Raw genomic sequence first — 51,369 nt, 5'->3', positions numbered from 1 at the left:
AAGGGGCGATTGCCCGGCAGCATGATGTCCAGGCGATTCACAATCTGGTGAAGAGGTTCTTTACGCTCAAGCGCCATGCCAACAATACACCAGACCATCATTTCGAGGGGAAGACGGCGCTTGCGTAGCGTTACTGTACCTGATTCGGCAAGGCAACGAGAGATGAGTTCGGGGTCGAGGTAATCCCCCAGAGAAGTCAGTGGGTTACGCAGAGAATCGTAACGGGATACCAAATCAAGGGCCTGTCCAATGTACATAAAAAAATCCGGAAACGAGTGAGCGTTTCCGGATTCTTACACAGCCACTGGATCGGTCAACTGATCCTTAACTGATCGGCATTACTCATTAAAAGGGGTTTTATAAACGTTAAATTTCAACCTGCGTTCCCAACTCGATAACCCGGTTTGGCGGGATCTCAAACTGGTCTGGCGCGCGCAGCGCGTTGCGCTGTAATACCAGGTAAAGCTTGCCGCGCAGCCGCAAATACCATGGCCGTTTACCGAGGATCAACGACTCATGCGACATAAAGAAGGAGGTTTCCATCATCCGGCAATTGAGCCCTTCCAGACCACAGCGGTGGAACACTTCTTCAACGTTCGGGGTTTCGCGCCAGCCGTAACTGGCCACCACGCGCCAGAAAGTGGGTGATAGCTGTTCAATTTGTACCCGGCGCACATTGTGGACGTAAGGCGCATCTTCAGTACGCAGCGTTAACAGAATCACGCGTTCATGCAGGACTTTGTTGTGCTTCAGGTTATGCATCATAGCAAATGGAATGACATTCAGTGCGCGGGACATATACACCGCCGTACCCGGCACGCGAACCGGCGGCGATTTCTCCAGCGAAGCAATCATCGCCTCCAGAGAGTTGCCGTGTTCGTGCATGCGTCGCAGCATACGGAAACGTTCACTTTTCCAGGTGGTCATCACCAGCAGCATTACCATGCCGAGCGTTAACGGCAACCAGCCGCCGGAAACGATTTTATCGAGGTTAGCCGAGAACAGTGGCACATCAATACTCAGGAAGAAGATCAAAATCAGCCCCACCAGCATTTTATTCCAGTGCCAGTTTTTGAATGCCACAGTCGTGGAAAGAATTGAGGTCAGTACCATCGTCCCGGTAACGGCAATACCATAAGCCGCCGCCAGATTACTGGAGCGCTCAAAGCTGACAATCACCAGCACCACCGCAAAATAAAGCAGCCAGTTAATGAATGGGATATAGATCTGCCCGGATTCCATCTCCGAGGTATGGATAATACGCATCGGCGCCAGATAACCCAGACGCACCGCCTGGCGAGTCAGGGAGAAAACACCGGAGATAACCGCCTGCGACGCAATGACCGTCGCCAGCGTGGCGATAATCAACATCGGGATCAGCGCCCACTCAGGTGCGAGCAGGAAGAAAGGGTTCTTAATCGCTTCCGGCGTTTTCAGCAACAATGCGCCCTGGCCAAAGTAATTCAGCACCAGCGACGGCAGCACCACAATAAACCACGCCATGCGGATTGGCAGCTTACCGAAGTGTCCCATATCCGCGTACAGCGCCTCGACACCGGTGATCGACAGCACCACAGCGCCAAGCGCAACAAAAGAGACAACTTTGTACTGAAGGAAGAAATTCACCGCCCAAAACGGATTCAGCGCCTGCAATACGGCGGGGTTTTCGATAATACCGCGCGCGCCCAGCACGGCCAGAATTAAAAACCACGCCAGCATGATCGGTGCAAACAGTTTTCCCACCAGCCCTGTACCGTGCTTCTGAATCATAAACAACAGGGTTAACACGATAATCGACAGCGGCACAATCCAGCTATCGAGCGAAGGCGCGACAATCTCCAGCCCCTCTATCGCCGACATCACCGAGATCGCGGGTGTAATAACCACTTCACCATAGAAGAAGCTGCCGCCAATCAACCCCATGATCACCAGCACCGAAGTCATTTTGGCCGAAGTGTTGCGACCGGCCAGCGACATCAGCGTCAGAATACCGCCTTCACCGGCGTTATCCGCGCGCATGACGAACGTCAGATACTTAATGGAGACCACAAAAACCAGCAGCCAGAATATCAGTGACAAAAAGCCGAAGACGGCATCGCGCTCAACGCCAAAGCCAAACTGGCCAGACAAACATTCACGAAGTGTATAAAGTGGGCTGGTGCCGATATCACCGTAGACAACCCCAATTGCCGCAAGAGTGACAGCGGGTAACGATTGTTTATTATCAGTGCTCATAGACTAATCTTTTGTTTGAATGGCAAATGTGTGCTTAGTCCCTTGGCCCACAAAAAGCGCACAGTATGCACGATTATTTGCAAAATCGTACACCTAAATGCGACCACATTAATCTGGCGCAATGAAAATAAAGCCGCTCTTCAGTCTATTACAAGCCCTTTCGGAAACGTCTATACTCGCTTTTGCAAGCCGGATAACACGGCGAAAGGACGCAAATCTATTATGGCTCACTCACATTTATTAGCAGAAAGAATTTCCCGCTTAAGCAGCGCGCTGGAAAGAGGACTCTTTGAGCGTAGCCACGCTATCCGGTTGTGCCTGCTGGCCGCGCTGAGCGGCGAGAGTGTATTTCTTCTTGGCCCGCCGGGCATTGCGAAAAGCCTGATCGCACGTCGCCTGAAATTCGCCTTTAAACATGCCCGCGCCTTTGAATACCTGATGACGCGCTTCTCCACGCCGGAAGAGGTTTTCGGTCCGCTCTCCATTCAAGCATTAAAAGATGAAGGGCGCTATGAGCGCTTAACCAACGGTTATCTTCCGGAAGCAGAAATTGTATTTCTGGATGAGATCTGGAAAGCCGGCCCGGCGATCCTCAACACCCTGCTCACCGCCATTAACGAACGCCGCTTCCGTAACGGCGCGAGCGAAGAAAAGATCCCGATGCGTTTGCTGGTGACTGCCTCGAACGAACTGCCGGAAGCCGACAGCAGCCTCGAAGCGCTGTATGATCGCATGTTAATCCGTTTATGGCTCGACAAAGTACAAGAGAAGGGTAATTTCCGCTCCATGCTGGTCAGTCAGCAGGACGAGAACGAAAACCCGGTGCCCACCGAATTGCAAATCACCGACGAGGAATATCAGCGTTGGCAACAGGAGATTGGGCTGGTCAAACTGCCCGATCCGGTATTTGAATTGATCTATACGCTGCGCCAGCAGCTCGATACCTTACCGAATGCACCATACGTATCCGATCGTCGCTGGAAAAAAGCTATCCGTTTATTACAATCCAGCGCCTTTTTCAGCGGGCGCGATACGGTTGCCCCCATTGATTTGATCCTGTTAAAAGATTGTCTGTGGCACGATGCCGAAAGCCTGCGTTTGTTGCAGCAGCAACTGGATATTTTGATGACCGGGCACGCGTGGCAGCAACAAGCGATGCTGACACAGCTCACCAGCATCAATCAGCATCATATGCAGCTTCAGCAGCAACAAAGCGACAAAACCGCGCTGAAAGTCAGCCGCCAGGGCGGTATGTTCAGCCGCCGTCCACACTATGATTTACCCGAAGGCCTGAACGAACCGCTGTTGACGCTACTGTTACAGCAGCCGCTAAAATTGCACGATTTACAGGTGATTCACGTCACTATTGAGCGCAACGCGTTGGAGCAGTGGCTGGCGAAAGGCGGTGAAATCCGCGGCAAACTTAACGGTATCGGTTTTGCGCAACCTTTAAATCTTGAGGTTGATACCTCGCTTCATCTGGTGATCCGCGATGTCAGTTTGCAGGGAACGCGTCTTGCGCTACCTGGTGTCACTACCGAAAACGTGCCGGAAGAGATCACCCAACAATTGGAAACGCTGGATAACACCTGGCACCAGCAGCACACCCGTTTTAGCGAGCAGCAAAAATGCCTGTTCGTCTCTGGCGACTGGCTGGGTCGCATTGAAGCCAGCCTGCAGGACGTTCGCACGCAGATCCAACAGGCACGTCAATGATAACGCTGGAAACACTGAATGTGATGCTCACTATCAGCGAAGAGACGCTGGTAGAAGAACTCATCGTTCTTCTGCTGGCTTCTCCGCAACTGGTGCTGTTTTTTGAAAAATTCCCGCGCTTAAAACATGCGATCACTGACGATATTCCCCGCTGGCGCGAAGCGCTAAAAAAGCATCTGAAAGAGGCCTCTGTGCCGCCGGAACTGGCGGAAGAAGTGCTGAGTTACCAGCAGAGCCAGCTACTCTCAACATCGCAATTTATTGTGCAGTTACCGCAGATCCTGGCATTACTGGAAAAGTTGCATTCGCCTTTTGCCGCCCAGGCCCGGCAAATGGTAACGGATAACCCGCAGTTTACACTCGCTTTGCATACTCTTTTTTTACAGCGCTGGCGTCTGAGTCTTGTCGTGCAAACTACCACCTTTAATCAGCAACTGCTGGAAGAGGAACGCGAGCAGTTGCTGAGTGAGGTGCAAGAGCATATGACACTGAGCGGGCAACTGGAACCGGTGCTGGTCGAAAATGAAAATGCCGCCGGACGCTTGTGGGATATGAGCGCCGGTCAGCTAAAACGCGGTGACTACCAGTTGATCATCAAATACGGCGATTTTCTGAAAGAGCAGCCGGAGCTTCAGCAACTGGCGGAGCAGCTTGGCCGCTCGCGGGAGGCGAAATCAGTGCCGCGCAAAGATGCGCCGATGGAAACGTTCCGTATGTTGGTGCGTGAACCGGCAACCATACCGGAACAGGTCGATGGGCTGCATCAGAGCGATGATATTTTGCGCCTGTTACCGCCGGAGTTGGCAACGCTCGGTATAACAGAACTGGAATATGAGTTTTATCGACGGCTGGTGGAAAAGCAACTGCTCACCTACCGTCTGCACGGCGATGCCTGGCGGGAAAAGGTTACCGAACGCCCGGTGATCCATCAGGATTTTGATGAACAACCGCGCGGGCCGTTTATTGTCTGCGTTGATACTTCCGGTTCAATGGGCGGATTTAATGAACAGTGCGCGAAAGCCTTCTGTCTGGCGCTGATGCGCGTAGCGCTGGCGGATAAACGACGCTGTTTTATTATGCTGTTTTCCAGTGAAGTCGTGAGTTATGAACTGACCTGCGCACAGGGGCTGGAGCAAGCGATCCGCTTTCTGAGCCAGCGCTTCCGTGGCGGAACCGATCTGGCAAGCTGTTTTCGGGCGATCATTGAACGGATGCAGGGCGGTGAATGGTTTGATGCCGATGCTGTGGTGATCTCGGATTTTATCGCTCAGCGCCTGCCGGACGATATCATCGGCAAAGTAAAAGAGTTGCAGAACGTTCACCAGCACCGCTTCCACGCAGTAGCAATGTCGGTACATGGCAAACCCGGCATCATGCGTATTTTCGATCACATCTGGCGCTTTGATACCGGGATGCGCAGCCGTTTGCTGCGACGCTGGCGGCGATAGAGCAGGCCAGAAACCTACTTGCAAACCGCTGCGGGCCATCGCCGACGCGGCTAAACGCCTGAACTGCAATCAGGCCAGGTTTCTTTTCCAGTTGGCGGTAGATTACTCCTGTCTTCTGTCGTTGATAATTAACAAAAGGCCGCCTCAACTCAACAATCCGCAATCAAAAAGGCCAGTATGCTTTTAAATAGATAAAATAAGCGGATAAAATAGAAAGAATCTTTATTCCCCATAAGAAAACCCCATGGAAAATTATCAGATCGATAATCTGGACCGCGGCATCCTCGACGCTTTAATGGCTAATGCGCGCACCGCTTATGCCGAACTGGCCAAACAATTTGGCGTCAGCCCCGGCACCATTCATGTGCGTGTAGAAAAGATGAAGCAAGCCGGGATCATCACTGGCGCGCGTATCGACGTCAGCCCGAAGCAACTGGGTTACGATGTCTGCTGTTTTATTGGCATCATTTTGAAGAGCGCGAAAGATTACCCTTCGGCGCTGGCGAAACTGGAAAGTCTGGAAGAAGTGACCGAAGCCTATTACACCACTGGCCACTACAGCATCTTTATAAAAGTGATGTGCCGATCCATTGATGCCCTGCAACAGGTACTTATCAACAAGATCCAAACAATTGATGAAATTCAGTCCACAGAAACGTTGATCTCCCTGCAAAACCCTATCATGCGTACGATCCGCCCTTAACGGGGCGTTTTCATCCTTCCTTAATACCCATATTGTCCACAGGTAGATCCCAGGCCTTTCACAGCGTACAATACGCCTCACTTTGTCGCCGATGGCGAATAAACGGAGCGGGGTTTTCATGGCGGATATCACTCTTATTAGCGGCAGTACCCTCGGCGGTGCGGAATATGTGGCGGAACACCTGGCTGAGAAGCTGGAAGATGCCGGCTACAGCACAGAGACGCTGCACGGCCCGCTATTAGAGGATCTTTCTCCGCAAGGAATCTGGCTGGTGATCAGTTCCACCCATGGTGCTGGCGATCTGCCTGAGAACCTGCAACCGTTTTTAGACGATCTACAGGAACAGAAGCCGGATCTTGCACAGGTGCGCTTTGGGGCGATCGGCATCGGCAGTCGCGAATATGACACTTTCTGTCAGGCGATCGAGAAGATCGAGAGCACGTTGAAGGCAAATGGCGCGAAACAGATCGGTGAAACACTGAAGATCAACATTCTTGAACACGACATTCCGGAGGATCCGGCGGAAGAATGGCTGGGATCCTGGAAATATTTACTCAAGAACGATTAAAGATCGTGCGATCAGTTGTGGATAACCATGCTTAAAAGGCCTTATTAACCGGTAGTTATCCCATTAACAACTGCTGTACAGTTTTCAGTCTGTGTATAAACAGGCCTTTTGATCCCAGCTTATACGGTTCAGGATCACCGATCATTCACAGTTAATGATCCTCTCTAATGAATTGATCTTACAGCGATGATCCGGGTTATCCACAAGACATCGCGATCCTAATAAGAGATCACAATAGAACAGATCTCTCTATATAAAAGATCTTCTTTTTAATACCCGGGATCCGGATCTTTCTCACTGGACTAAAGTTGAGTAGAATCCACGGCCCGGGCTTCAATCCAATTTCTAACCGCTTAGGCGAGGCATACCACCATGTTTTATCCGGATCCTTTTGACGTCATTATTATTGGCGGGGGTCATGCAGGTACTGAGGCCGCGATGGCCGCAGCACGTATGGGTCAACAGACTCTGCTTTTGACACACAATATCGACACGCTGGGGCAGATGAGCTGCAACCCGGCGATCGGCGGTATTGGGAAAGGACACCTGGTAAAAGAAGTGGATGCACTTGGCGGGCTGATGGCGAAAGCGATCGATCAGGCAGGTATTCAGTTTAGGATACTAAACGCGAGTAAAGGCCCGGCAGTGCGTGCTACCCGTGCGCAGGCAGATCGCGTGCTTTATCGGCAGGCGGTACGCACCGCTCTGGAAAACCAGCCTAACTTGATGATCTTCCAGCAGGCAGTAGAAGATCTGATCGTGGAAAATGATCGCGTCGTTGGTGCTGTCACCCAGATGGGACTTAAATTCCGTGCCAAAGCTGTAGTGCTGACGGTCGGAACATTCCTCGACGGTAAAATCCACATCGGACTTGATAACTACAGCGGTGGCCGCGCTGGCGATCCACCGTCTATCCCGCTCTCGCGCCGTCTGCGCGAGCTGCCGTTGCGTGTTAGCCGTTTGAAAACCGGTACGCCGCCGCGTATTGACGCCCGTACCATCGACTTCAGCGTTCTGGCGCAGCAGCACGGGGATAACCCGATGCCGGTATTCTCGTTTATGGGCAACGCCGCACAGCATCCGCGTCAGGTACCGTGCTATGTCACGCATACCAATGAAAAAACCCATGACGTGATCCGCAATAACCTCGATCGTAGCCCGATGTATGCAGGTGTGATCGAAGGGATCGGCCCGCGTTACTGCCCATCGATCGAAGACAAAGTCATGCGTTTTGCCGATCGCAACCAGCATCAGATCTTTTTGGAACCGGAAGGGCTGACCTCTAACGAAATTTACCCGAACGGTATCTCTACCAGCTTGCCGTTCGACGTGCAGATGCAAATCGTTCGTTCCATGCAGGGGATGGAAAACGCGAAGATCGTGCGCCCAGGCTATGCCATTGAGTACGATTTCTTTGACCCGCGAGATTTGAAACTGACGCTGGAAAGCAAATATATCCATGGCCTGTTCTTTGCTGGCCAGATTAACGGTACCACCGGTTACGAAGAGGCTGCAGCGCAAGGGCTGCTGGCCGGCCTGAATGCCGGGCGCTTCTCTGCTGAAAAAGAGGGGTGGGCGCCGCGTCGCGACCAGGCTTATCTCGGCGTGCTGGTAGACGACCTCTGCACGCTCGGCACCAAAGAGCCATACCGCATGTTCACCTCCCGCGCGGAGTATCGCCTGATGCTGCGTGAAGATAATGCTGACCTGCGTCTGACCGAAGCTGGTCGGGAGCTGGGGCTGGTGGACGATGAACGCTGGGCGCGCTTTAACGAGAAGCTGGAAACGATTGAACGTGAACGCCAGCGTCTGAAATCGCAGTGGGTTTCACCGGCATCCGAACATGCTCTGGCGGTGAATACGCACCTGACTACGCCATTATCGCGTGAAGCCAGCGGTGAAGATCTGCTGCGTCGCCCGGAAATGACTTACGAACAACTGGTTCAGTTGACGCCGTTCGCGCCGGGTCTTAATGATCAGCAGGCGGCTGAACAGGTTGAAATCCAGGTGAAATACGAAGGTTACATTGCACGCCAGCAGGATGAGATCGAAAAACAACAGCGCAATGAAAACACGTTGTTGCCAGCATCGCTGGATTACCGTCAGGTGAATGGCCTGTCCAACGAAGTGATCGCCAAACTTAACGATCACAAACCTTCCTCGATTGGTCAGGCATCACGTATTTCTGGTATCACGCCAGCGGCAATTTCCATTTTGCTGGTGTGGCTGAAAAAACAAGGTATGCTGCGCCGCAGCGCTTAACAATATTGATTGCCCGGCAGCGCGCCTGGCGGGCAGATTGAACTCTTATAGCGGGAAGCCTCGCACTGCCCGCTGCTCAGTATTTCAACAGGTATTCACTGTGCTAAATAAACTCTCTCGTCTGCTGGATGAAGCAGGCATTTTGTTGTCGGTTGAACAGCAGAAACAGCTGGTGGCCTATGTCGAACTACTGCATAAATGGAACAAGGCCTATAACCTGACCTCTGTGCGCGATCCGAACGAGATGCTCATTCGCCATATTCTCGACAGCATTGTTGTCGCGCCGTACCTGCAAGGGACGCGTTTTATCGATGTTGGCACAGGGCCGGGTTTGCCGGGGATCCCTCTTTCGATTGTCCGTCCTGAATCCCATTTCACGCTGCTCGATAGCCTGGGCAAACGCGTTCGTTTCTTACGTCAGGTGCAGCATGAACTGAAATTGAGCAACGTTGAGCCGGTTCAGAGTCGCGTTGAAGATTTCCCGGCAGAACCGCCATTCGACGGTGTGATTAGCCGCGCCTTTGCCTCGCTGAATGATATGGTTAACTGGTGCCACCATTTGCCGGGCGAAGAGGGGCGTTTCTATGCGCTTAAAGGTTTGCTACCGGAAGAAGAGATCGCACTTTTACCTGCGGAGCTATCCGTTGAAGCTATTGTTAAATTGAATGTTCCGCACCTGGAAGGTGAACGTCATCTGGTGATCGTTAAGCCAAATAAAGTTTAATTTTTATCAAAAAATGTATCTTTCGTGCTGTTGCTTAGATGTTAAAAAATGAAGGGAAAAAGGGCGATACGTTCAGTTACATTTCACCGTCCTGTTACCAGGATTTTTCTGGCATTTAACGTCCAGAATTTAATTCATTGGAATAATAGTCAACACCGAAAATATCAGGCCACTAAAAGTCGGCAGGCAGAATGAAATACGGATGTAAAATAATTATTATAAATGTCAATGAAAGGTTTTCGATGTATAGGCGGGTGTTTTAAAAAGAGTTGTGATAAATCATCTTGAAGATCATAAAGTTGAAAAGCGGTGATTTCTTTGCGTGATTAACCTTGTAGATGCATAAATGTTTAATTTGTGACCGAGTGCACGCTTTGTTGTTGGGTTTTTGGTGTTGTTTGCACTTTTGCCCGACAGTTCACAGTTTCATCAAAAGTTTAAAAACAGCGCTCGGGAAAAATATTTAAACATTTATTCACCTTTTCGCTACTTATTGTTTGAAATCACGGGGCCGCACCGTATAATTTGACCGCTTTTTGATGCTTGACTCCGGACCATAAAGAACGTTTTATACGACACGCGGCATACCTCAAAGGGAGCAGGAGTTAAGAAACGTCATGTCTGTGTCGCTTTATAGTCGAAACGTTGCTCGCAAGCTTCTGCTTATTCAGTTTCTGGCGGTAATGGCAAGTGGATTGCTGTTTAGCCTCAAAGACCCCTTCTGGGGCATTTCCGCCGTGTGCGGAGGTATGGCAGTCTTACTGCCGAATATGTTTTTTATGATTTTTGCCTGGCGTCATCAGGCACATACACCAGCTAAAGGCCGAGTGGCCTGGACCTTCGCCTTCGGTGAAGCGCTCAAGGTGTTGGTAACATTCTTGTTACTGGTGGTGGCGCTGGGGGGTTTTAAGGTGGCTTTTTTGCCGCTGATAGTCACGTGGGTTTCGGTGCTGGTTGTTCAGATACTGGCACCCGCTGTAATTAACAACAAAGGGTAAGAGGCATCATGTCTGCAGGAGAAATCTCTACACCACAGGAGTACATAGGTCACCATCTGAATAACCTTCAGATTGATCTTCGTACCTTCTCGATGGTGGATCCGCATAACCCCCCGGCCACCTTCTGGACGCTGAATATCGACTCCATGTTTTTCTCGGTGGTACTGGGTCTGTTGTTCCTGGTGATGTTCCGTAGCGTAGCGAAAAAAGCCACCAGCGGTGTCCCAGGGAAATTCCAGACGGCGATTGAGCTGGTGATTGGTTTTGTTCATGGTAGCGTTAAAGACATGTACCACGGCAAAAGCAAGCTTATCGCGCCACTGGCCCTAACGATTTTCGTCTGGGTATTCCTGATGAACCTGATGGATTTGCTGCCTATCGACCTGTTGCCGTACATCGCTGAACATGTACTGGGTCTTCCTGCGCTGCGCGTGGTGCCGTCTGCGGACGTCAACATCACCCTGTCTATGGCGTTGGGCGTATTTATCCTGATTCTGTTCTACAGCATCAAAATGAAGGGTATTGGCGGTTTCGCTAAAGAGCTGACTCTCCAGCCGTTCAACCATCCGGTATTTATTCCGGTAAACCTTATCCTTGAGGGCGTGAGCCTGCTGTCCAAACCGGTTTCTCTCGGTCTGCGACTGTTCGGCAACATGTACGCGGGTGAGTTGATTTTCATTCTGATCGCAGGTCTTCTGCCGTGGTGGTCACAGTGGGTTCTGAATGTGCCATGGGCCATTTTCCACATCCTGATTATTACGCTGCAAGCCTTTATCTTCATGGTTCTGACGATTGTCTATCTGTCGATGGCATCTGAAGAGCATTGATTTTTAACAACACTACTACGTTTTAACTGAAACAAACTGGAGACTGTCATGGAAAACCTGAATATGGATCTGCTGTACTTGGCTGCCGCTGTGATGATGGGTCTGGCGGCAATCGGTGCTGCGATCGGTATCGGCATCCTCGGGGGTAAATTCCTGGAAGGCGCTGCGCGTCAACCGGATCTGATTCCTCTGCTGCGTACTCAGTTCTTTATCGTAATGGGTCTGGTGGATGCTATCCCGATGATCGCTGTAGGTCTGGGTCTGTACGTGATGTTTGCTGTCGCGTAGTAAGGGTTGCTTTACAAGCAATTGTTTAGAACGTTAACCAGATAAGAGGCATTGTGCTGTGAATCTAAACGCAACAATCCTCGGCCAGGCCATCGCGTTTGTCCTGTTCGTTCTGTTCTGCATGAAGTATGTATGGCCGCCGTTAATGGCTGCCATCGAAAAACGTCAGAAAGAAATTGCTGACGGTCTTGCTTCCGCAGAACGAGCTAAAAAGGATTTGGATCTTGCACAGGCCAATGCGACCGACCAGCTGAAAAAAGCGAAAGCTGAAGCTCAGGTTATCATTGAACAGGCGAACAAACGCCGTGCTCAGATCCTGGACGAAGCGAAAGCAGAAGCCGAGCAGGAACGTAATAAAATCGTCGCGCAGGCGCAGGCTGAAATCGATGCCGAGCGTAAACGTGCGCGCGAAGAGCTGCGTAAACAGGTGGCTCTGCTGGCAGTTGCTGGCGCCGAGAAGATCATCGAACGTTCCGTGGATGAAGCTGCTAACAGCGACATCGTGAATAAACTGGTCGCTGAACTGTAAGGAGGAGGGGCTGATGTCTGAATTTGTAACGGTAGCTCGCCCCTACGCCAAAGCAGCTTTTGACTTTGCCGTCGAAAACCAGAGCGTTGACCGCTGGCAGGATATGCTGGCGTTCGCTGCCGAGGTGACGAAAAATGAACACATGGCCGAGCTTCTCTCTGGTGCTTTAGCACCAGAAACGCTCGCTAAGTCGTTTATCGCAGTCTGTGGGGAGCAACTTGACGACAAAGGTCAGAACCTGATTCGGGTGATGGCTGAAAACGGTCGTATTAAGGTGCTTCCTGATGTTCTTGAGCAGTTTATTCAATTGCGTGCAGCCAGCGAGGCTATTACAGAAGTCGATGTGACTTCTGCTACTGCACTGAGTGAAGAACAGCTTTCGAAAATCAGCGCAGCGATGGAAAAACGTCTGTCACGCAAAGTGAAGCTGAATTGCAATATCGATAAGTCTGTAATGGCAGGCGTAATCATCCGTGCGGGTGATATGGTCATTGATGGCAGCGTTCGCGGCCGTCTTGAGCGCCTTGCAGACGTCTTGCAGTCTTAAGGGGACTGGAGCATGCAACTGAATTCCACCGAAATCAGCGAACTGATCAAGCAGCGCATTGCTCAGTTCAGTGTTGTGAGTGAAGCTCACAACGAAGGTACAATTGTTTCTGTAAGCGACGGCGTTATCCGTATCCACGGCTTGGCCGATTGTATGCAGGGTGAAATGATCTCCCTGCCGGGTAACCGCTACGCAATCGCACTGAACCTGGAGCGCGACTCCGTGGGTGCAGTTGTGATGGGTCCGTATGCTGACCTTGCCGAAGGCATGAAGGTTAAGTGTACTGGCCGTATTCTTGAAGTTCCGGTTGGCCGTGGCCTGCTGGGTCGCGTGGTGAACACTCTGGGTGCGCCAATCGATGGTAAAGGTTCGGTTGATAATGACGGCTTTGCTGCTGTCGAAGCTATCGCACCGGGTGTTATCGATCGTCAGTCCGTTGATCAGCCGGTACAGACCGGTTATAAATCCGTTGACGCCATGATCCCAATTGGTCGTGGTCAGCGTGAATTGATCATCGGCGACCGTCAGACCGGTAAAACCGCGTTGGCAATTGATGCCATCATCAACCAGCGTGATTCCGGCATTAAATGTATCTACGTTGCTATCGGCCAGAAAGCGTCCACCATTTCTAACGTGGTGCGTAAGCTGGAAGAGCACGGCGCGCTGTCTAACACCATCGTTGTTGTGGCAACCGCGTCTGAATCCGCTGCACTGCAATACCTGGCTCCGTATGCTGGTTGCGCAATGGGCGAATATTTCCGCGATCGTGGCGAAGATGCGCTGATCATTTACGATGACCTGTCTAAACAGGCAGTCGCATACCGTCAGATCTCCCTGCTGCTCCGTCGTCCGCCTGGACGTGAAGCATTCCCGGGCGACGTATTCTACCTCCACTCCCGTCTGCTGGAACGTGCTGCGCGCGTTAACGTGGAATACGTTGAAAGCTTCACTAAAGGTGAAGTGAAAGGTAAAACCGGTTCTCTGACCGCGCTGCCGATTATCGAAACGCAAGCTGGTGACGTTTCCGCGTTCGTTCCGACCAACGTAATTTCTATTACCGATGGTCAGATCTTCCTGGAATCCAACCTGTTTAACGCCGGTATTCGTCCTGCGGTAAACCCGGGTATTTCCGTATCCCGTGTAGGTGGTGCAGCGCAGACCAAGATCATGAAAAAACTGTCCGGTGGTATTCGTACCGCTCTGGCGCAGTATCGTGAACTGGCAGCGTTCTCTCAGTTTGCTTCCGACCTTGACGATGCAACCCGTAAACAGCTCGACCACGGTCAGAAAGTGACCGAGTTGCTGAAACAGAAACAGTATGCGCCGATGTCTGTCGCGCAGCAGGCTCTGGTTCTGTTCGCGGCTGAACGCGGTTACCTGGCGGATGTTGAACTGGCGAAAATCGGTAGCTTTGAAGCCGCTCTGCTGGCTTACGTTGACCGTGACCACGCTCCGCTGATGCAAGAGATCAACCAGACCGGTGGCTATAACGACGAGATCGAAGGTAAGCTGAAAGGCATCCTCGACTCCTTTAAAGCAACCCAGTCCTGGTAACGTCTGGCGGCTTGCCTTAGGGCAGGCCGCAAGGCATTGAGGAGAAGCTCATGGCCGGCGCAAAAGAGATACGTAGTAAGATCGCAAGCGTCCAGAACACGCAAAAGATCACTAAAGCGATGGAGATGGTCGCCGCTTCCAAAATGCGTAAATCGCAGGACAGAATGGCGGCCAGCCGTCCTTATGCAGATACCATGCGCAAAGTGATTGGTCACCTTGCTCACGGTAATCTGGAATATAAGCACCCTTACCTGGAAGAACGCGACGTTAAACGCGTGGGCTACCTGGTGGTGTCGACCGACCGTGGTCTGTGTGGCGGCTTGAACATTAACCTGTTCAAAAAACTGCTGGCGGATATGAAAGCATGGTCCGATAAAGGCGTTCAGAGCGAACTCGCAATGATCGGCTCAAAGGGCGTAGCGTTCTTTAATTCCGTCGGCACGAAAATTGTCGCGCAGGTGACAGGTATGGGGGATAACCCTTCCCTGTCCGAACTGATTGGACCGGTAAAAGTGATGTTGCAGGCCTATGACGAAGGCCGTCTGGACAAGCTTTATATTGTCAGCAACAAATTTATCAACACCATGTCTCAGGTGCCAACCATCACCCAACTGCTGCCGCTGCCGGCTTCAGAGGATGAAGGCTTGAAGCATAAAGCCTGGGATTATCTGTATGAACCTGACCCGAAAGCGCTGCTGGATACTCTGCTGCGTCGTTACGTCGAGTCTCAGGTTTATCAGGGTGTTGTGGAAAACCTGGCCAGCGAGCAGGCCGCACGTATGGTGGCGATGAAAGCCGCAACCGATAATGGTGGCAGCCTGATTAAAGAGCTGCAGTTGGTATACAACAAGGCTCGTCAGGCCAGCATTACTCAGGAACTCACCGAGATCGTCGGTGGTGCATCCGCGGTATAACCAGGTTAATTCGTAGAGGATTCAAGATGGCTACTGGAAAAATTGTCCAGGTAATCGGCGCCGTGGTTGACGTCGAATTCCCTCAGGATGCCGTACCGCGTGTGTACGATGCTCTTGAGGTGCAAAATGGTAATGATCGTCTGGTGCTGGAAGTTCAGCAGCAGCTCGGCGGCGGTATCGTACGTACCATCGCAATGGGTTCCTCCGACGGTCTGCGTCGCGGTCTGGAAGTAAAAGACCTCGAGCACCCGATCGAAGTCCCGGTAGGTAAAGCAACACTGGGTCGTATCATGAACGTACTGGGTGAACCAGTAGACATGAAAGGCGACATCGGTGAAGAAGAGCGTTGGGCTATCCACCGCGCAGCACCAACCTATGAAGAGTTGTCAAACTCTCAGGAACTGCTGGAAACCGGCATCAAAGTTATCGACCTGATGTGTCCGTTTGCCAAGGGCGGTAAAGTTGGTCTGTTCGGTGGTGCGGGCGTAGGTAAAACCGTAAACATGATGGAGCTGATCCGTAACATCGCGATCGAGCACTCCGGTTACTCTGTGTTTGCAGGCGTGGGTGAACGTACTCGTGAGGGTAACGACTTCTACCACGAAATGACCGATTCCAACGTTATCGACAAAGTATCCCTGGTGTATGGCCAGATGAACGAGCCGCCGGGAAACCGTCTGCGCGTTGCTCTGACCGGTCTGACCATGGCAGAGAAATTCCGTGACGAAGGTCGTGACGTTCTGCTGTTCGTCGACAACATCTATCGTTATACCCTCGCCGGTACTGAAGTATCCGCACTGCTGGGCCGTATGCCTTCAGCGGTAGGTTACCAGCCGACGCTGGCAGAAGAGATGGGCGTGCTTCAGGAGCGTATTACCTCCACCAAAACCGGCTCCATCACCTCTGTTCAGGCAGTATACGTACCTGCGGATGACTTGACTGACCCCTCTCCGGCAACCACCTTTGCGCACCTTGACGCAACCGTGGTACTGAGCCGTCAGATCGCGTCTCTGGGTATCTACCCGGCCGTTGACCCGCTGGATTCCACCAGCCGTCAGTTGGATCCGCTGGTTGTTGGTCAGGAACACTATGATGTTGCGCGTGGCGTTCAGTCTCTGCTGCAACGTTATCAGGAACTGAAAGACATCATCGCCATCCTCGGTATGGATGAACTGTCAGAAGACGACAAACTGGTGGTAGCTCGCGCGCGTAAGATCCAGCGCTTCCTGTCTCAGCCGTTCTTCGTAGCAGAAGTATTCACCGGCTCTCCGGGCAAATACGTTTCCCTGAAAGATACCATCCGTGGCTTTAAAGGCATCATGGAAGGCGAATACGATCACCTGCCGGAGCAGGCGTTCTACATGGTCGGTTCCATCGACGAAGTCGTGGAAAAAGCCAAAAAACTTTAACGCCTTAATCGGAGGGTGATATGGCAATGACTTACCACCTGGACGTCGTCAGCGCAGAGTTACAAATGTTCTCTGGTCTGGTCGAAAAAATCCAGGTAACGGGTAGCGAAGGTGAACTGGGGATTTACCCTGGTCACGCGCCGCTACTCACCGCCATTAAGCCTGGTATGATCCGCATCGTGAAACAGCACGGTCATGAAGAGTTTATCTATCTGTCCGGCGGCATACTTGAAGTGCAGCCTGGCACCGTGACCGTTCTGGCTGATACTGCTATTCGTGGTCAGGATCTCGACGAAGCGCGAGCCCTGGAATCGAAACGCAAAGCAGAAGAGCATATTAAATCTTCTCACGGTGACGTGGATTACGCTCAGGCGTCTGCGGAACTGGCGAAAGCTATCGCAAAACTGCGTGTTATCGAGTTGACCAAAAAAGCGATGTAACACCGGCTTGAACCTAAAAAGCCAGTCTGGTTTCCAGGCTGGCTTTTTTATGGCTGTGTTTCAGAAAAAGTAGAACTGAAAATATGTTTTAATATTTTTGTGATATTCATCACAAAAATGTTGATCGGTTAAAAAATGAAGCGTAGACTTATTTTTGTGATGTGAATCACAAAAATAACACTCTCACTTATCAGGACGCCATCATGAAACTGATCAATAAAATCATCGCCCTTTTCAGCAACATGAACATCTCTTTCGGTACGTTCAACCACTAATGTGCTGATATGCTGAGTGGCGCCGCGCTTATCGTTGTGTGATAAGCTAAGCGCCATCTGGCAGATACGGTTCACTATCGTTGCTGGCAATAGAATCCTCGATCACCACAACGCCATTTGCGCCATCCTCGATGTTGTTAAACAGGTCACCATCATCAATATTGTCGTGCGAATAGCAGCGTTTCAGGCGATTGCCTTCGCCAACGCACATCTTCACGGCAAAACCATCAGCGTTGATTTTCCCTGGATCTTCATTACCTCAGGATTCCGAATCGACAACGAGGTTATTGCTCGCCCACAGAATGCGGCCCACTTTTTCGATGACGTTATGACTACCCTGAATATGCAAATTTTTTCAGCCTCCTCTATGCCTTTGATATATCAGTAGCTGGCATCAACCAGCAAACCGTGGATCATGGCTTTTCTATCCGTTTGCAGGATTTTCTGGTTATCGTGCAGCCCGTTGGCGGAAAGAGATAATCCCCGGCTTGCAACGCAATTTTGCCGCCTGGCGGCAATAAGCGAATCGCGCAGGTCAGATCCAGCGTTATTGTCCGACATTATTATAAAAATGAAATGCTGTTTCTTTTTTATGTGTCACAATCTTCAGTGATCAAACCGGCGTTTTGTTTTTTACGATCTTTATTCAGGATGAAAAAAAACAGCTAACCTGTTGTATGAATTAGCGGCAAATTGAAATGGAGACATTTTTTAGCGGCAAACCAAGTTGCTTTGTCGGTAAAATAGCCCGCAAAAGCGCAGTAACTGTGGATGTTGGGCGTTTCACCAGCATTCCATTTCATGCTACAAAATATGTAGAATTTTCAATATGAAAGAGGTTAACTTCTTTCTCCAATGACAGTCAGGACGCGTATGTTGAACACAAAAATGAGTGTGGTGATCCTTGCCGCAGGTAAAGGCACACGCATGTACTCCGATATTCCCAAAGTGCTGCATACCCTTGCAGGGAAAGCGATGGTTCAGCATGTCATTGATACTGCTAATCTTCTCGGCGCAGATAGTGTTCATCTGGTTTATGGCCACGGTGGCGATTTACTTAAACAACGTCTCGCTGATAGCAAGCTTAACTGGGTTTTGCAGGCAGAACAGCTTGGTACCGGCCATGCGATGCAACAGGCTGCGCCGTTCTTTGCCGACGATGAAGATATTTTGATGCTCTACGGTGATGTGCCGCTGATCTCGCTGGAGACGTTGCAGCGTCTGCGCGATGCGAAACCGCAGGACGGTATCGGTCTGTTAACGGTGGTGCTCGACGACCCAACGGGTTATGGGCGTATCACGCGTGAAAACGGCGCGGTGACAGGTATTGTTGAACAAAAAGATGCCACTGAAGAACAGCGTAAGATAAGCGAGATCAACACCGGCATTCTGATTGCCAACGGCGGCGATCTGAAACGCTGGTTGAGCAAGCTGACTAACAATAATGCGCAGGGTGAATATTACATCACGGATATCATCAGCCTTGCCTGGCATGAAGGCCGTGAGATTACCGCAGTGCATCCGCAACGTCTGAGTGAAGTGGAAGGCGTGAATAACCGTCTTCAGCTATCCCGGCTGGAGCGTGCGTATCAGGCTGAACAGGCCGAAAAATTGCTGCTGGCTGGTGTTATGCTGCGCGATCCTGCACGCTTCGACTTGCGCGGTACGCTGGAGCACGGGCGGGATGTTGAGATAGATGCTAACGTCATCATTGAAGGCAACGTAAAACTGGGCGATCGCGTAAAGATTGGCGCAGGTTGTGTGCTGAAAAACAGCGAAATTGGCGACGACTGTGAAATCAGTCCCTACAGCGTAGTTGAAGATGCGCGGCTCGAAGCTGATTGTACCATCGGGCCATTTGCGCGTTTGCGTCCTGGCGCTGAATTGCTTGCTGGTGCACACGTGGGCAACTTCGTGGAAATGAAAAAAGCGCGTCTGGGTAAAGGCTCGAAAGCAGGCCACTTGACCTACCTGGGCGATGCGGAAATCGGTGACAACGTGAATGTTGGCGCGGGTGTTATCACCTGTAATTACGATGGCGCAAACAAGCACAAAACCATTATTGGCGATGATGTGTTTGTTGGTTCCGATACACAACTGGTGGCGCCAGTTACCGTTGCGAAAGGCGTGACTATCGCTGCGGGTACCACAGTAACGCGCAATGTTGCGGAAAATGAACTGGTTATCAGCCGCGTACCGCAGATCAATAAACAAGGCTGGATACGTCCGGTTAAGAAAAAGTAGTCCGGGTAAGCGCAGCGCCATCCGGCAAATGTATTAATAACGATTTTAGGGTGAGGGGAAAGATAATTCCTCCGCCCGGCAGGCAGCACCTATAAAAATACCCCCACTCTCTACAAGGCTCGGGGCTATACAGGTTGACCGACAACAAAAGGCATAATGCCTAAATCGGAATCGAAAATTATGTGTGGAATTGTTGGCGCAGTCGCGCAGCGTGATGTTGCAGAAATCCTTCTTGAGGGATTACGTCGTCTGGAATACCGTGGTTATGACTCTGCTGGTCTGGCCGTCGTAGATGCAGAAGGTCATATGACCCGTCTGCGTCGTCTTGGTAAAGTCCAGATGCTGGCCCAGGCCGCAGAAGAGCACCCGCTGCATGGTGGAACTGGTATTGCGCACACCCGTTGGGCAACACACGGTGAACCGTCAGAAGGTAATGCACATCCGCATGTTTCTGATCATATTGCGGTTGTACATAACGGTATTATTGAAAACTACGAGCCGCTGCGAGAAGTGTTAAAAGAGCGTGGCTATGTGTTTGTTTCTGAAACAGATACCGAAGTTATCGCGCATCTCGTTCACTGGGAGCTTGAGCAGGGCGGCACGCTGCGTGAAGCGGTTATGCGTGCTATTCCGCAATTACGCGGCGCTTATGGCACAGTGATTATGGATACCCGTGATAATGGCACTCTGCTGGCGGCTCGCTCTGGCAGCCCGCTGGTCATTGGTCTTGGCATGGGTGAAAACTTTATTGCCTCCGATCAACTGGCATTACTGCCGGTAACGCGTCGTTTTATCTTCCTTGAAGAGGGCGATATTGCGGAAGTGACTCGCCGCAGCGTGACAGTGTTTGATAAATCCGGCGCGCAGGTAAAACGGCCTGATATCGAATCCAGCCTGCAATATGATGCGGGCGACAAAGGTATCTACCGCCACTACATGCAAAAAGAGATCTTCGAACAGCCGAACGCGATTAAAAATACGCTGACCGGCCGTATCAACCACGGTGAAGTGGATCTGAGTGAACTGGGTCCGAATGCCAACGCGCTGTTATCGCAAGTTGAACATATTCAGATCGTTGCCTGTGGCACCTCTTACAACTCCGGTATGGTTTCCCGTTACTGGTTTGAAGCGCTGGCTGGTGTGCCGTGCGATGTGGAAATCGCCTCTGAATTCCGCTACCGCAAATCCGCTGTGCGTCGTAACAGCCTGATGATCACGCTTTCGCAATCCGGTGAAACGGCGGATACGCTGGCGGCACTGCGTTTGTCCAAAGAGCTGGGTTACCTGGGGTCGCTGGCAATTTGTAACGTGCCGGGTTCCTCGCTGGTGCGTGAGTCCGATCTGGCGATGATGACCAACGCCGGTACTGAAATCGGTGTTGCCTCCACGAAAGCGTTCACCACTCAGCTTACCGTTCTGCTGATGCTGGTGGCGAAACTGAGCCGCCTGAAAGGGCTGGATGCATCCATTGAGCATGATATTGTTCACGGTTTGCAGGCGTTACCGAGCCGTATTGAACAGATGCTGTCGCAGGATAAACGCATCGAAGCGCTGGCCGAAGATTTCTCCGACAAGCACCATGCGTTGTTCCTGGGGCGTGGCGATCAGTATCCGATCGCGCTGGAAGGCGCGCTGAAACTGAAAGAGATCTCCTATATTCACGCCGAAGCCTATGCGGCAGGTGAGCTGAAGCATGGTCCGCTGGCGCTGATTGATGCGGATATGCCGGTGATTGTCGTTGCGCCTAACAACGAACTGCTGGAAAAACTGAAATCCAACATCGAAGAAGTGCGTGCCCGTGGCGGCGTACTGTATGTGTTTGCCGATCAGGATGCGGGTTTCACCAGCAACGACAATATGCACATTATTGATATGCCGCACGTCGAAGAGGTGATTGCACCGATTTTCTATACCGTGCCGCTGCAATTGCTGGCCTATCATGTTGCGTTGATTAAAGGCACCGACGTTGACCAGCCGCGTAACCTGGCGAAATCAGTAACGGTAGAGTAAACATTTACTGACATAAAATGCGAAAGAGGTTGCCTGCGGGCAATCTCTTTTTTTTTACTTTATTTGATGAATTCTGCTAGCTTCAACTACTTTTTCATTGTCACAAAAATAAAATATAGCTGAAATCTTACTGTTATGTTTTTTATTAATGCTTTGATTTTTAGTTGTTTTATATCATGCGGTAACGATATTTTCCTGCTGTCATCAAACAGTAACAATTATCACATATAACTGTCATCAAAGTGTCCTATTTTGCTCGTCGTAGCCACTAAACAACAATTTACGATCCTTGCAGGAGACATTATGAACGTTATGCGTACCACTGTCGCAACTGTTGTCGCTGCGACCTTTTCTCTGAGTGCTTTTGCTGTTAACGCAGCAGCCAGCCTGACTGGTGCGGGCGCAACTTTCCCGGCACCGGTATATGCCAAGTGGGCTGATACTTACCAGAAAGAAACGGGTAACAAGATCAACTACCAGGGTATTGGTTCTTCTGGTGGCGTAAAACAAATTACTGCTAAAACTGTGGATTTCGGTGCATCCGATGCCCCTCTGGCTGACGATAAACTGGCTCAGGAAGGCCTGTTCCAGTTCCCGACCGTAATCGGCGGTATCGTGCTGGCTATCAACATCCCGGGCATAAAATCCGGTGAACTGGTGCTTGACGGTAAAACCCTGGGTGATATCTACCTGGGTAATATCAAAAAATGGGATGATGCAGCGATCGCTAAACTCAACCCAGGCCTGAAACTGCCTTCGCAGAACATCGCTGTGGTTCGTCGTGCAGACGGCTCCGGTACGTCATTTGTCTTCACCAGCTACCTGGCTAAAGTGAACGAAGAGTGGAAATCCAAAGTGGGTTCCGGCTCTACGGTTAACTGGCCGACCGGTCTGGGCGGTAAAGGTAACGACGGAATCGCGGCATTCGTTCAGCGTCTGCCGGGTTCAATCGGTTATGTTGAATATGCTTACGCTAAGCAGAACAACCTGACCTACACCAAACTGCTGTCTGCGGATGGTAAGGCTGTAAGCCCGACTGAGCAGAGCTTCTCCAATGCGGCTAAAAATATCGACTGGAGCAAATCTTTCGCGCAGGACCTGACCAACCAGAAAGGTGCTGATGTATGGCCGATCACCTCAACCACCTTTATCCTGGTTCACAAAGAGCAGACTAAGCCGGAACAAGGTGCTGAAGTCCTGAAATTCTTTGACTGGGCATACAAAAAAGGCGGCAAACAGGCTAACGACCTTGATTATGCAACCCTGCCGGATAGCGTAGTTGAACAAGTTCGTGCTGCATGGAAAACCAATGTGAAAGACAGCAGCGGTAAGGCATTGTACTAACAACTGTTTTTTATATCCGTCATACTTTAAGTTGCATGTGCGTTGGCTTTCCTCGCTCACCCCAGTCTCGTACTGGAGTAAGCTCCTGGGGATTACTGAGAGACATCCTGTCTCTCACCGGAGGCCAACCTGCGGTTGGGCAAATTCGTTCCCGACGAATTTGTCGCTGCGTCACCGCCTTCCTGCAACTCGAATTATTTAGGGTATAGAACATGGCGGATGGCGCTTACACCATCCGCCTTACAGATCCTCTGTAGGCCTGGCCGCGTAAGCATCACCGGGCAAATTCGTAAGACGTTAAACTGAAGAGTAATTTATGGCTGCAACCAAGCCGGCATTTAACCCTCCGGGTAAAAAAGGTGACATGATTTTCAGCGCGCTGGTAAGACTGGCTGCGCTGATTGTGCTATTGCTGTTGAGTGGCATCATCGTGTCGCTGATTTTCTCCTCATGGCCAAGCATTCAGAAGTTTGGTTTTTCATTCCTGTGGACCAAAGAGTGGGATGCGCCCAATGATATTTACGGCGCGTTGGTACCCATTTACGGGACGATTGTGACCTCTGTCATTGCCCTGCTGATCGCCGTTCCGGTGAGCTTTGGTATTGCTCTGTTTCTTACAGAGCTGTCGCCGAACTGGCTGAAGCGTCCACTAGGTATCGCCATTGAATTACTGGCTGCGATTCCAAGTATCGTGTACGGCATGTGGGGGCTGTTTATTTTTGCTCCGCTGTTCGCGACTTACTTTCAGGAGCCGGTGGGCAACGTGCTTTCTAACATCCCGTTTGTTGGCGCGCTATTTTCTGGCCCGGCATTTGGTATTGGGATCCTGGCGGCCGGAGTTATTCTCGCCATTATGATTATTCCTTACATTGCGGCGGTAATGCGCGATGTATTCGAACAAACACCAGTGATGATGAAAGAGTCGGCCTACGGCATTGGCTGCACCACCTGGGAAGTTATCTGGCGTATTGTGTTGCCATTTACCAAAAACGGGGTGATTGGCGGCGTGATGTTGGGGCTGGGGCGCGCGCTGGGTGAAACCATGGCGGTGACCTTTATCATCGGTAACACCTACCAACTCGACAGCGCTTCGCTGTTTATGCCGGGTAACAGTATTACCTCTGCGCTGGCTAACGAATTTGCCGAAGCGGAGTCCGGTCTGCACGTTGCAGCATTGATGGAGTTGGGTCTGATTCTGTTTGTGATCACCTTTATCGTACTGGCTATCTCTAAGTTTATGATCATGCGCCTGGCGAAAAACGAGGGGGCACGCTGATGGCTACGCTCGAAATGCAAAGCATCGCGAAGCTGGCTGAATCGCGCCGTAAAATGCAGGCTAAGCGCCGTCTGAAAAACCGCATCGCGCTGACATTGTCGATGGCGACCATGGCGTTCGGTCTTTTCTGGCTGGTCTGGATCCTGCTGTCTACCGTAACACGCGGCTTTGATGGCATGTCACTGGCGATGTTTACCGAAATGACGCCGCCGCCAAACACGGCGGGTGGTGGTCTGGCGAACGCCCTGGCAGGTAGTGGCCTTTTAATCCTGTGGGCGACCGTTGTTGGTACGCCGCTCGGCATCATGGCGGGGATCTACCTGGCGGAGTATGGCCGGAAATCGCTGCTGGCCGAAGTGATCCGTTTTATCAACGACATTCTACTTTCCGCGCCGTCGATTGTGGTTGGTTTGTTCGTCTACACCCTTGTCGTCGCGCAAATGCAGCACTTTTCCGGTTGGGCTGGCGTGATTGCGCTGGCGCTGCTGCAGGTGCCAATTGTTATTCGTACCACGGAAAACATGCTGAAACTGGTGCCGGACAGCCTGCGTGAAGCGGCGTATGCGCTGGGTACGCCGAAATGGAAGATGATTGCTTCTATTACGCTGAAAGCGTCTGTTTCCGGGATTATGACCGGGGTGCTGCTGGCTGTGGCGCGTATCGCTGGGGAAACGGCGCCGTTGCTGTTTACCGCGCTCTCTAACCAGTTCTGGAGCACCGATATGATGCAGCCTATCGCTAACCTGCCGGTGACCATTTTCAAATTTGCCATGAGCCCGTTTGCCGAATGGCAGCAACTGGCCTGGGCCGGGGTTCTGATTATCACGCTCTGCGTACTGCTGTTGAATATTCTGGCGCGCGTCATTTTCGCGAAGAGTAAACACGGTTAATTTTTGCGACGCGGCGAAAGCGGCGTCGAGTTGAGGAAAAAGATAAATGAGTATGGTTGATACGACGCCGGGCAAGATTCAAGTTCGTGATTTGAACTTCTATTACGGCAAATTCCATGCACTGAAAAACATCAGCCTGGATATTGCCAAAAATCAGGTGACGGCGTTTATCGGGCCGTCAGGCTGCGGTAAATCCACGCTGCTGCGTACGTTTAATAAAATGTTTGAGCTTTACCCTGAGCAGCGAGCCGAAGGCGAGATCCTGCTGGATGGCGACAACATTCTTACCAATACGCAGGATATCGCGCTGCTGCGTGCAAAAGTGGGGATGGTATTTCAGAAACCGACGCCGTTCCCGATGTCGATTTACGACAATATCGCCTTTGGTGTGCGCCTGTTTGAGAAGCTGTCGCGTCCGGATATGGATGAACGTGTACAGTGGGCTTTGACCAAGGCCGCATTATGGAACGAAACCAAGGATAAACTGCACCAGAGCGGGTACTCTCTCTCTGGTGGCCAGCAGCAGCGTCTGTGCATCGCCCGTGGTATCGCGATTCGCCCGGAAGTTCTGCTGCTCGATGAACCCTGTTCAGCCCTTGACCCGATCTCTACCGGTCGTATCGAAGAGTTGATCACGGAGCTGAAACAGGATTACACCGTGGTTATCGTGACGCACAACATGCAGCAGGCTGCACGTTGCTCCGATCACACGGCGTTTATGTATCTCGGTGAGTTGATTGAGTTCAGCAACACAGATGATCTGTTCACGAAGCCGAAGAAGAAACAAACGGAAGACTACATTACCGGGCGCTATGGTTGATTTGCTGCACCCTGAGGGTATAAGCGACCTTGTTACCACGTGAAATCTGTCGGGCATTTGGAGTGCACCATGGACAATCTCAACCTTAACAAACATATTTCCGCGCAGTTCAACGCTGAGCTGGAAAGTATCCGCACTCAGGTAATGACCATGGGTGGGATGGTGGAACAGCAGCTTTCTGATGCGATCACCGCCATGCACAATCAGGACAGCGAGCTGGCCACGCGCGTTGTTGAAGGCGACAAACAGGTCAATATGATGGAAGTCGCCATCGATGAGGCCTGCGTGCGCATCATTGCAAAACGCCAGCCAACGGCGAGCGATTTGCGTCTGGTGATGGCGATCATCAAAACAATTGCCGAGCTGGAACGTATTGGCGATGTGGCAGACAAGATCTGCCGTACCGCACTGGAGAAGTTTTCTCAACAGCATCAGCCGCTGCTGGTGAGCCTGGAATCGTTGGGCCGTCACACCGTGCAGATGCTGCATGATGTGCTGGACGCCTTCGCTCGTATGGATCTGGACGAAGCAGTGCGGATCTATCGCGAAGATAAAAAAGTGGATCAGGAATACGAAGGCATCGTACGTCAGCTAATGACTTACATGATGGAAGATCCCCGCACCATTCCGAGCGTCCTGACCGCACTGTTCTGCGCCCGTTCTATCGAACGTATCGGTGACCGTTGCCAGAATATCTGCGAATACATCTTCTACTTCGTGAAGGGACAAGATTTCCGCCATGTTGGCGGCGATGAACTGGATAAACTGCTCGCCGAAAAAGATGTCAAAGAGTGATATGGCACAAACCCCCTCGCTGTGAGGGGGTTTTTGTTGCATGGTTATTTCACCAGTAACTTTCTCTCCACAGTATCTATGTCCCCTTACTGCCACATTTTTTCCTGCCACTGCTGCGGGATTCCTGGACTGACCGCTCTGGTAGACAATCCTGCCCTGTAGTTTGAGCACAGAAGGAGCGGTTACCTCTGAATTTAAGGAAAAGGCTGTCCGTCAGATTACGAACGCGGTATTTTTAAATATTCAGTTCTGATGTTCACATATTGATTATGCTTCACTAAAGGCAGAACGGAGGCATGCAATGTAAGCTTCTCAATATTAATCGGGCGAAAAATAACCAATGCCGGTTACGACAGTGATTTATCACGCAGGGCGTTCAGGAGTAACATAGGCGCTCCAAAAACCGACAGACAACAATCGATGAAACGCTCACTTTTTATCCTTTCCACCATTTTTTACTTCAACACAGCTTTTGCCTCAACGCCGTTACCGAAAGATGTCAGTGATTTCCGCACGCTTGCCGAGCAGTGCGAACATTTTGCCAGCGAACAGGACAGCGATCTCGATGAGCAACGGCAAAAAGAGCTGGATGCCAACCTTGAAGCTACCTGCGGCAAGGCTGCGGCTCAGCTCAAAACGTTACGGGAAAAGTACAAAAATGATGAGAAATTAATGAAGGTTATCAATGCCTATGATTTCTGATCACCTTGCTGGCGTGAGCACATTACGAAATGTGCCAACAGAATCTCCTGGTACATTGTGGCTACGTTGCACCAGGTGACCTGAACCATTTGCTTATTTCGTATGTGTTAACAAACATTGGCCAGGGGGAACAGGGAGAGTGTAGTGTGTCGTGGATCTGACCATTTTCAACTCGTTGCTGTCTTTACGCTCCTGAAAGGTTGCCTCTGGTACAACTTTACCGGCAATACAGCAAAAACAGTCATTCCAGTTATTGTAGATCTGGCTCAGTTCCGCGATGCTGTTTAACCCGAGTTTCCGCAGGATAGCATTTCTGTAATTACTGACTATTTTCCGATCCAAACTGAGCGCTTGCGCAATTTTATCCCCCGTCTGGTAATCCAGCAGTCTGAGTAAAATCTTATGTTCTGTTTTATTCAGGTGAATTTCATGGGTGATATCAAATTTTTTTCTTTCAATAGCTTAATGTTGTTTTTAAGCTCCTGTTTTAGAAAGGACAAAGAGGAAGTTTTATCCACTTTTAGGAATCGTGAACATATAAATGAAGAAAAATTTTTTTCATCATTCAGGGTTAAGATGAGTTTATCAACACTAAAAAATAATATTTTTTCATCCCCACGATCGTACGCAATCAACGTATGCGTTGCGCAAGGATTAATCGCTTTGAGCAGTAAATCCATGCCCATCACAAAGTAACTGTCCTGTGAAATGATATACATATTCAGCCCCTGATAAGATTATTTTTTCGCCTTGTTTACATGACTGATACGTTTTTTTCGAGTAATGTTATTTTTTTCTGTGAGTTTATTACTTTGTATTGAAAAACAAAGGAATTAAGCCCGTTTTTTTTAAAATAATATTTTTAGGCATTCTAATCAACCATCCCGCCTGTACTATGTGTTGTTCTCAATACATTATATTTCTGTTTAAAACTTCGCAAGCTAATCGGTAAGATAGAATAAAAAAGAGCTGAAATATATCAAGTCAATGAATTATAAGAACCAATCTATTTATTCGGATTTTTCTGTGCACTCCGGTAATTGACATATATTACTTATTAAAAAAGGTGAAGGGGGTTCTCATTGTAGCCGTCTGTTGAATAGTTACTTAGTAAAACTAGTTATATTTTTCTTAATAGCAAGAATACCAGGCATGTTTTAGGATTTTTCATATGGCAACCTTATGATTAAGAAATAAATTCGCAAATTGTATTTTATCAAGCGTTGACAAGCGAGGCTGTAGCCAGGCCCCTTAACTTTCATCTGTAATACTAATTTATATAAAAAAGCGACCAGCGCTGCACAGTGATAGATGAAAGATTGCACCGCCCGGAGAGAACGCTTACATTCGCAAGGCATACCTTGCTTTTCAAACTGTTGTTGTTCGGGGAGTGTTATGTCCTTTGCTGATCCCACAGTTATCGCTGTCACTCATCCGGAGTGCTGCTGATGGCGATACCTAAACTACGTAACTGGCTGCCGCTTCTCCTCCTTTCACTGCTTCTTGTTGCCATAATGGAACTGGTCCATCTGCCCGCAGCGCTCCTGCTGGGGCCGATGTTTGCCGGGATTGTTCTCGCCATCCTTAACCGGCCTGTGGTAGTAAGCAAAACCAGTTTCGGTGTTGCGCAGGCGGTGGTCGGCGCCATGATCGCCCACGCCATTCCCCCTTCGGTGTTCGGCCGCATTACTGCCGACTGGCCGCTGTTTATCAGTTGCATTGTTTCGGTGATTTTCGCTAGTGCCGTTCTCGGCTGGATTATGGCGAAGCTACAGGTTTTTCCTGGCTCTACGGCGATTTGGGGTTCATCGCCGGGTGCGGCAGCAGCCATGACCATTATGGCCGAGAGTTTCGGTGCCGATGTCCGCCTGGTGGCATTTATGCAGTATCTGCGGGTGATGATTGTGGCGCTGGTCGCAGTGCTGGTGACCCGCATGTGGATGGGTGCTGCCAGCCCGGATCACGCTGTTGCGACATTTACCTTGTTTGGCCCGGTGCGCTGGCTGCCATTTGCCGGTACGTTGCTGGTCATTGCTACAGGTTATCTGATCGCCCGACGGGTAAAACTTCCCTCTGGTCCGATGCTGATAACGTTAATACTGGGAACAATTATCGAAGATACCGGGGTGTTGTTGCTGGAATTGCCGCCGTGGCTGCTGGCGCTCTCCTACGCGGTGATTGGCTGGAGCATTGGGTTGCGCTTTACGCGGGAGATTGTCTGGTACGCCGCACGCGCATTGCCGCGCGTATTGCTGTCGGTGCTGACACTGGTGGTCGTATGTTGCGGCTTTGCATTTTTGCTGGTGCAGTTCGCCGGTATCGATCCGCTCACCGCTTATCTCGCCACCAGTCCCGGAGGAGCAGACACGGTGGCGATTATCGCCACTTCAAGTCACGTTGATATCTCGTTTGTGATGGCGATGCAGACCGGGCGCTTTATTCTTGTGCTGATCACCGGACCGGCGATTTCACGTTTTGTGGCGAAGAGGCTGGGAACATAACCCCGTTAAGAGCTGCAATGCCAGAATGACAATCATCTCGCAGCCAGACGCAATCTTTCAATGACTTCAGCTACTTCACGTCGTGCATTGCCTTGCAGGGTCTGTAATGGCGGTGGTAGACACGGCGGCGTCACCAAACCGAGCAATTCAGCGGCAGTTGCGAGCACGCGCAGGCTGCCACCATAGCGTTTGACCAGATCCCACAGCGGCAGCAACGAGTCGGAATAGGCCCGCGCCTGCACCATATCACCGGCTTGCGCCGCGCGGGAAATGGCCAGCGCCGCTTGCGGGAATAGCCCGCCCAGCACCGAATACCAGATCCCGCAACCAGCGCTCAAACCGTCAACTGCGCTGGCGTCACCGCTGATACCGAGCGTAATGTGCGCCGGAATGTGCGCCCGCAGCGCCGCAATACGCTCCTGCGACCCGACAGGAAAAATTTTAATCGAACCGATATTCGGTAGCTGGGCGATGCGGGTAATCAGAGCATCACTGAAGGTGAAGTGTGTCGTGGCGGGGTTATCGTAAACGCAGAGTGGCACTGACAACTCGCGTGTCACTGCCGCGAACAGGCCAAAGACTTCCTCTTCGGTTAACGCGTGATAGGAAACCGGCGCCAGCAGCACCGCGCTAACGCCTGCTTTTTGCGCATCTTCCGCCAGCCACAGCACATCGCGGGTACGCAGTGCGCCAATCCCGGCGATCACCGGCACCGCGCCGGAGTGTTCTGTCGCCAGACGCAGCGCAGTTGCGCGTTCGTTACGGCTGAAATAGGGATAGCAACCCGTCGATCCTAACGCGCCAATCGAATCCACTCCGGCTACGCGGAGCTTCTCGATCAGCCGAACATATGCTGCTTCATCCAGCCGCTCATCAACCAGCGGCGTCAGCGGAAATGCGCTCAGCCCAGTGAAATCCATGCCTTACCCCCTTCAGAATCAGAAATTCAGCGCTGTTTTCACACAGCAACAGCCGGGCATCATACGTTGCAATCCGGCGATCAGTTCGTCGCCTGCCTCACATAATGCGGTCAGCATCAATCGCGGTACGCCGACATAAGCGCTGAGTGCCACCAATCCGAACAGCGTAGCGCAGGCTGATGGCGTTGTAGAGATCCACCATCGGGTTAATGGCCGGTACCATGCCGTTGCGCAGTCGCCTCTTCATCGATGTGTGGATGGAGAGGCGGGCTGAAGATATGGCACCAGTAGATGTTTACCTGCGAATACTTCAGTTCTCCTGGCTATCCTTCCAGCCCGCAGATTTGAACCGGGCGTGCGCACTGCGTGGCACACTCATCCACTCGGCCTAATAGCGTCGTGACCGCTATACGGCGTGAAAACGGGTATATAAATCCTGTTCAAATTGCTCACGCAACGAGGCGGGCGAAAGAATGCCGATGTCCGGCAACCAGTAGCGCAGCCAGCGAAACAGCGTATGCGGATCGCTGATCGCCGTAGAGAGCGTCAGGCTACCGTCGTCGTGGTGTTCAATAATTCGTTGCGCGGGGAACAGCGCCCGGCGGGTGACATATTCTGCGGCATGCGCCGATACGCTCAGTACCGTCTCCACCCGCGAGCCAAAGCGAATACCAACATGACTGTCCAGCTCGGCAACCACCCTGGCGTGCAACTCAAAATGCTGGTCGGTGCTGGTTAGCCGCTCAATACGTGCCACTTCGAAAGCTTTCAACTGCCCTTTTTCCACGGCCGCCAGATACCACAAGCCGTACTGGTTAATCAGCCGGTAAGGCTGCGCACGCCGGGCTTTGTCGCGGTAGCAATATTCCACCTCTATACGTTGGCTAATGGCCTGATTTAACTGGTTAAGCAACGGTTCTGGCAACAGGTTTTGCCGGCTGTCGGCGATATTGCTGCGCTGTTTCATGCTGTTACGCAGCAATTGTCCGTCCTGGCGAGGGAAGAGATGCGTCATGCTGGTAAAGCCAGCGAATTCCGCCAGATGGCCGCTGTGTAATGTCGGAAGAAGGTGGGCGCTGAGTTTATAGCGTCCAGGCGAGACCTGATCGAGGATATGTCCCAGCCGCGCGAGGTCGCGGTAAGCCGTGCGTTCCGTTATGCTGAATTTATCGCACAGCCACGCCTTATCTATGGTTTTGCCCTGATAGAGCGCCGCAAAAATTTCGCACAACCGCTCAATCAACGAGTCGTGTTTTCTGTCGTGACTTTCCTTCATTGCTGCGGGTTCCGGAATAAAGTCTCACAAGACGTTAAAAATACAGCCTGACCCTGCCCGAAGTTTCAGGTAAGACCTTGTTTTTGTTCATAGGGATTAACGGCAGAAAACAGGAAAACTAAAATGAAATTTCCGCGTTCTGTGCAATTCCCTGATTCTACAAAGAGAAAGATAAACGTCCTCGCTGACAGGAGATGTCAGTGCGCGGTAATTGCCATCTACCGCTTCATTAACCTCAACAAAACGTCAATAAATTCACCGCTTACGTTGTCCATTTCCTGTGTGGAAAAGATATCGTTACTTACACGAGAAGAGTGATGAATACGATGGCAGGCATGTGTACGGTGGTGATGCCGGGCGCAGGCGCATCAGTTTTAAGAGAAGAGGGTCACGGCCCGGCAAGCTTTCCATCGCCGGGCTTCTGAGGATCAGTCACCTGCCCTGGTCAGGGTTGACAATTCATCTGCAGAGAGGTTTAACGCTACGGCAGTAACAAAGCCTTCAACGTGGGCGACGTTAGTGGCGCTGGCGATCGGTGCGGTGATGCCCGGTTGATTAATCAGCCAGGCGAGCGCGACTTCTGCCGGTTTTACGTTGTTTTTTGCGGCAATCGCTTCCAGCGCATCAACAATGGCGAAACCGCGTGGGTTCAGGTACCTGGCAATGCCCTGTCCACGCTGGCTCTGGCGGAGATCCTTTTCGCTACGATATTTCCCGGAGAGGAAACCGGAAGCGAGGCTGTAGTAAGTCACTACGCCGATATTCTCCCGCACCGTTAAGTTCTGCAACGCGCCTTCAAAACCGGAACGATCGTAGAGGTTGTATTCCGGTTGTAGCACCTGGTAGCGAGGCAGCCCTTTCGCATCTGCCACTTTTAGCGCTTCCGCCAGTTGTTCAGCATTGAGGTTCGACGCGCCGATGGCGCGGATTTTCCCCGCTTTCAGTAGCCTCTCATACGCGCCGAGGGTTTCCTCATACGGTGTGTCGTTATCCGGCCAGTGGGAGAAGTAGAGATCGATATAGTCAGTTTGCAGACGGCGCAGTGAATCCTCAACCGCCTGTGCTATCCAGCGGGCGGAAAGCCCTTTTTTACCCGGTTCGCGCAGATCGGCACCCACTTTGGTAAAGAGCGTCACTTTGTCACGCGCGCCCGGATGCGCCGCCAGCCATTTGCCGATAATGGTTTCTGATTCGCCGCCTTTGTTGCCCGGTGCCCATGCTGAATAGACATCTGCGGTATCAATCGCGGTAAAGCCGCGTTCGAAAAGCGCGTCCAGCAGGCTGAAACTCTGCTTTTCATCTACCGTCCAACCAAAAACATTGCCGCCAAAAACCAGAGCGGGGATCTGCAACCCTGTCGTACCCAGTGAACGTAAAGCCATCTGCCCATACCTCCGTGAAATAGCGTATCTGTTTACACAAAGACTTTAATCCTGGCTTGCTGAGCCGTACGTTTTTTGGTCATCCGTGCGGTTTAAATACCGGATGCGTTTGCAACAGCGCGGTGATTGGTCGCAGATTCTCGCGCAGTACGCTATGCAGGTGGCGGATGGCCGGGTTGAACTGTTTGCGGTGCGGACACACCAGATTCAGCGGCGCAGCTTCGCCAGGATGCTGCGGTAACAACACTTCCAGCCGACCTGCAAGCACATCCGCGCTGATGTCGATCCAGGATTTATAGACGATGCCCATTCCGTCCAGTGCCCAGCGGCGGGCAATATCCGCATCATCACACAGCATACGACTTTTAACAATAAGTTGACGCCGCATGCCATTTTCCGGAAAGCTCCATTTGTCATACACCTGGTTGTTCATAGTGAATAACAGACAGTGGTGATTCACGACTTCATCCAGCGTTTTGGGGCGACCGTGTTGCGCAAGATAATCAGGGGAAGCGGCCAGTACCCGACGATTATCCTCTGCGACCGGCAGCGCGACATAGCTGCTGTTATCCAGCACGCCGTAGCGAATCGCAATATCGACCGGATCGCGAAAGACATCGCTTATCTGATCGGAAAGCGACAGGCGCAGCGAAATTTTCGGGTACTGCTGGCAAAAACGGGTGATCAGCGGCAGCAAAACATTGCGGCCAATGTCCGAAGGAACGGCAATACGCAGCTCGCCGCGGATCTCATTATCGCCGCTGTGCAGGCTCTCAGCGCCCGCCTACACCACTTCCAGCATCTCCTGGGCGAAGGGCAGATATTTTTCTCCTTCAGCAGTCAGACGCAGGCTGCGCGTCGAGCGCACAAACAGGCGCTTATCCAGATCGCGCTCCAGCCGGTTGACGGCGGCGCTGACCTGACCCGGTAGTAATCCGGCTTCCCGCGCGGCATTAGAAAAACTGCCCAGCATTGCCGAGCGAACAAACAGCGTGACATCTTCCAGGCGGATCATGATGGCTCCCGTAGCACAAAAACCCTTCTGTTTTGCCAGAAATCCCTGTGGCGGGAAATGTTATTTTCACTCCTTGAGTGAAAGTGCTGCCTTTTTACACCGATTTATCTGGTTATGTTTTGCGTTTATGCTCGCTGTAATCAACAGTACCGTCCCTGATTTGTTTATATTTTCACCAGGAGAGAAAGAATGACCCTTGATGATGCCGTCGTTGCCCGCCATACCGTAAAAGCGTTCGAACCTGGCCAGACGCTGCCGCAGGATAAAATCGAAACGCTGCTGAATGTGCTGCAAAACAGCCCCTCTTCCGTTAACTCGCAGCCGTGGCATTTTGTCGTTGCCGCGACGGCGCAAGGGCGCGAAGCCATTGCTAAATCCACCACCGGCGCTTTTGTCTATAACGAGCCGAAAGTCCTGAACGCTTCTCATGTGATTGCACTGTGCATACGCAGTGATATTGATGACAAACACCTGCAAAACATCCTTGCGAAGGAGCAGAAAGATGGCCGCTTCGTCGCAGAAGGCGCACAGGCGGGCCAGGATAAAAGCCGCCGTTCTTACGTTGATATGCATCGTTATGAACAGCGAGATCTGCCGCAGTGGATGGAGAAGCAGGTATACCTGGCGTTAGGTGGTCTGCTGCTGGGCGCGGCGATGCTTGGCATTGACGCCACGCCAATGGAAGGTTTTGACCAGCGCGTACTGGATCTGTCGCTGGGTCTGCGTGAGAAAGGGCTGACCAGCGTGGTGTTGGTCTCGCTCGGCGTACGCAGCGATAAAGACTTCAACGCCGACCTGCCGAAATCCCGCCTGCCGCGCGACGAAATTTTTACTTTTATCTAACCCCGATATGCCCGGTAGCGCGATGCTTACCGGGCCTGTAATGCGTGAACCGGGGTTAATACAACCCGGAAATCATCGGCAGTTCATCTATAATTGCAGGGCGCAAACAATGCCGCCTGCTATGCAGGCGGATTTTTACTGGCGCTTACCGACTTCAGGAATAATTAAATCGCCGCGCAGGCGGTACGAACCGAGCACGCTTTGCGTTTTTTCATTCAGCCAGGCCACAATGCGCGCCGCCATCGCATCCATTGAATATTCGATCGCCGGAATGGTCGGGATCCCCGGTAAATGCAAGGAACCAGCAAGGCTAAAGACCATAATATCGCCCGGCACGGATTTATTAAACGCCTGCAATTGCGGGATCACGCGCTGCGCTTCCTGCTCGTCAGCCACCAGCAGCGCGTTAAAATTCAGCGTGGTGGCGTTATTGAGCAGCACCTGCAACGCCACCGATGAGCTGGTGTCATTCATAAAAATCAGGTTGCGGTTAAACGGCAGGAAATTGTTTTCCAGCGCCAGCTTGTAGCCATGCAATACCTGCTCGGCCGCTGCGGTATCCGGGTGGATAAGCGCAATCTGTCGTCGGCCCTGACTAATCAGGTAGTTGCAGGCAGTTTCCGCTGCAAAGGCGTGGTCGAACTGAATGTTGTTAGGTGTAGAATCGATGGACTCTTCGCAATCGACCAGAATCACATTTTCATCTTCAATTTTCAGAGGGAAACGTGCGCCAATAATCAATACATCGTCGCACAGCCCGCAGGTCAGTTCATCCAGCGCGCTCATCACCCCGGTTTTGGTATTGGCGAAGCGCAACAGCAAATGTTTCTGACTCTGGCTGAGATGTTTTTCCAGCGCATACAGGTAACCGGTGGTCTGGTTAATATTCTCCTGGGCGCAAATCACCCCGATGCAGCCTGTCGACTGGCTGAGCAATGACTGGGCGATAACATTGGGCCGATAATTCAGCTCTTCGACCGCTTTCAGTACTGCGAGGCGACTGGCTTCCTTAACGCCGCGCGAACCACTCAACACCCGTGAGACTGTGGCTTTGGAAACCCCAGCTAACCGTGATACATCGTTGATTGTAGACATCTTTCTCCCCTGAGCGGCGCGTATCCTGCGCCTGAAAATTCGTCCTGTAAAATCGGTTCAATCTATAACCACTCAAAGTATAGCGGTTTCCCTTTTTGATGGAAACCGATTTTCCATTTTGCCTCTTTTGTTATCAGCGAAGCGCAAAATTCCGTGATGTAAATCCAATAAAATCACCATGTGTCCAATAGATATTGATAGCTATCACACTTCCGTGGATATCATATGGAAACCGGTTTCCATATGATATCCAATCATCCCCGCAATAACTTTTTACACTTCGAGGATGGTTAACGATGTTCAGGATTATGTTGTGCTGCTCTGCCGGGATGTCCACCAGCTTGTTGGTGAGGAAAATGCTTGAGGCGGCGAAGGAGCGGGAACTGCAAGTGGAGATTGACGCATATGGTGTTGCGGAATTCGACACGCAATTTCCGCGTTATCAGGTCGTTCTTCTCGGACCGCAGGTTAAGTACATGTTAAATACGCTGTCAGAAAAGGCCGCCGCACACGGCATTCCGGTTCAACCCATCAATCCGATGGATTACGGCATGCAACGCGGTAATGAGGTTCTGGACTACGCTTTGTCGCTGATTGAAGCGGCGCATTAAAAAGGTGTTCTTATGAGTTCCTTATATCAATCAATGATTACGGTTATTGAGCAATCCATTACGCCGCTAGCTGGTCGTCTTGGACAGCAGAAGTACGTTATCGCCATCCGCGACGGTTTTACCGCTGCGCTGCCGTTTATGATCATCGGCTCTTTTATGCTGGTGTTTATCTTCCCGCCCTTTTCCGCCGACACCACCGTCGGTTTTGCCCGCGCCTGGCTCGATTTCTCTACCGAATACCGCGCGCAACTGATGCTGCCGTTTAATCTCAGCATGGGGGTGATGACGTTTTTTATCTCTGTCGGAATTGGCGCCAGCCTTGGTCGACAGTTTAATCTTGACCCGGTGATGACTGGCTTGCTGGCGTTTATGGCGTTTCTGCTGGTTGCCGCGCCGTATGCAGACGGCAAAATTTCTACCCAGTATCTCTCCGGTCAGGGCATTTTTACTGCCTTGCTGACCGCCATCTACTCGTCGCGCGTTTACGCCTGGCTTAAACAGCACAACATCACCATCCGCCTGCCGAAAGAAGTCCCGACCGGCGTGGCGCGTTCGTTTGAGATTTTGATTCCGGTGGTGGTGATTATTGGTACGCTGCATCCGCTGAATCTGTTTATCGAAGCGCAAACCGGAATGATCCTGCCGCAGGCGATTATGCACCTGCTGGAGCCACTGGTTTCCGCCTCTGATTCCCTGCCCGCTATTCTGCTCTCCGTGCTGCTGTGCCAAATCTTCTGGTTCGCCGGTATTCATGGCTCACTAATTGTCACCGGCATCATGAACCCGTTCTGGATGGCCAACCTCTCCGCCAATCAGGCCGCACTGGCGGCAGGTGCTGCGCTGCCACACGTTTATCTGCAAGGCTTCTGGGATCACTATCTGCTGATTGGCGGCGTGGGTTCGACTTTACCGCTGGCGTTCCTGCTGCTGCGTAGCCGTGTCGCGCATCTGCGTACCATTGGCAAAATGGGTGTTGTGCCAAGCTTCTTCAACATCAACGAACCGATTCTTTTCGGTGCGCCCATTATCATGAACCCGATGCTGTTTGTGCCGTTTGTCTGCGTACCGCTGGTTAACGCCGTGCTGGCTTACACTGCGACAAAAATGGGCCTGCTGGCGCAGGTGGTTTCGCTGACGCCATGGACAACGCCTGCACCAATTGGTGCCTCCTGGGCGGCAAACTGGGCCTTTAGCCCGGTGGTGATGTGCCTGATTTGTATGGCGATGTCTGCCCTGATGTATCTGCCGTTCCTGCGGGCGTATGAACACTCGCTGATGAAAGCAGAAGAACAAAAAGCGCAGACCAGCGCACCGATGACAGAAACCGTCCGCAGTAACTAAGCCGTAACGCATTAGCAGTAACGAAAAGGAGTCGGTAATGAAATATGTTTTTCCCGCAAACTTCTGGTGGGGCAGCGCCTGCTCGGCACTGCAAACCGAAGGGGAAAGCCAGCAAGGCGGAAAAAGCGCCACCACCTGGGATACGTGGTTTGCCCGCGAACCGTGGCGTTTTCACCAGCAGATTGGGCCGCAGGATACTTCGACGTTTTACCGCCACTGGCGGCAAGATATTGCGCTGTTGAAGCAGCTTAATCACAACAGTTTTCGTACTTCGCTGAGCTGGTCGCGCCTGATCCCGGATGGAACCGGGGAAGTGAACCCGCAGGCTGTCGCCTGGTACAACGACGTAATCGACGAACTGCTGGCGCAGGGTATTACGCCGTTTATTACGCTGTTTCACTTCGATATGCCGATGGTGATGCAGGAGAAAGGCGGCTGGGAAAGCCGCGAAGTGGTTGAGGCTTTTAGTCGCTACGCGCAAATCTGTTTTGAGCTGTTCGGCGATCGGGTGCAGCACTGGTTTACCTTTAACGAGCCGATCGTTCCGGTCGAAGGTGGTTATCTGTACGATTTCCATTACCCAAACGTGGTGGATTTCAAACGCGCGGCGATGGTGGCGTACCACACGGTACTGGCTCATGCCAGCGCTGTCAGAGTGTTTCGTGCCGGACACCACTCCGGCGATATCGGCATTGTGCTGAACCTGACGCCGTCTTATCCGCGCTCGCAACATCCTGCGGACGTGAAAGCGGCACACCACGCAGATTTGCTGTTTAACCGCAGTTTTCTCGACCCGGTACTGCGTGGCGAGTATCCCGCTGAACTGGTGGCGTTGCTCAAAGAGTACGATCAGCTTCCCGCCTGCCAGCCGGAAGATATCTCGCTGATTGCAGAAGGGAAAATCGACCTGCTCGGCATCAACTATTACCAGCCGCGGCGGGTAAAGTGCCGGGACAGCGCGGTCAATCCCGATGCGCCATTTATGCCGGAGTGGCTGTTTGATTATTACGAAATGCCAGGCCGTAAAATGAACCCATATCGCGGGTGGGAAATTTACGAGCCTGGTATTTACGATATTCTCACCAACCTGCGTCTGAATTATGGCAACCCACGCTGTTTTATTTCTGAAAACGGTATGGGAGTCGAGAATGAAGAACGCTTTATTGAAAACGGACAAATTAACGATAGTTATCGTATTACTTTTGTTCGCGACCACCTTAAATGGCTACATAAAGGCATCAGCGAAGGCTGTCATTGTCTCGGCTACCATATGTGGACATTTATTGATAACTGGTCATGGTGTAACGCCTATAAAAACCGCTACGGTTTCGTGCAATTAGACCTGGCAACTCAGCAACGCACTATTAAGAAAAGTGGAGAGTGGTTTGCCGCCACCGCCGCGCTTAATAGTTTTACTCAGGAATAATGATTATGGTCGCACTTGAAGAAGCGGTAATGGAAATTATCGTCAACGCCGGACAATCGCGCAGCCTGTGCTTTGAGGCGCTGCGCTCGGCCAGGGAGGGCAATATTGAAGAAGCCCGCAGCCTGCTGTGCGAGGCCGATAGTTATTCACGCCAGGCGCATAAAATGCAGACACAATTGATTGAGCAGGATGCCGGTGAAGCCCGTCAGCCAATGACGTTAATTATGGTGCATGCCCAGGACCATTTAATGACGTCGTTACTGGCTCGCGAATTATCTGAAGAAATCATCCAACTACATTCATTATATCGACAGTAATAAACGGAGAATTGATTACGGTAAATCTTAATTAATCTGTACCCGACTCTACAAAATAAATATTAGTTTTTGGTGATGGCGATATTTTTATCCTGCCAGCGCAGGATAACTATTGTCTGCGAATAACTTACTAAATTGAGATAACCATGAGAATAAATAAAATACTTCCAGTGGCGCTGGCGGCCACCCTTTGCTCTGGCTCCGTCTTCGCACAAGAATTTACGCAAGAACAAATCGATGCCATTGTCGCTAAAGCAGTCGATAAAGCGCTGGCGGAACGGCAGGCTAAAATGGATGCTGCCATCAATAAAAAAGCGGATGTGATTGTTGAACCACAAACCACCGCCCAGGAGCCGGATAAGGCCATTCCTTACGGCGTGAAATTCAGCGGTTATGCTCGCTATGGCGCGCATTTTCAGTCTGGCGATCAGAAATATGTTGGCGTCGATGGTTCCTATAATGGCGCCTCCGCCATTGGTCGTCTGGGCAACGAAGGCAACGGCGGTGAGTTTCAGCTCTCCAAGGCTTTCCGGGGCGATAATGGCGCGATCTGGGACGTTAACGTCATGTTCGATCACTGGGGCGATGAAGTTAACCTGAAAAAAGCCTATGCCGGAGTAACCAACCTGTTGGCTTCAAACCCGAATGCTTACTTCTGGGCGGGGCGCGACTTCCACCAGCGTCCGCAACAGGGCATCAACGATTACTTCTGGATGAACCATGATGGTCAGGGCGCCGGGGTGAAAAACTTCGATATTGGCGGTGTGCAGTTTGACGTCGCCGCCGTGGCCGCTGTCGAATCCTGTAGCCCGACAGTGCTGGAGGATGAAGCTAACCCGTCACGCATCACCTGTACGGGCGGTTCGAACGTTGGTGATAAAGGTAACTATGCCGTCACCTCGAAAATACACGGCATGAAAGTCGGCCCGCTCGATCTGGAGATCTATGCCAACTACGGCTTTGACTCCAAAGCAATCGAAAGCGAAGACCGCCAGCGTGCCTGGCAGGGCGGCGTGGTATTGAGCCATACCAATGACCACGGCGTGAACAAAGTGATCGCCCGTTATTCCGATAACTCGGATAACAGCGTATTCAACAAAACCGACGATCTGACGGCGGTTTACGCCAGCTTCGAAGGCAGCTACAAGTTCAGCCAGCAAACCCAGGTGGATTACCTGCTGGCCTTCCACGATTACGATAACAGCGCCAACAAAGCCGATAACCGCCGCAACTATGGCGCGATTATTCGCCCGATGCACTGGTGGAACGATGTTCATTCAACCTGGCTGGAAGCCGGTTATCAGCGCGTCGATTATGACAAGGGCGGCGATAACCACGGCTGGAAACTGACACTATCACAGAACATCTCGATTGCGATGGGGCTGGAATTCCGCCCGATGCTGCGCTTCTACGTGACCGGTGGGGAAGTCGATAACAAACGTACCGCGCGGGTCAATGGCACAGATGACAATACGCTCGATTCGTTTAACGTCGGCGCGATGTGGGAAGCCTGGTTCTGATGTAAAACCGGAGGCGGTCACCCTCAGCCGCCTCCGGTTAATCTCTGTACATGTGTTATGATGCGTGCCTTATCAATAAGCAATCAGCATGACAGCATTGGGTTCAAAGATGGGTTCCACAAAAAAAGGGATGCTTTATGTACTGGCCGCTGCGGTATTATGGGGCAGCTCCGGGGTTTGCGCGCAGTACATCATGGAGAAAAGTCATATCCCGTCACCGTGGTTAACCATGACACGGCTTCTGTTTACCGGCATCATTTTGCTTACGCTCTCTTTTGTGCACGGCGATAAAATTTTCGTCATCCTGAAAAACCGTAAAGATGCCATCAGCCTGCTGATTTTCTCACTGTTTGGCGCACTAACCGTACAACTGACCTTTTTGCTGACTATCGAAAAGTCCAACGCCGCGACCGCCACGGTGCTGCAATTTTTGTCACCGACCATTATCGTGGCGTGGCTCGCACTGGCGCGTAAAGCACGCCCCACTATGCCGGTTGTTGCGGCGATTTTCACCTCGCTGATAGGCACTTTCCTGCTGGTGACGCACGGTAACCTGACGTCGCTGTCCATCTCGCCGCAAGCGCTGCTGTGGGGGATCGTTTCGGCGTTTTCCGCCGCGTTCTACACCACTTATCCCTCGTCGCTGATCGCCCGGTACGGCACACTGCCGATTGTCGGCTGGAGTATGTTGCTGGCGGGGGTGATGCTGGCGCCATTTTTTGGCGGGCAGGGGGAAAGTGTGGCGGTAGATGGGCACCTGTTGATGGCGTTCTTTTATCTGGTGGTGATCGGCACGGCACTCACCTTTAGCCTCTACCTGAAAGGCGCGCAGATGATTGGCGGCTCGAAGGCCAGCATTCTGAGTTGCGCCGAGCCACTGAGCAGTGCACTACTTTCGGTGGTACTGCTCGGCGTTGCTTTCTCATTGCCGGACTGGCTTGGCACGCTGCTGATTGTCTCGTCGGTACTGCTGATCTCCTGGGATTCGCGCCGCAAACTGCGGCTTGCCAGCGCTTCTGCATAACATTATCCGATGTGGCGACGCCTTATCGGGCCTACGCGTGCGAGCATTCCAGACCGGGTAAACGCAGCGCCACCCGGCGAATTGCGACGTTTACGCTTTCACTTTCACTGCCACCAGCAGCGCCGTTAGTAGCATCAGGGTGCCAGAGAGTAGCAGCGGAGACAGCAAACCATAATGGTCCAGCGCAAAACCGCCAATTGCTGCGCCGCAGGTGTTGGCAAGCTGAATCACCGCCACCTGAATGGAACCGGCTTTTTCCGCCTGATCGGCAAGCGTACGGGTGATCCAGGTTGACCAGCCCACTGGCACCAGCGCAAAACCCAGCCCCCAGATGATGGCGATCCCTGCGGCAACGACTTTATCGCTGCCCCACAAAATCAACACCAGCGCGCTGACAGCCAGCGTCAGTGGTGCAAGGGCGAGTGCCATTTTGACCGAATACTTCATCACCACGGAAGAGAAGGACGTCCCGACAAAACTGGCGATACCAAAGCTCAGCAGTACCAGCGTTAAGCCATCGACGCTAAACCCGGTCAGATTCATATATACCGGGCGAATATAGGTAAAGAACGAGAACTGCCCGGCGAAGGCCATAAAGATGGCGATCATGCCTGCCAGCACACCAGGGCGTTTCAGCAGGCCAAACATGTTCTCGTGATGTTCGGTTTTGCCCGGCAGCGATGGCAGCGCCCGCCACACCCAGAGAATGCAAACCGCACCCAGCAGCGCTGTGCCGTTAAAGACATTACGCCAGCCAATAATGCCGCCGAGGAAACTGCCCAGCGGCGCGGCGATCACCAACGCAATCGACACCGCACCAAAAATCACCGACAACGCTTTCGGCACGGTACGCATCGGCACCAGACGTATGGTCAGCGAAGCCGACATCGCCCAGAAACCACCGAGCGCCAGCCCCAGACAAGCGCGTCCGGCCAGCAGCAGCATAAAATTATTAGCAAAGGAGACCAGCAGGCAGGAGAGGGTCAGCAGCACTGCAAAAGCGATCACCACATAACGCCTGTCGGCGGCGCGGATCACCGTGGTAATAAACAGGCTGGCGAACATGGCAACAAACGCGGTTACCGTGACGGTTTGCCCGGCAACGCCTTCGGAAACGCCTAAATCCAGTGCCATTGGCGTCAGCAGGCTCACCGGTAAAAACTCCACGGTGATCAGACAGGCAACGCAAAAAGCCACAGCGAAAACGGCTGACCAGTTAGGACGGGTTACCGTGTCCACCGGAGATTGCGCCACAGTTTGCTCACTCATTTGCCACCTGCTTAGTTATTCGTCGTGAAGGTCGCGCAGTGTAACATTCATCATCTGTGACGCAGTTAACAATTCGGCAACTTATTTTATGATGGCAGATCAGTGCAGCCAGTGGACGCCCTCTTGCGGGATAAACCGGGCGTTATAACGCAGCTGGAAGTTGTTCAGTTCGATGGTGTCCGGTTCCAGTTCACGTAAAAACCCGAGCGCCAGACGCACCTGCGCATCGGTTATCGGCGCGGCGAGCCGCGCTTTTTGCATCAGCCGGTGCCAGTATTGCAGGTTCTGCTCACTGCCATCGACAATGGAAACCTGCCAGATCAGTAGCACCTGTGCCGCATTTTGCAGATGTGCTTCATCCGGGCGCGCCAGGTAACTTAAGTACTCGTTGCCCGCCGTTTTGCCCATCTGATCCATCATCGATTCCACCGGTACGGGTTGAATGTTAAGCCGGTCAGTGAGACGGCGGATCGCCCGCCGGGAATCAGAGGTTAACACTCTGAAGCCAATCACAAAAACAACCACCAGCGTTGCCAACATCAACCAAATCATACCTGCTCCCGGCGCGTAAAAAAGGCTCATCATACGGGGAAATCCCCTCTGACGCACAGCCGTAAAGACAGCTGTAAGCCGACAGTTAATTATCGGCTTACCGGGCGCTTCGCATAAATAGCGCGATTACTCGAAGAATTGCCCCAGTTTGTTAAACACGCCTGGATCGCTCTGGTGACGGATGATTTGCACCACATCTTCCAGTTTGTCGATCTGGCTTATCATCTGCTCCAGCCGCTGGTCGTTGGCAACCTGTAGCCAGATGCGGCTCTGTTCGCCGTTTTGTAGCGGTAAACAGAGAATGCCTTCCACGTTGAACGCTCGCCGCGCAAATAACCCGCAAACATGCGTCATGACACCCGGATGGTTACGGACGGTGAGTTCGAGAATGACGTTATCAGTTGTTTGCATGGCTTATTCCCCCACCATTTCGGTATTTGCCGCACCTGGCGGCACCATCGGATAAACTTTCTCTTGCGGGTCGATACGGACATGGATCAATGCCGGGCCAGGACGGGAGATGATCTCCTGCAACGCGGCCTGCGGATTGGCGGCGTCGTTTAAATCACACGTTTGCAGACCGAAACCTGCGGCAATCTGCATAAAATTAATCATCCCAGGATAGGTTGCCGCAAACACGCCAGATTTATAGAACAGGCTTTGCTGCTGGTGAACCAGCCCCAGTGCTTCGTTGTTCATCAACACGATTTTCACATCGAGGTTATTCTCTGCGGCAGTGGCCATTTCCTGAATATTCATCATCAGGCTGCCATCGCCGGAGAAGCAGATAACTTTGCGATCCGGGTTCGCCAGCGCGGCGCCAATAGCAGCAGGCAGCCCAAAACCCATGGTGCCCAGCCCGCCGGAAGTCAGCCACTGACGCGGGCGGTTAAGTGGGTAAGCCTGCGCCGTCCACATCTGATGCTGGCCCACATCGGTTGTGATAATGGCGCTATCGTCTACGCAAGCTGCAACGGCGTTGATCAAACCATAGTGACTCAACGGATCGCCGCCCTGCGGAATAGCGCCTGGAAATTCGCGTTGCAGTTGCTCAACCGTGTTACGCCAGGCGTGGCGGGAGTGCGCTTCAACGTGCGGGAGCAGCGCGTCAAGCACTTCGCCGACATCACCCAGGATCGCCACATGCGCCTGCTTCACTTTGCCCAGCTCCGCGCGGTCGATATCGACATGAATAATTTTGGCATTCGGGCAGAATTGCTCTGTTTTGCCTATCGCCCGGTCATCAAAACGCGCCCCAAGTACCACCAGTAAATCCGCCTCTTGCAGGATAAAATTGGTGCTACGTGCGCCATGCATCCCCAGCATCCCCAGCGACAGCGGGTGTTGCTTTGGCAGCATGCCGAGCGCCATCAGCGTCATGGTGGTCGGCAGATTAGCTTTCTCTGCCAGATGACGAATCTGCTGTGGCGCATTGATTACCCCGCCGCCGAGATAGAGCACCGGGCGCTGCGCGGCATTGATCATCTCTGCGGCTTCGCGCACCGCCTGCGTATTCCAGGCAGGAGCAGGGGTTTTGTAGCCAGGTTCCGGCAATTCGTTCAGGGTGATTTCCGCCGTCTGCACATCTTTAGGAATATCTATCCACACCGGGCCAGGGCGGCCGGACTGGGCAATGCGAAACGCATCGCAGATCACCTGCGGCAGTTCGGCGATGTTACGCACCAGGTAGTTGTGTTTAGTGATGGGGATAGAGATGCCGTAAGTGTCCACTTCCTGGAACGCATCGGTGCCGATCATCGAGGCGGGTACCTGGCCGGTAATGCAAATCAGCGGGATGGAGTCAAGACGCGCATCGGCTATGGCGGTCACCAGGTTGGTCGCACCCGGCCCGCTACAGGCCAGACAAACCGCCGGTATACCCTGAGTACGTGCCATGCCCTGTGCAATAAAACCAGCGCCCTGCTCGTGGCGCGCCAGCACATGGCGAATCTGTTTGCTCTGGCTGAGCGCGTCGTACAGTGGCAGAACCGTACCGCCAGGAATACCGGTTACCGTGGTGATGCCCTGTCGTTCCAGTAAATGAACAATCAGTTGCGCGCCAGTGTAGCGCGTGGGTTGTGATGTGCTGCCCGAACTTGCCATGCTCCAGTCCTTTTCTTCTGGGCCAGCTTTCCGGAGGGCGTTAAACGAAAACCCCGCCGGTTTGCGCCGGCGGGGTTTTGGAATCGTGTGTTGTTCCGGACCCTACGGCGCATTGCCGACGACCACCACCACACGCACGACGACCACCGCGGCGTTATGCGCGGTTTTTAGTAGGCTCATCGACATTGTGGAAGCGTTCATTAGGGACCTGTCTGTCATGTCATTAACAGGATTTATACAAACACAGGATTTCGTCGCCGACAACTGCTTTTTACGCACCCGCATAAAACTGCGCGGCGGATCACGTTTGGTTATGCAGCCACTGAAAACAAAAAACCTCGCCGGAACGAGGTTTTTATACAGTTTTTGCGGTTGGTGGCCGCAAACACACTGCGTTACGTCAACAGAGGAACTATACGCGGAAACAGGCAGCCGTGCAATTTTCAGGCGTTTTTTCCCGCATTGAGTATGGAACAAGGTCAAAATTCCGTCCAATAAATACTGTATATATAAACAGTATTAATATATACTGACCTTGCTAATCAGTGTGCAGGGGCCGCATTTCTACGGCGCAAACAAGTCCTGGCTGAAACGGGTGGTGCCGTCAGCGCCTTAACCCCTAAGCGAGCACACTGCGTTACGCCAACAACACGGCTGACAACAGGCAGCGGAAAGGTAAGTCAGCCGGTGCTCCTGAACCAGAGGAGACGCGTATGAGCGGAATGGAACTGTTTATTCTGATCCTGAAACTCATTGTTGCTTTGTTGCAACTGCTTGAAGCCGTCCTGAAATTTCTGCGTTAATTCAGGTTCAAGCCGCACCAAAGAGGGGCGGGTAACCGCCCCTCTTTAACATCGCTAATCTGGTATCCACTGCGGGCGGCATGTTACCTTTTGGTGGCAACTCACTCGCCCAGGCCACCATGACACTCTCTGTTTTCTGCATTTTGCTGTTTGCCGCTCTGCTTCATGCCAGTTGGAATGCCATCGTGAAATCCGGCAGCGACAAACTCTATTCGGCGATTGCCGTAAGCGGTTCCGCCGCGCTGATCGCGCTAATTTTATTACCTTTCTCGCCACAGCCGACGCTCGCCAGCGTGCCTTATCTCGCCGTCTCGTGTGCATTGCAGGTGGTTTACACGGTGCTGGTGGCGAAAACTTACCAGGTTTCGGATATGAGCCAGACCTATCCGCTGATGCGCGGTACCGCACCGCTGCTGGTGGCGCTTATTAGCGTGCTGATCCTTGGCGATTCACTTTCTGGCGTAGCGTGGGGCGGTATTGCCGTGATCTGCCTGTCGATACTGGCGATGGCGTTTAACGGACGGACGCAATCACGCAAAGGGATCTGGCTGGCGCTTATCAATTCGGGGTTTATCGCTGGTTATACGCTGGTCGATGGCACCGGCGTTCGTCTTGCCGGTTCTGCACTGGGCTATACATTATGGACCTTTTTCCTTAACGGTTTTTGCCTGCTGTTCTGGGCGATGCTGGTGCGTCGGCAACAGGTGACTCGTTATCTGCTCGTCACCTGGAAAAAAGGCATTCCCGGCGGTATCGGCACCATGGGTTCTTACGGCCTGGCGCTGTGGGCGATGACGCAAGCGCCGCTGGCGGTCGTCGCTGCGCTACGCGAAACCTCGATTCTGTTCGGCGTACTGATTGCGTTTGTTCTTCTCAAAGAACAGGTTGCCGGGCTGCGGATTGTTGCCGCCTGTGGCATTGCTGCCGGCGCGGTACTACTGCGCCTTTCCTGAAGCTCACTGGCAACAAAAGTTGCCGAATATTGTCTATAAAACCTGCCTGTTTCATTCCTGTCTTTGCACCGGGTAATTGTGGTTCTGTCATCTGGCTGTGGTAGATTTCTCCGGCATTAAGGCTGTATTGCAGCCATATATTCTTTAATCCTTCATTTTTAAAAAGTAATCATCGACATGAAAAGGCAGAGAAACGTCAATTTGTTATTGATGCTGGTACTTCTGGTGGCTGTCGGGCAGATGGCGCAAACCATCTATATCCCGGCGATAGCGGATATGGCGCTCACCCTAAATGTTCGCGAAGGCGCAGTGCAAAGCGTCATGGCAGCGTATCTGCTGACTTACGGCGTATCCCAACTCTTCTATGGCCCGCTGGCGGACAGAGTCGGTCGCCGCCCGGTGATCCTTGCCGGGATGAGCATCTTTTTGCTGGCGACGCTGATTGCCATTACCACGCACAGCCTGTCGATGTTAATTCTGGCTAGCGCCTTACAGGGCATCGGCACCGGTGTGGGTGGCGTGATGGCGCGAACGCTGCCGCGCGATCTGTATGCCGGTACGGAACTGCGTCACGCCAACAGTTTGTTGAATATGGGAATTTTGGTTAGTCCGCTGCTTGCGCCGCTGATCGGCGGCGTGCTGAATACGCTGTTTAACTGGCGCGCCTGTTTTATTTTTCTGCTGGTTCTATGCCTGGTCGTCACCTGGAGTATGGCGCGCTGGATGCCGGAAACCCGGCCAAAAGACGCGCCGCGCCTCCGCCTGCTGGCCAGCTACAAAACCCTGTTCGGCAATGGCGCATTTAATTGTTACCTACTGATGTTGATTGGCGGTCTGGCCGGGATTGCGGTCTTTGAAGCCAGCTCGGGTGTGTTGATGGGCGGCGTGCTGGGCCTGAACAGCATGACGGTCAGCGTCCTGTTTATTCTGCCGGTGCCAGCGGCCTTTTTCGGCGCTTGGTTTGCCGGGCGGCAAAACAAGCGCTTTACCTCGTTAATGTGGCAGTCGGTGATCTGCTGTCTGGCGGCCGGTCTGATGATGTGGATCCCGGGCATTGTCGGGGTGATGAATATCTGGACGCTGGTCGTGCCCGCTGCGCTGTTTTTCTTCGGCGCCGGAATGCTGTTCCCGCTGGCGACCAGCGGCGCGATGGAGCCATTCCCGTTTCTGGCGGGCACCGCAGGTGCGCTGGTTGGCGGATTGCAGAACATCGGCTCCGGCGGCCTGGCGTGGCTCTCTTCACAACTGCCGCAGAACGGCCAGTTTAGCCTTGGGATGCTGATGACGCTGGCCGGGCTTTTAATTCTGTTGTGCTGGCTGCCGCTGGCGACGCGCTTTTCTCGCCATGAACCGGTGATTTAACCTCATGATGGCCCGGCCTCGCGTCGGGCTTGTCGCACTCTGGCGCAATCATCATTTTCAATAGCGGCTCCGGCCCTGGACGCCATGCGCCCTCTTCCCCATCATAAAATTGCGTATCAGTATTGATCGCATAGGGAATTTTCACCTTATTCAGCTCGCAGGCCATAAAGTGGGCGAAAGCCATTTGCGATTCAGTGGGCACATTTTTAATGGATTCACCTACCGCCCAGCCGCCAACCCAACTGGCATGCCCGGATTTCTGCTGCCAGCGCACCGCCGTATTAATCCGCGCACGGATGGCGGCTTTTTCCGCCGCCGTGCCCGATGTCCACGGATATTTACCGCTATTTTTCTGCGGTCCCCACGGGAAAATGTGCCACTCGGCTAACAGATAGTTCTGGCTGTGCGGCGGCAGTTTCAGCGAGGAGAGATCTTCCGGTGCGGCGCGCAGACGCGGGGCAATAAAAATCATGCGTTGAGCGTCGATATTATGCAGGGTGCGCACGACATTTTCATAAGCGCGATTCAGAGCGGGCAAATCACGGTTAAGTTTGTCAGCCGGTTCATAAATCACATCAAAACCGAGCGTCGGGTGCCCGGTACCGAAAAAGTTCGCTACCGTTGACCACCACGCCACCAACTGCGCTTCGTTTTTGGCATCCGGATCGGCTTTGAAGTTGTCTGCCTGATAGGCAATCACCGGGATTATCCCATACTGTTCGCAGGCCTCCACCAGTTTACGCAGGTGGATCAGCCGCGCTTCCGTCATGTTATCGGCAACGCGAATGCGCACATGACGGATACCAGCGTCGTAGAAATCACGCACGATCAGCGGGTCGAACTCGCGGATACCACGATCAGTACGTGCCCAGTCGACATCCATCCCCACCCCCAGCTTTTGCGCATATTGCGCCGCCGTCAGCGGAGTATCAGCGGCAAACACGGAGGTTCCCGCCAACAGCATAACAACTGCAATCAGTGGCTTTAACACAGTTGACCTTGTGAAAATAAGGGATGAATACATGTATTTAGCATGCCCGCGTTCACACGTGTAGCTGCAAAACGTAATAAATTCTCAAAACAGCGGCCCACTTGCGCCGCTGGCCGATTCCTGTTTTCTTTAACGCTCCGATTCTTACGAAAACGAACCGATGAAAAACACCGACATTCAGAAACTCATCCAGCAGTTTCCGCTTATAGAGCAGTTGATCGCGCTGAAAGAAACGCAGTGGTTTAACCCTAATAGTACCTCCGTTGCACGAGCTTTGCCGCATGTTGGCCTGACGCAACAGGATGTTAGCAATGCCCACGCGCGGCTTGCCCGCTTTGCGCCGTTTATCGCTCAGGCTTTCCCGGAAACGGCGGCAAGCCACGGCATGATTGAATCTGACGTGGTTCCGATCCCGACAATGCAGCACCGCCTCGGCCCGGATATCACCGGTGAGTTGTGGCTGAAAAAAGACAGCCATTTGCCGATTTCCGGTTCCATTAAAGCGCGCGGCGGTATTTATGAAGTGTTGACCCACGCGGAAAAACTG

The 51,369-nt window shown here is 52.2% G+C and carries 51 protein-coding genes and 2 pseudogenes (1 of these 53 cut by a window edge); 35 read left to right on the top strand and 18 right to left on the bottom strand.

Features of this window, described 5'->3' with window-relative positions:
* Together GA0061070_RS07035 and kup are read right to left on the bottom strand one after the other, a co-directional pair.
* Positions 1 to 257, bottom strand: a 257-nt coding sequence (locus tag GA0061070_RS07035; RefSeq protein WP_208598156.1) for a transposase domain-containing protein, incomplete at its 3' end; no start/stop codon positions are given.
* 109 nt (positions 258 to 366) lie between these two features.
* Complete coding sequence (gene kup, locus GA0061070_RS07030; protein ID WP_090134819.1) at positions 367 to 2,235, bottom strand: low affinity potassium transporter Kup; 1,869 nt, start codon at positions 2,233 to 2,235, stop codon at positions 367 to 369.
* Positions 2,236 to 2,457: 222 nt separating this feature from the next.
* Between kup and ravA the strand changes: the two genes are divergently transcribed.
* From ravA to GA0061070_RS06950, 15 genes are all read left to right on the top strand, one after another.
* Positions 2,458 to 3,951 (top strand): ATPase RavA, encoded by a 1,494-nt coding sequence (ravA, locus tag GA0061070_RS07025; protein ID WP_090134818.1) that lies wholly within the window; start codon positions 2,458 to 2,460, stop codon positions 3,949 to 3,951.
* Complete coding sequence (gene viaA, locus GA0061070_RS07020; RefSeq protein WP_090134817.1) at positions 3,948 to 5,399, top strand: ATPase RavA stimulator ViaA; 1,452 nt, start codon at positions 3,948 to 3,950, stop codon at positions 5,397 to 5,399. Before ravA ends, viaA begins: the two co-directional genes overlap by 4 nt.
* Before the next feature lie 244 nt (positions 5,400 to 5,643).
* Complete coding sequence (gene asnC, locus GA0061070_RS07015; protein WP_007369362.1) at positions 5,644 to 6,102, top strand: transcriptional regulator AsnC; 459 nt, start codon at positions 5,644 to 5,646, stop codon at positions 6,100 to 6,102.
* A 118-nt stretch (positions 6,103 to 6,220) separates the two neighbouring features.
* A complete protein-coding gene (gene mioC / locus GA0061070_RS07010; protein WP_090134815.1) occupies positions 6,221 to 6,670 on the top strand; it encodes an FMN-binding protein MioC in 450 nt (149 codons plus the stop codon).
* A 372-nt stretch (positions 6,671 to 7,042) separates the two neighbouring features.
* On the top strand, positions 7,043 to 8,932 hold the full coding sequence (gene mnmG / locus GA0061070_RS07000) for a tRNA uridine-5-carboxymethylaminomethyl(34) synthesis enzyme MnmG (RefSeq protein ID WP_090134813.1): 1,890 nt from the start codon (positions 7,043 to 7,045) through the stop codon (positions 8,930 to 8,932).
* 100 nt (positions 8,933 to 9,032) lie between these two features.
* Positions 9,033 to 9,656, top strand: coding sequence for a 16S rRNA (guanine(527)-N(7))-methyltransferase RsmG (gene rsmG, locus GA0061070_RS06995; RefSeq protein WP_090134811.1), 624 nt, complete (start codon positions 9,033 to 9,035; stop codon positions 9,654 to 9,656).
* A gap of 617 nt (positions 9,657 to 10,273) precedes the next feature.
* Positions 10,274 to 10,654 carry a F0F1 ATP synthase subunit I gene (gene atpI, locus GA0061070_RS06990; protein WP_035886839.1) on the top strand — a complete coding sequence of 127 codons (381 nt, stop codon included), beginning with the start codon at positions 10,274 to 10,276 and terminating at the stop codon, positions 10,652 to 10,654.
* An 8-nt stretch (positions 10,655 to 10,662) separates the two neighbouring features.
* Positions 10,663 to 11,481, top strand: a complete 819-nt coding sequence (gene atpB, locus GA0061070_RS06985) for a F0F1 ATP synthase subunit A (protein WP_064568910.1) — start codon at positions 10,663 to 10,665, stop codon at positions 11,479 to 11,481.
* A 48-nt stretch (positions 11,482 to 11,529) separates the two neighbouring features.
* Complete coding sequence (gene atpE, locus GA0061070_RS06980; RefSeq protein WP_007369368.1) at positions 11,530 to 11,769, top strand: F0F1 ATP synthase subunit C; 240 nt, start codon at positions 11,530 to 11,532, stop codon at positions 11,767 to 11,769.
* Positions 11,770 to 11,827: 58 nt separating this feature from the next.
* Positions 11,828 to 12,298 carry a F0F1 ATP synthase subunit B gene (gene atpF / locus GA0061070_RS06975; protein ID WP_007369369.1) on the top strand — a complete coding sequence of 157 codons (471 nt, stop codon included), beginning with the start codon at positions 11,828 to 11,830 and terminating at the stop codon, positions 12,296 to 12,298.
* A 13-nt stretch (positions 12,299 to 12,311) separates the two neighbouring features.
* Positions 12,312 to 12,845 (top strand): F0F1 ATP synthase subunit delta, encoded by a 534-nt coding sequence (atpH, locus tag GA0061070_RS06970; protein ID WP_090134809.1) that lies wholly within the window; start codon positions 12,312 to 12,314, stop codon positions 12,843 to 12,845.
* A 12-nt stretch (positions 12,846 to 12,857) separates the two neighbouring features.
* Complete coding sequence (atpA, locus tag GA0061070_RS06965) at positions 12,858 to 14,399, top strand: F0F1 ATP synthase subunit alpha (RefSeq protein ID WP_090123900.1); 1,542 nt, start codon at positions 12,858 to 12,860, stop codon at positions 14,397 to 14,399.
* Positions 14,400 to 14,449: 50 nt separating this feature from the next.
* Positions 14,450 to 15,313: a F0F1 ATP synthase subunit gamma gene (gene atpG / locus GA0061070_RS06960; RefSeq protein ID WP_090123901.1), complete on the top strand. Its 864-nt coding sequence runs from the start codon at positions 14,450 to 14,452 to the stop codon at positions 15,311 to 15,313.
* Between the two features lie 26 nt (positions 15,314 to 15,339).
* Positions 15,340 to 16,722: a F0F1 ATP synthase subunit beta gene (gene atpD, locus GA0061070_RS06955; RefSeq protein WP_074776361.1), complete on the top strand. Its 1,383-nt coding sequence runs from the start codon at positions 15,340 to 15,342 to the stop codon at positions 16,720 to 16,722.
* A gap of 20 nt (positions 16,723 to 16,742) precedes the next feature.
* Positions 16,743 to 17,162, top strand: coding sequence for a F0F1 ATP synthase subunit epsilon (locus GA0061070_RS06950; protein ID WP_043955988.1), 420 nt, complete (start codon positions 16,743 to 16,745; stop codon positions 17,160 to 17,162).
* Between the two features lie 128 nt (positions 17,163 to 17,290).
* Here GA0061070_RS06950 and GA0061070_RS25120 read toward each other — a convergent pair whose 3' ends face one another.
* The gene (locus GA0061070_RS25120; protein WP_167353544.1) at positions 17,291 to 17,512 is read right to left on the bottom strand and encodes a hypothetical protein; all 222 of its coding nucleotides are present in this window, start codon (positions 17,510 to 17,512) and stop codon (positions 17,291 to 17,293) included.
* Positions 17,511 to 17,982 (bottom strand): annotated as a pseudogene (locus tag GA0061070_RS06945) (right-handed parallel beta-helix repeat-containing protein); the annotation flags it as partial. The pseudogene GA0061070_RS06945 and the gene GA0061070_RS25120, both read right to left, overlap by 2 nt.
* 328 nt (positions 17,983 to 18,310) lie before the next feature.
* On the opposite strand from GA0061070_RS06945, the gene glmU reads away from it, so the two are divergent.
* The 8 genes from glmU to GA0061070_RS06905 all read left to right on the top strand — a co-directional run bounded on the left by glmU (position 18,311) and on the right by GA0061070_RS06905 (position 27,518).
* Positions 18,311 to 19,681, top strand: coding sequence for a bifunctional UDP-N-acetylglucosamine diphosphorylase/glucosamine-1-phosphate N-acetyltransferase GlmU (gene glmU, locus GA0061070_RS06940; RefSeq protein ID WP_090134806.1), 1,371 nt, complete (start codon positions 18,311 to 18,313; stop codon positions 19,679 to 19,681).
* A gap of 180 nt (positions 19,682 to 19,861) precedes the next feature.
* Positions 19,862 to 21,691 (top strand): glutamine--fructose-6-phosphate transaminase (isomerizing), encoded by a 1,830-nt coding sequence (gene glmS / locus GA0061070_RS06935; RefSeq protein WP_090134830.1) that lies wholly within the window; start codon positions 19,862 to 19,864, stop codon positions 21,689 to 21,691.
* Positions 21,692 to 21,994: 303 nt separating this feature from the next.
* Positions 21,995 to 23,035, top strand: coding sequence for a phosphate ABC transporter substrate-binding protein PstS (gene pstS / locus GA0061070_RS06930; protein ID WP_090134804.1), 1,041 nt, complete (start codon positions 21,995 to 21,997; stop codon positions 23,033 to 23,035).
* A 316-nt stretch (positions 23,036 to 23,351) separates the two neighbouring features.
* Complete coding sequence (gene pstC, locus GA0061070_RS06925; RefSeq protein ID WP_007369384.1) at positions 23,352 to 24,311, top strand: phosphate ABC transporter permease PstC; 960 nt, start codon at positions 23,352 to 23,354, stop codon at positions 24,309 to 24,311.
* A complete protein-coding gene (pstA, locus tag GA0061070_RS06920; RefSeq protein WP_090134802.1) occupies positions 24,311 to 25,201 on the top strand; it encodes a phosphate ABC transporter permease PstA in 891 nt (296 codons plus the stop codon). Before pstC ends, pstA begins: the two co-directional genes overlap by 1 nt.
* A 46-nt stretch (positions 25,202 to 25,247) precedes the next feature.
* A complete protein-coding gene (gene pstB / locus GA0061070_RS06915) occupies positions 25,248 to 26,021 on the top strand; it encodes a phosphate ABC transporter ATP-binding protein PstB (protein ID WP_007369386.1) in 774 nt (257 codons plus the stop codon).
* 69 nt (positions 26,022 to 26,090) lie between these two features.
* Positions 26,091 to 26,816: a phosphate signaling complex protein PhoU gene (phoU, locus tag GA0061070_RS06910; RefSeq protein ID WP_090134799.1), complete on the top strand. Its 726-nt coding sequence runs from the start codon at positions 26,091 to 26,093 to the stop codon at positions 26,814 to 26,816.
* 420 nt (positions 26,817 to 27,236) lie between these two features.
* The gene (locus GA0061070_RS06905) at positions 27,237 to 27,518 is read left to right on the top strand and encodes a hypothetical protein (protein ID WP_090134798.1); all 282 of its coding nucleotides are present in this window, start codon (positions 27,237 to 27,239) and stop codon (positions 27,516 to 27,518) included.
* 93 nt (positions 27,519 to 27,611) lie between these two features.
* On the opposite strand, the gene GA0061070_RS25480 is transcribed toward GA0061070_RS06905, so the two are convergent.
* Together GA0061070_RS25480 and GA0061070_RS25475 are read right to left on the bottom strand one after the other, a co-directional pair.
* A complete protein-coding gene (locus GA0061070_RS25480; protein ID WP_244153054.1) occupies positions 27,612 to 27,878 on the bottom strand; it encodes a helix-turn-helix domain-containing protein in 267 nt (88 codons plus the stop codon).
* 56 nt (positions 27,879 to 27,934) lie between these two features.
* Entirely contained in the window at positions 27,935 to 28,237 is a 303-nt protein-coding gene (locus GA0061070_RS25475) for a hypothetical protein (RefSeq protein WP_090134796.1), read from the bottom strand.
* 729 nt (positions 28,238 to 28,966) lie between these two features.
* On the opposite strand from GA0061070_RS25475, the gene GA0061070_RS06895 reads away from it, so the two are divergent.
* Positions 28,967 to 30,019, top strand: coding sequence for an AbrB family transcriptional regulator (locus GA0061070_RS06895; RefSeq protein WP_090134794.1), 1,053 nt, complete (start codon positions 28,967 to 28,969; stop codon positions 30,017 to 30,019).
* 32 nt (positions 30,020 to 30,051) lie between these two features.
* Here the strand turns inward: GA0061070_RS06895 and GA0061070_RS06890 are convergent, their stop codons facing one another.
* From GA0061070_RS06890 to GA0061070_RS06870, 5 genes and pseudogenes are all read right to left on the bottom strand, one after another.
* Positions 30,052 to 30,939, bottom strand: coding sequence for a dihydrodipicolinate synthase family protein (locus GA0061070_RS06890; protein ID WP_090134792.1), 888 nt, complete (start codon positions 30,937 to 30,939; stop codon positions 30,052 to 30,054).
* Positions 30,940 to 31,036: 97 nt separating this feature from the next.
* Positions 31,037 to 31,186, bottom strand: a complete 150-nt coding sequence (locus tag GA0061070_RS06885; RefSeq protein ID WP_425256040.1) for a hypothetical protein — start codon at positions 31,184 to 31,186, stop codon at positions 31,037 to 31,039.
* A 159-nt stretch (positions 31,187 to 31,345) separates the two neighbouring features.
* Positions 31,346 to 32,215, bottom strand: a complete 870-nt coding sequence (locus GA0061070_RS06880) for a WYL domain-containing protein (RefSeq protein WP_090134790.1) — start codon at positions 32,213 to 32,215, stop codon at positions 31,346 to 31,348.
* 428 nt (positions 32,216 to 32,643) lie between these two features.
* The gene (locus GA0061070_RS06875; RefSeq protein ID WP_090134788.1) at positions 32,644 to 33,597 is read right to left on the bottom strand and encodes an aldo/keto reductase; all 954 of its coding nucleotides are present in this window, start codon (positions 33,595 to 33,597) and stop codon (positions 32,644 to 32,646) included.
* A gap of 79 nt (positions 33,598 to 33,676) precedes the next feature.
* A pseudogene (locus tag GA0061070_RS06870) lies at positions 33,677 to 34,612 on the bottom strand (LysR family transcriptional regulator).
* 189 nt (positions 34,613 to 34,801) lie between these two features.
* Here GA0061070_RS06870 and nfsB point away from each other — a divergent pair.
* Positions 34,802 to 35,455: an oxygen-insensitive NAD(P)H nitroreductase gene (gene nfsB / locus GA0061070_RS06865; protein ID WP_090134786.1), complete on the top strand. Its 654-nt coding sequence runs from the start codon at positions 34,802 to 34,804 to the stop codon at positions 35,453 to 35,455.
* A 135-nt stretch (positions 35,456 to 35,590) separates the two neighbouring features.
* Here nfsB and GA0061070_RS06860 read toward each other — a convergent pair whose 3' ends face one another.
* On the bottom strand, positions 35,591 to 36,550 hold the full coding sequence (locus GA0061070_RS06860; RefSeq protein ID WP_090134784.1) for a LacI family DNA-binding transcriptional regulator: 960 nt from the start codon (positions 36,548 to 36,550) through the stop codon (positions 35,591 to 35,593).
* A gap of 296 nt (positions 36,551 to 36,846) precedes the next feature.
* Between GA0061070_RS06860 and GA0061070_RS06855 the strand changes: the two genes are divergently transcribed.
* The 6 genes from GA0061070_RS06855 to GA0061070_RS06830 all read left to right on the top strand — a co-directional run bounded on the left by GA0061070_RS06855 (position 36,847) and on the right by GA0061070_RS06830 (position 42,789).
* The gene (locus GA0061070_RS06855; RefSeq protein WP_090134782.1) at positions 36,847 to 37,161 is read left to right on the top strand and encodes a PTS sugar transporter subunit IIB; all 315 of its coding nucleotides are present in this window, start codon (positions 36,847 to 36,849) and stop codon (positions 37,159 to 37,161) included.
* 12 nt (positions 37,162 to 37,173) lie between these two features.
* Positions 37,174 to 38,502, top strand: a complete 1,329-nt coding sequence (locus tag GA0061070_RS06850; RefSeq protein ID WP_090134780.1) for a PTS sugar transporter subunit IIC — start codon at positions 37,174 to 37,176, stop codon at positions 38,500 to 38,502.
* A gap of 37 nt (positions 38,503 to 38,539) precedes the next feature.
* Complete coding sequence (locus GA0061070_RS06845) at positions 38,540 to 39,928, top strand: glycoside hydrolase family 1 protein (protein ID WP_090134778.1); 1,389 nt, start codon at positions 38,540 to 38,542, stop codon at positions 39,926 to 39,928.
* Between the two features lie 5 nt (positions 39,929 to 39,933).
* Positions 39,934 to 40,245, top strand: coding sequence for a PTS lactose/cellobiose transporter subunit IIA (locus tag GA0061070_RS06840; protein WP_208598155.1), 312 nt, complete (start codon positions 39,934 to 39,936; stop codon positions 40,243 to 40,245).
* A 146-nt stretch (positions 40,246 to 40,391) separates the two neighbouring features.
* On the top strand, positions 40,392 to 41,765 hold the full coding sequence (locus tag GA0061070_RS06835) for a carbohydrate porin (protein WP_090134776.1): 1,374 nt from the start codon (positions 40,392 to 40,394) through the stop codon (positions 41,763 to 41,765).
* Positions 41,766 to 41,874: 109 nt separating this feature from the next.
* On the top strand, positions 41,875 to 42,789 hold the full coding sequence (locus GA0061070_RS06830) for an EamA family transporter (protein WP_090134826.1): 915 nt from the start codon (positions 41,875 to 41,877) through the stop codon (positions 42,787 to 42,789).
* Positions 42,790 to 42,879: 90 nt separating this feature from the next.
* Here GA0061070_RS06830 and nepI read toward each other — a convergent pair whose 3' ends face one another.
* The 5 genes from nepI to ivbL all read right to left on the bottom strand — a co-directional run bounded on the left by nepI (position 42,880) and on the right by ivbL (position 46,914).
* On the bottom strand, positions 42,880 to 44,058 hold the full coding sequence (gene nepI, locus GA0061070_RS06825; RefSeq protein ID WP_090134774.1) for a purine ribonucleoside efflux pump NepI: 1,179 nt from the start codon (positions 44,056 to 44,058) through the stop codon (positions 42,880 to 42,882).
* A gap of 99 nt (positions 44,059 to 44,157) precedes the next feature.
* Positions 44,158 to 44,610 (bottom strand): DUF1198 domain-containing protein, encoded by a 453-nt coding sequence (locus GA0061070_RS06820; RefSeq protein WP_090134825.1) that lies wholly within the window; start codon positions 44,608 to 44,610, stop codon positions 44,158 to 44,160.
* A 126-nt stretch (positions 44,611 to 44,736) separates the two neighbouring features.
* Entirely contained in the window at positions 44,737 to 45,021 is a 285-nt protein-coding gene (gene ilvN / locus GA0061070_RS06815; protein ID WP_064562571.1) for an acetolactate synthase small subunit, read from the bottom strand.
* Between the two features lie 3 nt (positions 45,022 to 45,024).
* The gene (gene ilvB, locus GA0061070_RS06810; RefSeq protein WP_090134772.1) at positions 45,025 to 46,713 is read right to left on the bottom strand and encodes an acetolactate synthase large subunit; all 1,689 of its coding nucleotides are present in this window, start codon (positions 46,711 to 46,713) and stop codon (positions 45,025 to 45,027) included.
* Between the two features lie 102 nt (positions 46,714 to 46,815).
* A complete protein-coding gene (ivbL, locus tag GA0061070_RS24690) occupies positions 46,816 to 46,914 on the bottom strand; it encodes an ilvB operon leader peptide IvbL (RefSeq protein ID WP_139109736.1) in 99 nt (32 codons plus the stop codon).
* A 512-nt stretch (positions 46,915 to 47,426) separates the two neighbouring features.
* On the opposite strand from ivbL, the gene tisB reads away from it, so the two are divergent.
* The 3 genes from tisB to emrD all read left to right on the top strand — a co-directional run bounded on the left by tisB (position 47,427) and on the right by emrD (position 49,831).
* A complete protein-coding gene (gene tisB, locus GA0061070_RS06800; protein WP_064562565.1) occupies positions 47,427 to 47,516 on the top strand; it encodes a type I toxin-antitoxin system toxin TisB in 90 nt (29 codons plus the stop codon).
* A 119-nt stretch (positions 47,517 to 47,635) separates the two neighbouring features.
* The gene (locus GA0061070_RS06795) at positions 47,636 to 48,469 is read left to right on the top strand and encodes a DMT family transporter (RefSeq protein WP_090134823.1); all 834 of its coding nucleotides are present in this window, start codon (positions 47,636 to 47,638) and stop codon (positions 48,467 to 48,469) included.
* Positions 48,470 to 48,646: 177 nt separating this feature from the next.
* Positions 48,647 to 49,831: a multidrug efflux MFS transporter EmrD gene (gene emrD / locus GA0061070_RS06790; protein WP_090134770.1), complete on the top strand. Its 1,185-nt coding sequence runs from the start codon at positions 48,647 to 48,649 to the stop codon at positions 49,829 to 49,831.
* On the opposite strand, the gene GA0061070_RS06785 is transcribed toward emrD, so the two are convergent.
* Entirely contained in the window at positions 49,734 to 50,822 is a 1,089-nt protein-coding gene (locus GA0061070_RS06785; protein ID WP_244153053.1) for a cellulase family glycosylhydrolase, read from the bottom strand. The genes emrD and GA0061070_RS06785 overlap by 98 nt on opposite strands.
* 160 nt (positions 50,823 to 50,982) lie before the next feature.
* On the opposite strand from GA0061070_RS06785, the gene GA0061070_RS06780 reads away from it, so the two are divergent.
* On the top strand, positions 50,983 to 51,369 hold the beginning of the coding sequence (locus tag GA0061070_RS06780; RefSeq protein ID WP_090134767.1) for a D-serine ammonia-lyase. Its footprint extends 930 nt past the window's final position; only the first 387 of its 1,317 coding nucleotides appear in the window; it begins with the start codon at positions 50,983 to 50,985; the stop codon falls past the right edge of the window.

The sequence above is a fragment of the Kosakonia oryziphila genome (assembly GCF_900094795.1).
GTDB classification, from domain to species: Bacteria; Pseudomonadota; Gammaproteobacteria; order Enterobacterales; family Enterobacteriaceae; genus Kosakonia; species Kosakonia oryziphila.
The sequence above is the reverse complement of the archived record's forward strand: the minus strand, read 5'-3'. Positions and strand labels throughout refer to the sequence as shown.

Bases quoted from the DNA above. Each gene is read 5' to 3' on its own strand.
- kup (WP_090134819.1), bottom strand. From the start codon at position 2,235: ATGAGCACTGATAATAAACAATCGTTACCCGCTGTCACTCTTGCGGCA.
- ravA (WP_090134818.1), top strand. From the start codon at position 2,458: ATGGCTCACTCACATTTATTAGCAGAAAGAATTTCCCGCTTAAGCAGC.
- viaA (WP_090134817.1), top strand. From the start codon at position 3,948: ATGATAACGCTGGAAACACTGAATGTGATGCTCACTATCAGCGAAGAG.
- asnC (WP_007369362.1), top strand. From the start codon at position 5,644: ATGGAAAATTATCAGATCGATAATCTGGACCGCGGCATCCTCGACGCT.
- mioC (WP_090134815.1), top strand. From the start codon at position 6,221: ATGGCGGATATCACTCTTATTAGCGGCAGTACCCTCGGCGGTGCGGAA.
- mnmG (WP_090134813.1), top strand. From the start codon at position 7,043: ATGTTTTATCCGGATCCTTTTGACGTCATTATTATTGGCGGGGGTCAT.
- atpI (WP_035886839.1), top strand. From the start codon at position 10,274: ATGTCTGTGTCGCTTTATAGTCGAAACGTTGCTCGCAAGCTTCTGCTT.
- atpB (WP_064568910.1), top strand. From the start codon at position 10,663: ATGTCTGCAGGAGAAATCTCTACACCACAGGAGTACATAGGTCACCAT.
- atpE (WP_007369368.1), top strand. From the start codon at position 11,530: ATGGAAAACCTGAATATGGATCTGCTGTACTTGGCTGCCGCTGTGATG.
- atpH (WP_090134809.1), top strand. From the start codon at position 12,312: ATGTCTGAATTTGTAACGGTAGCTCGCCCCTACGCCAAAGCAGCTTTT.
- atpA (WP_090123900.1), top strand. From the start codon at position 12,858: ATGCAACTGAATTCCACCGAAATCAGCGAACTGATCAAGCAGCGCATT.
- atpG (WP_090123901.1), top strand. From the start codon at position 14,450: ATGGCCGGCGCAAAAGAGATACGTAGTAAGATCGCAAGCGTCCAGAAC.
- atpD (WP_074776361.1), top strand. From the start codon at position 15,340: ATGGCTACTGGAAAAATTGTCCAGGTAATCGGCGCCGTGGTTGACGTC.
- GA0061070_RS06950 (WP_043955988.1), top strand. From the start codon at position 16,743: ATGGCAATGACTTACCACCTGGACGTCGTCAGCGCAGAGTTACAAATG.
- glmU (WP_090134806.1), top strand. From the start codon at position 18,311: ATGTTGAACACAAAAATGAGTGTGGTGATCCTTGCCGCAGGTAAAGGC.
- glmS (WP_090134830.1), top strand. From the start codon at position 19,862: ATGTGTGGAATTGTTGGCGCAGTCGCGCAGCGTGATGTTGCAGAAATC.
- pstS (WP_090134804.1), top strand. From the start codon at position 21,995: ATGAACGTTATGCGTACCACTGTCGCAACTGTTGTCGCTGCGACCTTT.
- pstC (WP_007369384.1), top strand. From the start codon at position 23,352: ATGGCTGCAACCAAGCCGGCATTTAACCCTCCGGGTAAAAAAGGTGAC.
- pstA (WP_090134802.1), top strand. From the start codon at position 24,311: ATGGCTACGCTCGAAATGCAAAGCATCGCGAAGCTGGCTGAATCGCGC.
- pstB (WP_007369386.1), top strand. From the start codon at position 25,248: ATGAGTATGGTTGATACGACGCCGGGCAAGATTCAAGTTCGTGATTTG.
- phoU (WP_090134799.1), top strand. From the start codon at position 26,091: ATGGACAATCTCAACCTTAACAAACATATTTCCGCGCAGTTCAACGCT.
- GA0061070_RS06905 (WP_090134798.1), top strand. From the start codon at position 27,237: ATGAAACGCTCACTTTTTATCCTTTCCACCATTTTTTACTTCAACACA.
- GA0061070_RS25475 (WP_090134796.1), bottom strand. From the start codon at position 28,237: ATGTATATCATTTCACAGGACAGTTACTTTGTGATGGGCATGGATTTA.
- GA0061070_RS06895 (WP_090134794.1), top strand. From the start codon at position 28,967: ATGGCGATACCTAAACTACGTAACTGGCTGCCGCTTCTCCTCCTTTCA.
- GA0061070_RS06890 (WP_090134792.1), bottom strand. From the start codon at position 30,939: ATGGATTTCACTGGGCTGAGCGCATTTCCGCTGACGCCGCTGGTTGAT.
- GA0061070_RS06885 (WP_425256040.1), bottom strand. From the start codon at position 31,186: ATGAAGAGGCGACTGCGCAACGGCATGGTACCGGCCATTAACCCGATG.
- GA0061070_RS06880 (WP_090134790.1), bottom strand. From the start codon at position 32,215: ATGAAGGAAAGTCACGACAGAAAACACGACTCGTTGATTGAGCGGTTG.
- GA0061070_RS06875 (WP_090134788.1), bottom strand. From the start codon at position 33,597: ATGGCTTTACGTTCACTGGGTACGACAGGGTTGCAGATCCCCGCTCTG.
- nfsB (WP_090134786.1), top strand. From the start codon at position 34,802: ATGACCCTTGATGATGCCGTCGTTGCCCGCCATACCGTAAAAGCGTTC.
- GA0061070_RS06860 (WP_090134784.1), bottom strand. From the start codon at position 36,550: ATGTCTACAATCAACGATGTATCACGGTTAGCTGGGGTTTCCAAAGCC.
- GA0061070_RS06855 (WP_090134782.1), top strand. From the start codon at position 36,847: ATGTTCAGGATTATGTTGTGCTGCTCTGCCGGGATGTCCACCAGCTTG.
- GA0061070_RS06850 (WP_090134780.1), top strand. From the start codon at position 37,174: ATGAGTTCCTTATATCAATCAATGATTACGGTTATTGAGCAATCCATT.
- GA0061070_RS06845 (WP_090134778.1), top strand. From the start codon at position 38,540: ATGAAATATGTTTTTCCCGCAAACTTCTGGTGGGGCAGCGCCTGCTCG.
- GA0061070_RS06840 (WP_208598155.1), top strand. From the start codon at position 39,934: ATGGTCGCACTTGAAGAAGCGGTAATGGAAATTATCGTCAACGCCGGA.
- GA0061070_RS06835 (WP_090134776.1), top strand. From the start codon at position 40,392: ATGAGAATAAATAAAATACTTCCAGTGGCGCTGGCGGCCACCCTTTGC.
- GA0061070_RS06830 (WP_090134826.1), top strand. From the start codon at position 41,875: ATGGGTTCCACAAAAAAAGGGATGCTTTATGTACTGGCCGCTGCGGTA.
- nepI (WP_090134774.1), bottom strand. From the start codon at position 44,058: ATGAGTGAGCAAACTGTGGCGCAATCTCCGGTGGACACGGTAACCCGT.
- GA0061070_RS06820 (WP_090134825.1), bottom strand. From the start codon at position 44,610: ATGATTTGGTTGATGTTGGCAACGCTGGTGGTTGTTTTTGTGATTGGC.
- ilvN (WP_064562571.1), bottom strand. From the start codon at position 45,021: ATGCAAACAACTGATAACGTCATTCTCGAACTCACCGTCCGTAACCAT.
- ilvB (WP_090134772.1), bottom strand. From the start codon at position 46,713: ATGGCAAGTTCGGGCAGCACATCACAACCCACGCGCTACACTGGCGCG.
- ivbL (WP_139109736.1), bottom strand. From the start codon at position 46,914: ATGAACGCTTCCACAATGTCGATGAGCCTACTAAAAACCGCGCATAAC.
- tisB (WP_064562565.1), top strand. From the start codon at position 47,427: ATGAGCGGAATGGAACTGTTTATTCTGATCCTGAAACTCATTGTTGCT.
- GA0061070_RS06795 (WP_090134823.1), top strand. From the start codon at position 47,636: ATGACACTCTCTGTTTTCTGCATTTTGCTGTTTGCCGCTCTGCTTCAT.
- emrD (WP_090134770.1), top strand. From the start codon at position 48,647: ATGAAAAGGCAGAGAAACGTCAATTTGTTATTGATGCTGGTACTTCTG.